The 56,094-nt window shown below is 66.2% G+C and carries 57 protein-coding genes and 7 pseudogenes (1 of these 64 only partly in view); 34 read left to right on the plus strand and 30 right to left on the minus strand.

The window, feature by feature from the left end:
* Nucleotides 1–375: 375 nt before the first annotated feature.
* Nucleotides 376–699, plus strand: a pseudogene (locus tag I4Q55_RS49505) (helix-turn-helix transcriptional regulator); the annotation flags it as partial.
* On the opposite strand, the gene I4Q55_RS49510 reads toward I4Q55_RS49505, so the two are convergent.
* Nucleotides 684–875 (minus strand): hypothetical protein, encoded by a 192-nt coding sequence (locus I4Q55_RS49510; protein WP_242547122.1) that lies wholly within the window; start codon nt 873–875, stop codon nt 684–686. The pseudogene I4Q55_RS49505 and the gene I4Q55_RS49510 sit on opposite strands and share 16 nt — an antisense overlap.
* A 35-nt stretch (nt 876–910) precedes the next feature.
* Here I4Q55_RS49510 and I4Q55_RS49515 point away from each other — a divergent pair, with 35 nt between their 5' ends.
* From I4Q55_RS49515 to I4Q55_RS50275, 4 genes are all read left to right on the plus strand, one after another.
* Nucleotides 911–1,258 (plus strand): hypothetical protein, encoded by a 348-nt coding sequence (locus I4Q55_RS49515; RefSeq protein WP_242547123.1) that lies wholly within the window; start codon nt 911–913, stop codon nt 1,256–1,258.
* 130 nt (nt 1,259–1,388) lie between these two features.
* The gene (locus I4Q55_RS30345; protein WP_206792472.1) at nt 1,389–1,811 is read left to right on the plus strand and encodes a hypothetical protein; all 423 of its coding nucleotides are present in this window, start codon (nt 1,389–1,391) and stop codon (nt 1,809–1,811) included.
* Nucleotides 1,812–2,169: 358 nt separating this feature from the next.
* Nucleotides 2,170–2,298 carry a 3-hydroxyacyl-CoA dehydrogenase NAD-binding domain-containing protein gene (locus I4Q55_RS49520; RefSeq protein WP_242547061.1) on the plus strand — a complete coding sequence of 43 codons (129 nt, stop codon included), beginning with the start codon at nt 2,170–2,172 and terminating at the stop codon, nt 2,296–2,298.
* Between the two features lie 431 nt (nt 2,299–2,729).
* Complete coding sequence (locus I4Q55_RS50275; RefSeq protein WP_206792474.1) at nt 2,730–3,233, plus strand: winged helix-turn-helix domain-containing protein; 504 nt, start codon at nt 2,730–2,732, stop codon at nt 3,231–3,233.
* A gap of 106 nt (nt 3,234–3,339) precedes the next feature.
* Here the strand turns inward: I4Q55_RS50275 and I4Q55_RS30355 are convergent, their stop codons facing one another.
* Nucleotides 3,340–4,185: an alpha/beta hydrolase gene (locus I4Q55_RS30355; RefSeq protein WP_242547062.1), complete on the minus strand. Its 846-nt coding sequence runs from the start codon at nt 4,183–4,185 to the stop codon at nt 3,340–3,342.
* Nucleotides 4,186–4,582: 397 nt separating this feature from the next.
* Between I4Q55_RS30355 and I4Q55_RS30360 the strand changes: the two genes are divergently transcribed.
* A complete protein-coding gene (locus tag I4Q55_RS30360; RefSeq protein WP_206792478.1) occupies nt 4,583–5,311 on the plus strand; it encodes an SDR family NAD(P)-dependent oxidoreductase in 729 nt (242 codons plus the stop codon).
* Here I4Q55_RS30360 and I4Q55_RS51025 read toward each other — a convergent pair.
* The 3 genes and pseudogenes from I4Q55_RS51025 to I4Q55_RS30375 form a co-directional block, all read right to left on the minus strand.
* Nucleotides 5,268–5,420: pseudogene (locus tag I4Q55_RS51025) on the minus strand (hypothetical protein); the annotation flags it as partial. The gene I4Q55_RS30360 and the pseudogene I4Q55_RS51025 sit on opposite strands and share 44 nt — an antisense overlap.
* A gap of 421 nt (nt 5,421–5,841) precedes the next feature.
* A complete protein-coding gene (locus I4Q55_RS30370; RefSeq protein WP_206792480.1) occupies nt 5,842–6,276 on the minus strand; it encodes a VOC family protein in 435 nt (144 codons plus the stop codon).
* Nucleotides 6,277–6,722: 446 nt separating this feature from the next.
* Nucleotides 6,723–8,324: a (2,3-dihydroxybenzoyl)adenylate synthase gene (locus tag I4Q55_RS30375; protein ID WP_206792482.1), complete on the minus strand. Its 1,602-nt coding sequence runs from the start codon at nt 8,322–8,324 to the stop codon at nt 6,723–6,725.
* A 247-nt stretch (nt 8,325–8,571) separates the two neighbouring features.
* Between I4Q55_RS30375 and I4Q55_RS30380 the strand changes: the two genes are divergently transcribed.
* The gene (locus I4Q55_RS30380) at nt 8,572–10,341 is read left to right on the plus strand and encodes a non-ribosomal peptide synthetase (protein WP_206792484.1); all 1,770 of its coding nucleotides are present in this window, start codon (nt 8,572–8,574) and stop codon (nt 10,339–10,341) included.
* Nucleotides 10,342–10,381: 40 nt separating this feature from the next.
* On the plus strand, nt 10,382–10,816 hold the full coding sequence (locus tag I4Q55_RS30385) for a transposase (RefSeq protein ID WP_206792486.1): 435 nt from the start codon (nt 10,382–10,384) through the stop codon (nt 10,814–10,816).
* On the opposite strand, the gene I4Q55_RS30390 is transcribed toward I4Q55_RS30385, so the two are convergent.
* The gene (locus tag I4Q55_RS30390; protein WP_206792488.1) at nt 10,786–12,057 is read right to left on the minus strand and encodes a cytochrome P450; all 1,272 of its coding nucleotides are present in this window, start codon (nt 12,055–12,057) and stop codon (nt 10,786–10,788) included. The two genes, I4Q55_RS30385 and I4Q55_RS30390, sit on opposite strands and share 31 nt — an antisense overlap.
* Nucleotides 12,058–12,169: 112 nt before the next feature.
* Here I4Q55_RS30390 and I4Q55_RS30395 point away from each other — a divergent pair, with 112 nt between their 5' ends.
* The 4 genes from I4Q55_RS30395 (at nt 12,170) to I4Q55_RS51030 (ending at nt 15,492) form a co-directional block, all read left to right on the plus strand.
* Nucleotides 12,170–12,946, plus strand: coding sequence for a thioesterase II family protein (locus I4Q55_RS30395; protein WP_206792489.1), 777 nt, complete (start codon nt 12,170–12,172; stop codon nt 12,944–12,946).
* A 277-nt stretch (nt 12,947–13,223) separates the two neighbouring features.
* Nucleotides 13,224–14,453: a pyridoxal phosphate-dependent aminotransferase gene (locus I4Q55_RS30400; RefSeq protein WP_206792491.1), complete on the plus strand. Its 1,230-nt coding sequence runs from the start codon at nt 13,224–13,226 to the stop codon at nt 14,451–14,453.
* Nucleotides 14,454–14,707: 254 nt separating this feature from the next.
* Nucleotides 14,708–14,929, plus strand: coding sequence for an MbtH family protein (locus tag I4Q55_RS30405; RefSeq protein WP_206792493.1), 222 nt, complete (start codon nt 14,708–14,710; stop codon nt 14,927–14,929).
* Between the two features lie 218 nt (nt 14,930–15,147).
* Nucleotides 15,148–15,492 carry a putative immunity protein gene (locus I4Q55_RS51030; RefSeq protein WP_374194499.1) on the plus strand — a complete coding sequence of 115 codons (345 nt, stop codon included), beginning with the start codon at nt 15,148–15,150 and terminating at the stop codon, nt 15,490–15,492.
* 17 nt (nt 15,493–15,509) lie between these two features.
* Here the strand turns inward: I4Q55_RS51030 and I4Q55_RS30410 are convergent, their stop codons facing one another.
* A complete protein-coding gene (locus I4Q55_RS30410; protein WP_206792495.1) occupies nt 15,510–16,892 on the minus strand; it encodes an NDP-hexose 2,3-dehydratase family protein in 1,383 nt (460 codons plus the stop codon).
* Entirely contained in the window at nt 16,892–17,215 is a 324-nt protein-coding gene (locus I4Q55_RS30415) for a hypothetical protein (protein ID WP_206792497.1), read from the minus strand. The genes I4Q55_RS30410 and I4Q55_RS30415 overlap by 1 nt, the downstream gene beginning before the upstream one ends.
* A 376-nt stretch (nt 17,216–17,591) precedes the next feature.
* Here I4Q55_RS30415 and I4Q55_RS30420 point away from each other — a divergent pair, with 376 nt between their 5' ends.
* The 6 genes and pseudogenes from I4Q55_RS30420 (at nt 17,592) to I4Q55_RS50685 (ending at nt 22,219) form a co-directional block, all read left to right on the plus strand.
* Nucleotides 17,592–18,374, plus strand: a complete 783-nt coding sequence (locus tag I4Q55_RS30420; protein WP_307793351.1) for a tryptophan 2,3-dioxygenase family protein — start codon at nt 17,592–17,594, stop codon at nt 18,372–18,374.
* Nucleotides 18,375–18,481: 107 nt separating this feature from the next.
* Nucleotides 18,482–19,663 (plus strand): acyl-CoA dehydrogenase family protein, encoded by a 1,182-nt coding sequence (locus tag I4Q55_RS30425; protein WP_206792499.1) that lies wholly within the window; start codon nt 18,482–18,484, stop codon nt 19,661–19,663.
* Between the two features lie 16 nt (nt 19,664–19,679).
* Entirely contained in the window at nt 19,680–21,284 is a 1,605-nt protein-coding gene (locus I4Q55_RS30430; protein ID WP_206792501.1) for a GMC family oxidoreductase, read from the plus strand.
* A 193-nt stretch (nt 21,285–21,477) separates the two neighbouring features.
* Nucleotides 21,478–21,861: a hypothetical protein gene (locus tag I4Q55_RS49530; protein ID WP_242547064.1), complete on the plus strand. Its 384-nt coding sequence runs from the start codon at nt 21,478–21,480 to the stop codon at nt 21,859–21,861.
* A pseudogene (locus I4Q55_RS50680) lies at nt 21,822–22,037 on the plus strand (hypothetical protein); the annotation flags it as partial. The gene I4Q55_RS49530 and the pseudogene I4Q55_RS50680, both read left to right, overlap by 40 nt.
* A gap of 47 nt (nt 22,038–22,084) precedes the next feature.
* Nucleotides 22,085–22,219 carry a hypothetical protein gene (locus tag I4Q55_RS50685; RefSeq protein WP_307793357.1) on the plus strand — a complete coding sequence of 45 codons (135 nt, stop codon included), beginning with the start codon at nt 22,085–22,087 and terminating at the stop codon, nt 22,217–22,219.
* Here the strand turns inward: I4Q55_RS50685 and I4Q55_RS30440 are convergent.
* The 9 genes from I4Q55_RS30440 to I4Q55_RS30480 form a co-directional block, all read right to left on the minus strand.
* Nucleotides 22,176–22,523, minus strand: a complete 348-nt coding sequence (locus tag I4Q55_RS30440; RefSeq protein WP_206792503.1) for an aldo/keto reductase — start codon at nt 22,521–22,523, stop codon at nt 22,176–22,178. The genes I4Q55_RS50685 and I4Q55_RS30440 overlap by 44 nt on opposite strands.
* Before the next feature lie 96 nt (nt 22,524–22,619).
* The gene (locus I4Q55_RS30445) at nt 22,620–23,993 is read right to left on the minus strand and encodes an extracellular solute-binding protein (RefSeq protein WP_206792505.1); all 1,374 of its coding nucleotides are present in this window, start codon (nt 23,991–23,993) and stop codon (nt 22,620–22,622) included.
* 382 nt (nt 23,994–24,375) lie between these two features.
* Nucleotides 24,376–24,744: a DoxX family protein gene (locus I4Q55_RS30450; RefSeq protein ID WP_206792507.1), complete on the minus strand. Its 369-nt coding sequence runs from the start codon at nt 24,742–24,744 to the stop codon at nt 24,376–24,378.
* Between the two features lie 49 nt (nt 24,745–24,793).
* Nucleotides 24,794–25,561: a VOC family protein gene (locus I4Q55_RS30455; protein ID WP_206792509.1), complete on the minus strand. Its 768-nt coding sequence runs from the start codon at nt 25,559–25,561 to the stop codon at nt 24,794–24,796.
* Nucleotides 25,562–25,665: 104 nt separating this feature from the next.
* Entirely contained in the window at nt 25,666–26,511 is an 846-nt protein-coding gene (locus I4Q55_RS30460) for an ABC transporter permease (protein ID WP_206792511.1), read from the minus strand.
* Entirely contained in the window at nt 26,508–27,473 is a 966-nt protein-coding gene (locus I4Q55_RS30465; protein ID WP_206792513.1) for an ATP-binding cassette domain-containing protein, read from the minus strand. The genes I4Q55_RS30460 and I4Q55_RS30465 overlap by 4 nt, the downstream gene beginning before the upstream one ends.
* 103 nt (nt 27,474–27,576) lie before the next feature.
* On the minus strand, nt 27,577–28,275 hold the full coding sequence (locus I4Q55_RS30470) for a PadR family transcriptional regulator (protein WP_206792515.1): 699 nt from the start codon (nt 28,273–28,275) through the stop codon (nt 27,577–27,579).
* Nucleotides 28,272–28,691, minus strand: a complete 420-nt coding sequence (locus I4Q55_RS30475; protein WP_206792517.1) for a DoxX family protein — start codon at nt 28,689–28,691, stop codon at nt 28,272–28,274. Before I4Q55_RS30475 ends, I4Q55_RS30470 begins: the two co-directional genes overlap by 4 nt.
* A gap of 80 nt (nt 28,692–28,771) precedes the next feature.
* Nucleotides 28,772–29,365: a PadR family transcriptional regulator gene (locus I4Q55_RS30480; protein WP_206792519.1), complete on the minus strand. Its 594-nt coding sequence runs from the start codon at nt 29,363–29,365 to the stop codon at nt 28,772–28,774.
* A 640-nt stretch (nt 29,366–30,005) separates the two neighbouring features.
* On the opposite strand from I4Q55_RS30480, the gene I4Q55_RS50690 reads away from it, so the two are divergent.
* Nucleotides 30,006–30,587 carry an integrase core domain-containing protein gene (locus I4Q55_RS50690; RefSeq protein WP_206792521.1) on the plus strand — a complete coding sequence of 194 codons (582 nt, stop codon included), beginning with the start codon at nt 30,006–30,008 and terminating at the stop codon, nt 30,585–30,587.
* Between the two features lie 92 nt (nt 30,588–30,679).
* Here I4Q55_RS50690 and I4Q55_RS30490 read toward each other — a convergent pair.
* From I4Q55_RS30490 to I4Q55_RS30505, 4 genes and pseudogenes are all read right to left on the minus strand, one after another.
* Nucleotides 30,680–30,911, minus strand: a pseudogene (locus tag I4Q55_RS30490) (acyl-CoA oxidase); the annotation flags it as partial.
* Between the two features lie 45 nt (nt 30,912–30,956).
* Complete coding sequence (locus I4Q55_RS30495) at nt 30,957–31,589, minus strand: dTDP-4-dehydrorhamnose 3,5-epimerase family protein (protein WP_206792523.1); 633 nt, start codon at nt 31,587–31,589, stop codon at nt 30,957–30,959.
* A 27-nt stretch (nt 31,590–31,616) separates the two neighbouring features.
* Nucleotides 31,617–32,726: a DegT/DnrJ/EryC1/StrS aminotransferase family protein gene (locus I4Q55_RS30500; RefSeq protein ID WP_206792525.1), complete on the minus strand. Its 1,110-nt coding sequence runs from the start codon at nt 32,724–32,726 to the stop codon at nt 31,617–31,619.
* A 36-nt stretch (nt 32,727–32,762) separates the two neighbouring features.
* Complete coding sequence (locus tag I4Q55_RS30505; RefSeq protein ID WP_206792527.1) at nt 32,763–33,911, minus strand: DegT/DnrJ/EryC1/StrS aminotransferase family protein; 1,149 nt, start codon at nt 33,909–33,911, stop codon at nt 32,763–32,765.
* Between the two features lie 313 nt (nt 33,912–34,224).
* Between I4Q55_RS30505 and I4Q55_RS30510 the strand changes: the two genes are divergently transcribed.
* From I4Q55_RS30510 to I4Q55_RS51035, 12 genes and pseudogenes are all read left to right on the plus strand, one after another.
* On the plus strand, nt 34,225–35,883 hold the full coding sequence (locus I4Q55_RS30510) for an MFS transporter (RefSeq protein ID WP_307793352.1): 1,659 nt from the start codon (nt 34,225–34,227) through the stop codon (nt 35,881–35,883).
* On the plus strand, nt 35,880–36,638 hold the full coding sequence (locus I4Q55_RS30515) for a bifunctional 2-polyprenyl-6-hydroxyphenol methylase/3-demethylubiquinol 3-O-methyltransferase UbiG (RefSeq protein WP_206792529.1): 759 nt from the start codon (nt 35,880–35,882) through the stop codon (nt 36,636–36,638). The genes I4Q55_RS30510 and I4Q55_RS30515 overlap by 4 nt, the downstream gene beginning before the upstream one ends.
* Nucleotides 36,635–37,477 carry an alpha/beta fold hydrolase gene (locus tag I4Q55_RS30520; RefSeq protein ID WP_206792531.1) on the plus strand — a complete coding sequence of 281 codons (843 nt, stop codon included), beginning with the start codon at nt 36,635–36,637 and terminating at the stop codon, nt 37,475–37,477. The genes I4Q55_RS30515 and I4Q55_RS30520 overlap by 4 nt, the downstream gene beginning before the upstream one ends.
* 11 nt (nt 37,478–37,488) lie before the next feature.
* On the plus strand, nt 37,489–38,853 hold the full coding sequence (locus I4Q55_RS30525) for a nucleotide disphospho-sugar-binding domain-containing protein (protein ID WP_206792533.1): 1,365 nt from the start codon (nt 37,489–37,491) through the stop codon (nt 38,851–38,853).
* Between the two features lie 16 nt (nt 38,854–38,869).
* Nucleotides 38,870–39,076, plus strand: a complete 207-nt coding sequence (locus tag I4Q55_RS30530) for a hypothetical protein (protein ID WP_206792818.1) — start codon at nt 38,870–38,872, stop codon at nt 39,074–39,076.
* 592 nt (nt 39,077–39,668) lie between these two features.
* On the plus strand, nt 39,669–41,423 hold the full coding sequence (locus tag I4Q55_RS30535; protein WP_206792535.1) for a non-ribosomal peptide synthetase: 1,755 nt from the start codon (nt 39,669–39,671) through the stop codon (nt 41,421–41,423).
* Between the two features lie 17 nt (nt 41,424–41,440).
* The gene (locus tag I4Q55_RS30540; RefSeq protein ID WP_206792538.1) at nt 41,441–41,653 is read left to right on the plus strand and encodes an MbtH family protein; all 213 of its coding nucleotides are present in this window, start codon (nt 41,441–41,443) and stop codon (nt 41,651–41,653) included.
* Nucleotides 41,653–42,705, plus strand: a complete 1,053-nt coding sequence (hppD, locus tag I4Q55_RS30545; RefSeq protein ID WP_206792540.1) for a 4-hydroxyphenylpyruvate dioxygenase — start codon at nt 41,653–41,655, stop codon at nt 42,703–42,705. The genes I4Q55_RS30540 and hppD overlap by 1 nt, the downstream gene beginning before the upstream one ends.
* 322 nt (nt 42,706–43,027) lie before the next feature.
* The gene (locus I4Q55_RS30550) at nt 43,028–44,392 is read left to right on the plus strand and encodes a condensation domain-containing protein (RefSeq protein WP_206792542.1); all 1,365 of its coding nucleotides are present in this window, start codon (nt 43,028–43,030) and stop codon (nt 44,390–44,392) included.
* 97 nt (nt 44,393–44,489) lie between these two features.
* Nucleotides 44,490–44,992 (plus strand): annotated as a pseudogene (locus I4Q55_RS30555) (transposase).
* A gap of 175 nt (nt 44,993–45,167) precedes the next feature.
* Entirely contained in the window at nt 45,168–46,190 is a 1,023-nt protein-coding gene (locus I4Q55_RS30560; protein WP_307793353.1) for an alpha/beta hydrolase, read from the plus strand.
* A 386-nt stretch (nt 46,191–46,576) separates the two neighbouring features.
* A complete protein-coding gene (locus I4Q55_RS51035; RefSeq protein ID WP_374194500.1) occupies nt 46,577–46,804 on the plus strand; it encodes a transposase in 228 nt (75 codons plus the stop codon).
* Nucleotides 46,805–46,844: 40 nt separating this feature from the next.
* Here the strand turns inward: I4Q55_RS51035 and I4Q55_RS30570 are convergent, their stop codons facing one another.
* From I4Q55_RS30570 to I4Q55_RS30600, 8 genes are all read right to left on the minus strand, one after another.
* Nucleotides 46,845–47,117, minus strand: coding sequence for an IS3 family transposase (locus I4Q55_RS30570; RefSeq protein ID WP_206792546.1), 273 nt, complete (start codon nt 47,115–47,117; stop codon nt 46,845–46,847).
* A gap of 438 nt (nt 47,118–47,555) precedes the next feature.
* Entirely contained in the window at nt 47,556–48,242 is a 687-nt protein-coding gene (locus I4Q55_RS30575; protein ID WP_307793354.1) for a class I SAM-dependent methyltransferase, read from the minus strand.
* 38 nt (nt 48,243–48,280) lie between these two features.
* On the minus strand, nt 48,281–49,522 hold the full coding sequence (locus I4Q55_RS30580) for an acyl-CoA dehydrogenase family protein (RefSeq protein ID WP_206792548.1): 1,242 nt from the start codon (nt 49,520–49,522) through the stop codon (nt 48,281–48,283).
* 34 nt (nt 49,523–49,556) lie between these two features.
* Nucleotides 49,557–51,101: a 4-hydroxyphenylacetate 3-hydroxylase family protein gene (locus tag I4Q55_RS30585; protein WP_206792550.1), complete on the minus strand. Its 1,545-nt coding sequence runs from the start codon at nt 51,099–51,101 to the stop codon at nt 49,557–49,559.
* Between the two features lie 17 nt (nt 51,102–51,118).
* Nucleotides 51,119–51,241, minus strand: a complete 123-nt coding sequence (locus I4Q55_RS50280) for a hypothetical protein (protein ID WP_277991997.1) — start codon at nt 51,239–51,241, stop codon at nt 51,119–51,121.
* 183 nt (nt 51,242–51,424) lie between these two features.
* Nucleotides 51,425–51,880 (minus strand): SgcJ/EcaC family oxidoreductase, encoded by a 456-nt coding sequence (locus I4Q55_RS30590; protein ID WP_206792552.1) that lies wholly within the window; start codon nt 51,878–51,880, stop codon nt 51,425–51,427.
* Between the two features lie 50 nt (nt 51,881–51,930).
* Nucleotides 51,931–52,404: an SgcJ/EcaC family oxidoreductase gene (locus I4Q55_RS30595; RefSeq protein WP_206792554.1), complete on the minus strand. Its 474-nt coding sequence runs from the start codon at nt 52,402–52,404 to the stop codon at nt 51,931–51,933.
* A gap of 63 nt (nt 52,405–52,467) precedes the next feature.
* Nucleotides 52,468–52,800: a hypothetical protein gene (locus I4Q55_RS30600; RefSeq protein ID WP_206792797.1), complete on the minus strand. Its 333-nt coding sequence runs from the start codon at nt 52,798–52,800 to the stop codon at nt 52,468–52,470.
* A gap of 143 nt (nt 52,801–52,943) precedes the next feature.
* Between I4Q55_RS30600 and I4Q55_RS30605 the strand changes: the two genes are divergently transcribed.
* Nucleotides 52,944–53,411, plus strand: a complete 468-nt coding sequence (locus tag I4Q55_RS30605; protein WP_206792820.1) for a hypothetical protein — start codon at nt 52,944–52,946, stop codon at nt 53,409–53,411.
* Here I4Q55_RS30605 and I4Q55_RS51040 read toward each other — a convergent pair.
* Nucleotides 53,336–53,560: pseudogene (locus I4Q55_RS51040) on the minus strand (thiamine pyrophosphate-binding protein); the annotation flags it as partial. The gene I4Q55_RS30605 and the pseudogene I4Q55_RS51040 overlap by 76 nt on opposite strands.
* Nucleotides 53,561–53,660: 100 nt before the next feature.
* On the opposite strand from I4Q55_RS51040, the pseudogene I4Q55_RS30610 reads away from it, so the two are divergent.
* Together I4Q55_RS30610 and I4Q55_RS30615 are read left to right on the plus strand one after the other, a co-directional pair.
* Nucleotides 53,661–53,877: pseudogene (locus I4Q55_RS30610) on the plus strand (4-hydroxyphenylacetate 3-hydroxylase N-terminal domain-containing protein); the annotation flags it as partial.
* A 370-nt stretch (nt 53,878–54,247) separates the two neighbouring features.
* Nucleotides 54,248–56,094, plus strand: partial view of a type I polyketide synthase gene (locus tag I4Q55_RS30615; RefSeq protein WP_206792557.1) — the beginning only. It continues 3,979 nt past the right edge of the window; 1,847 of the gene's 5,826 nt are visible here — the first part of the coding sequence; the start codon lies at nt 54,248–54,250; the stop codon falls past the right edge of the window.

The following is a 56,094-nucleotide window of genomic DNA, read 5'->3' on the forward strand; positions in this document are numbered from 1 at the left end:
CTCATCTGCCTCGCCCGCCGCCGCTGCGACGTCCTCTACGCCATGCTCCGCAACGGCACCCACTACCGGCATCCCGAACCCGCTCCGGCCCCCACTGCCGCTTGACAACCACATAGGGACACCCCCCCAGCGGCCAACCGCGTGCGCACTGCCCGTGCCACCGGCTGGGTACCACTGACTTGTCTGGTCCTTGACCCCTCTTTGAGGTGCGTGAGAACAGGTGGGGTCATGCTAGCTCCCAGACGAGGTTGACGGCGCGATTCGTCGACGCAGACGTCGGAAGCAATGACGAGCCGGAAAGTGAGAGGCCGCGAGTGAGCAGGGACCACAGCAGATAGGACATTTTTATCTCCAGGGTTCCGGACTGTGCCGCCAATGCTGGAGTCCATTGGGGAGTCGAGTGGATCCGGCGGTTGCGGATCGTTCTCGAGGACCGGAGGAGAGACCTATGCAACTTGCCGTCCAGCAAGCAATTTCGGCGATGCGCAATCTTACTTCGACCCCATCACCCTCGGCCAGATAGCGGCTGAGGTGTTCGTCAGCCCCTTTCATCTCTCCAGGGTGTTCGCGGAGCTGACGGGCGTCACGCCGGGCCGTTACCTGACCGCCGTCCGGTTGTTCGAGGCCAAGCGGCTGCTGCTGACCACCGATCTCACCGTGGCCGACGTCGTGTGCAGCGTCGGCTACAACAGCGTCGGCACGTTCACCAGCCGGTTCACCAAGGCGGTCGGCATGACCCCCACCCAGTACCGCAGCCCGGAGGTACGCCAGTTGCTGCTCGCCGTGAGCCCCGACTTCCACCGGGTGCCCCCGGCCGAGGCACTGCCCGGCGCGAACGGGCTGCCCGTGCAGGGCGCGGCGTCGATGTCCGCCACGGTCGACCCTGCCCGCCGAGGCCGCACCGGCCAACGTGCTGGTCGGCCTGTTCGCCGAGCGCATCCCGCAGTGCGGGCCCGTGGCGTACGCCGCGCAGGCCGGTGTCGGCTCGACCAGGCTGACCATCTCGGACGTGCCGCCAGGGCGGTGGACCGTGCTCGCGGTCGCCGAGGGCGCGCAGAGCGGGGGCGCGGAGAGCATCTACCTCGGCACGGTTCGGCAGCCGGTCGCCGTGTCGCCGGGTCGCGCCACCAGGGTGTACCTGCGGTTGCGCGAACTGCAACCGACCGATCCGCCCATCGCGATCACGCTGGCCTTCGACACCTTCCCACACGGTATGAGCCGCGATCTGGCCCGTCCCGAGTTGCGGGTTGCGGCCTGACCAGGGGAGCGATGATGGCGACGACGTTCGGCGCCCTGCGCCACAGGTTCTTGGCCCCCTCGCTGGCCGAGGCGCTGGACCGGGGCCTGCTTCCCGACTACGAGACGAGCATTGCACTGGAAGCGACGTTATGAACGCGCGTACGTGGACCGTGTGCGACGAACGGGTGATCTACCGCAGCCCGTGGGTCGATCTCGCACTGTCCGAGGTGGAGCTTCCCACCGGGGTCACGTGCGAGAACCATCTGGTCAGGGTGCCGCCCTCGGTTGCCGTCGCGGTGACCGAGGCGGACCGGGTGGTGATGCTGTGGCGGCACCGATTCATAACCGACACGTGGAGCTGGGAACTCCTCTCCGAGCTGTCGTATGTCCAGCCGATGGCCGGTATCGCCAATGCGGAGCATTTCGTGCTTCGTGGCCGCGGGGCCAGCTATGTCGGTCCGCCAGTCGACTGCCACGAGTCCCAGCACATCGCCTGGGTTCCGTTGGCCGAGGCGGAAGAGCTGCTCGAACGAAGGCGGATCGTCGCGGCAGCCTCGGTGGCGGGAGTGTAGCGGCTCCTGCTCGCCAGCCGAGCATAGCTGCGGGTGATGCCACCGTTGCTTTCGGACTTGCGTGCGGTCATCGGAGCGACCGGCGACCTCGGCAGGTGCCGACGATCAGCAGAGGCGCCCCACCCCTGTGCGAGCTGTGCTGCCCGGAACGAGGTCGGCTCCATCCACGAGTACGGGTCCGCGCCCTTCGGCACCACGATCGACGAGACGACGCAGCCCGGCCGGCCCCGGACGCGCCGGACAACCCCGCAAAGGCCACCCAGGTGCTTGCAGAACCACGAGTTCACCCCAGGATGAAACGGGGGGAGTGCACTCGAGGAGAGGACGACCTCCGATAGGCGGCCGTACCGTCGTTCTCGTGGACCTCCGCACTGTGACCGTGTTCGGCGCCGGCACGATCGGTACGTCGATCGGACTCGCGCTGACCCGCAGTGGTGTGCGCGTCCGGCTGGCCGACCCGACGCCGACGCGCTCGCCGCCGCGGTGAGTCGCGGCGCGGGCGTTCCGCTCACCCCGGGGGCGGGAGCCCACCGATGTCGTCGTCGTGGCGACCCCGGCCGCGACCGTCGCCGCCGTACTGTCCGACGCTGTCGAGCGGGGCCTTGGCACCGCGTACACGGACGTCGCCGCGGTCAAGAGCGACATCGTGGCCGCATCCCGTGGTCGCCGGGGATCTTGGTGATCCGGCGACTGTCGATGCGGGACTGGCGGGCCATGAAGCGGACGCACTGAGGCGTCACCCGCAAGATCATCGGCGAGGTTCCCGGGTAAGCACCAACCGGTTCGACATGGGGTTGGAACGGTCTACGAACTGGTGGATCGCGGGGGCCTTCAGTCCCTCCAGTCGACGTCGGCGCCGCAGAGCTCGGGGATGAATATTTCTACAAGCGATTATGGGTTGGGACTGGAGGACTAATGATGGGGAGTCGGAACTCCGACGTAGTCTTCGTCAGGTGGCCCGCGCAGGCGGACCTGCGGAACCGCTATCAGCTTGAGGGGGTACCTCGATTACTTGTCGTAGAAGGAGGCGCGGTACCGCCGGTCAGCAACGATCCGATTGAAGATTGGGCTCGCCAACCGATATCTCGGGTTGACCTGGATGCGAGGGTCAATGCCTTGCAGAACCGGTTCGACAGCCGCCGGGCGCCGAGGATCGACTCAGCGGGAACTCTAAGTTTCGGAAGTCACTCGATCACGATCTCGACCACTCAGGCCCACCTCATGGCCCTGCTCGTCGAACGCTTCGGCGAGGTAGTGTACCGCAACGAGCTCACGAACTATTTGGCAACGCAGGTAACGACTCTTACAAGGAACTCGCTCGACCTGCATATTATGCGGCTCCGCCGAAGACTGCAGTCGATCGATCTGTCGATCCGCACCGCGTGGGGCCGAGGATACATCCTGGAGGCTATGCGCTCCTGAAGCAAAGCCTCTGGTGCGGACTTGTCGTCGGATCACGTGATCGCGATCGCTGCCACGTGCGCACGCCGGGGAGCGCTGCCGGCTGGCTGCCGACCGCTCGCAATGCTCAGCTGTTGCTGGTTAGCAGTCGAACCAAGGTGCTGCCGACAGGTGTGTCCGGGTTGGCGAGGTCGAACGGCAGGTCGAAGTGATTCCGGTGCGCGAGGACCATTTCCTCGACGGCGATTCCGTTCGCGCGTAGGGCAGCGACGTAGTTGTCGTGCTGACGGGCGTACTCCGGTGTCTCGAGTCCGCCACGGGCGACGGTGATCGGTGGCGCCGTGACTGGGGCGTGCTGGATGGGGCTGTTGCGGCGAGCCGATTCCTCCGTGAGACTCAGTGCATCGTTGACGTAACTCTGCCGGACTGGGTCGAGGTCGTAGATGCCGCTGAGCAGTGTGGCTGAGCCGAACACTTCGGCTGGTGTCCGCCCGTCGGGCAGCCAGCCGTCGGCTAGGGCCATGGCGACCAGGTGCGCACCCGCTGAGCTGCCGCTGAGGTGAATCCGGCCCGGCGCGATGCCATAGGTGTCCGCGTTGTCCACCAGCCACAGCAGGCCACGGCGCACCATTGCCACAATCGCGTCGAGGTCGTAGTTCGGTGCGAGACCGTAGCCCAGGGCAGCGAAGGCCGCGCCAGCGTGTAAGGCGGCAGGCGCGGCGAAGCTGGACTCGTTCTTGCTGAGCTGCTGCCAGTTGCCGCCGTGCACGTAGACCAGCAGTGTGTTGCCGTCATAATTCGGAAAGAGGTCAAGTTGCTCGACATCGGAATACCCATAGTGCACGGTATGATGCCGGTATGTGGCTCGGGCGCCTGCGCTACGTGTGGCGTACTCGTGTAGGTAGTACTCGATGTCGGTAATGCACGAGCTGGGCGAGTACTCTTGGTCCAAGTCGCCCCAGATGGTCGTCATTATCATAACCCCCAACTAGTACGGTGTCACACGCTAACATTTGTCTTGGCAACGTTTCGACTGCTTAACAGAATTCTGAAAGACTGATCTAAGAGCGTGTCTCATGTGGCCGCTTTGCGGAGTTTCTTTTAGGAGGTAAGGGCGGCGGCGAGGGTGAGGAATGCCAGGAAGTGGCTGGCTTTGCGGTCGACAACCGATCAACCACGAACCAAGATCATGACACAAGATCATAAACCCACGTGAGACACGGTCTAAGCATCTTTCAAAGACATTTCGTAAGTGTGGTCGGTGTCGTGGGGCACGTGTAGCGTCTGGTGCGGCCAGCTGTGGGCGAAGCGTCGTGGAAACTGCAAGTGAGGAGCGTACGCGGATGAGCTTGTCCGGCAGAACTGTAGTCGTGACCGGCGCCGGTTCGGGGATCGGCCGTGCGACGTGTGCAAGGTTGTGCCGGGCAGGCGCGCGGGTAGGCGCGATCGGTCGGCGCAAGGAACCACTGCTGGCTCTGCGCGATGACCTCAGCGACGAGCCCGGTGAAGTGGTAACGCTGCCCGCCGACGTCGGTTCGGCAGCCGAGGTCGAGCACGCGATACGGACTCTGACGGATCGGTGCGGTCCGGTGAGCGGAGTCGTCAACAATGCCGGCCTGGCGCGCTTCGCGCCGATCGAGTTTTCCTCGCCGTCCGATTTGGACGACATGTTCGCGGTGCACCTCCGTGGACCGGTGAACGTGTTGCGGGCCTGCTTACCGGAACTGCGTAGACATCGTGGCGCGGTGGTGAACGTGTCGTCGGTCGGTGGCCTTCTGGCGATGCCGAACCGATCCCTCTACGGCGCGACAAAGGCCGCTGTGAACAGCCTGACCCGGTCGTGGGCGCGGGAGCTGGCGCCACAGGTCCGGGTGAACGCGATCCTGCCCGGCCCGGTCGACACGCCGATGTACGACGACCTGGGGCTTACCGGTCCACAGACCCAGACCCTCCGTGCGGACTTGCTGGCGTCGACCCCGTTGGAGAGGTTCGGCGAACCCGATGAGATCGCCCGGTGGGTCACCCTGCTCCTCGATGACGACACGTCGGGGTGGGTCACCGGTGTGCTCTTCCCGGTCGACGGCGGCCGGACCAGTTGATCCGGCTGCATGCCAGGTGACGGGCACGTTCTTTCGTGATCAGGCCTGGCTCTAGCGCACGGTGGACTGCCACTCCATCAGCGAACGCGGCCAGCGCTACCGCCGCAGTCTCCGCTTTCTGGTACGGCCGTCACCGCGTGCGCGTCCTCCGCAATCCGGCGCACATCACACTCAACGACGACGCCGGAGTCGAAGTTCGCGGAATCGCCTGGGAAAGAGCCCGCGAGATCGTCATGCGGGGGGGGTGATGCGTTGGCGCCGGAGGCGGTGATCTTTGATGACGCCGGGTATCCGAGTCGGGGAGGTCGTCGCCGTGTAAGGCGTCAACACCCGTACCATTCTGTGGAGAGTCTATTCCTCGATCAGCCGTCCCAGCAGGCTGTCGAGGGCGGTCTGCCCCTCGTCGACGGCGGCTGGCTCGTCGTCGTTGAGCGGTGTGTCAGTTGATCTGACACTCTCGAGTCGGATGAGTCGAGTGGTTCAAGGCCGAGGTGATCCCTTCGGCTGCCGTGGTAGCGAGGCGGTGTCGATCATGCGAACGTCGTCGCTCCCCACTCGGTGGCGGGGACGTTACGGACGTGCTCGGTGAACTCCCACAGGTGGTTCTCGTGGTCGAGGGCGAGGTACTGCCGTAGGCCCCAGGGTTTGTCGCGGGGTTCGTGGAGGGTTCGGGCGCCCTCGGCGCGCGAGTGGGCGTAGTGCTTGTCGACGTCATCGACCCAGACGATCACCTGAGCAACGGCTGGCACACCGGTGGGCGGGATGGTGAGCCGCTCGCCGACCTTGGCGAGCATGACGACGCCGGCGCCGGTGTGTAGGTCGGCGTGGCAGACAGTGCCGTCGACGGTTTGGCGGAGTAGTTCGCGGAAGCCGAAGACCCGGGCGAGCCAGGCTACGGCGGCCGGTACGTCGGTGTAGCCAAGTTCGACGACTACTCCGGGGAATCCAGCGTCGGGGTCGTACACCGGCACCTCCGGGGCTAGGAAGGGGTGACGGCCCCTGGCCGACACCTTGGGCCCAGCAAGTCAGCTGGGAGTCGCAGGCACGTGGCCGCGGATGGAGGAGGGGTCGAGTACGTCGTCGGGGTGACTCTCGATGGAGAGCTCGCGATATTGAGCCCACTTGCCGGGGTGGACGCACAGGGGACCAGTGATAGGCCGATTTCGTCCTCGGCCAGTTGCCGGCATTCGCCTTCGTTGCGGGCCTGTTCGCGGTGATCCACGCAGACCAGCGCTCGTCGCAACAGGCTGACCGGGAGCTCGGTCTGGCTTGCTGTTGGGCGCACGCCCGCAGGAGGGGTCAAGGCTGGCCGGAGGCCACCCGGAGGGTTTGGCCTTGACCCCGGCGAGGACGACGCCCATGCTTGCGCGGCGAGGGACGAGCCGAACTCGGAGCCCGGCGCGGGGGTGTTTCATGCCGCCTGTGCGCTGGCGCCGGGCGGGGTGAAGGCGGCCAGGGCGCGCAGTGCGACCTTGTCTGCCTTACCTACCGGCGTGCGGGGCAGTTCGGAGACGGACACGAGCTTGTCCGGGATCTTGTAGGTCGCGAGACCGCGATCTCGCAGGAATACCTTCAGGGCTTGGAGCTCGACGCTCTCGTCTCGCAGGACGACGAATGCGTAGGTGCGCTCACCCAGCACTGGGTCCTCGACCCCCACGACCGCCGCGTCCCGGACGCCGGGATGCGCCATGAGCTGTTCCTCCACCTCCTCGACCGGAACCTTGTCGCCAGACCGGTTGATCACGTCTTTGAGCCGGCCGACGACGACGATGTTGCCGTCCGGCCTACGTCGCACCAGGTCCCCGGTCCGGAAGAACCCATCCGACGTGAAGGAGTCGGCGTTCTCCTGTTCGGCACGGTAGTAGCCGCGTATGGTGTACGGACCTCGCGTCAGTAGCTCACCTTCGACGTTGTCCGGTACGTCGTGGCCGGCGTCGTCTACAACCCGGATTTCGTCGTCGGGAGCCATTGGACGGCCCTCGGTGTTGAACCTCACCTCATCCGGGTCGTCAAGCCGAGTGTAGGTGAGGAGCCCTTCGCCGACACCGAACCACTGACTCAGGTCGCAGTTCAGGACCTTGCGCGCTTCCTCGGCCTGCGCTGGTGTCAGCTTGGAACTGCCGATCTGCAAGTGGACGCCGGAAAGGTCGACAGGCGTCCGCTGTGCGTAGTCGAGCCAAAGCCGCACGGTTCCCGGTACCAACGTCGTGAGCGTGACCTGCTCCGCACGGATGAGCCCGATTAGCTCCGCCAGCCGATAAGTCGGGGCGAGTACGACCTTGCCACCGACGAGCAGCGTTCCGAACAGCCCAGGGCAGCCGAGCGCGGCGTTGTGGGCGACCGGGTTCACGGCCAGGTACGTCGACGTGCTGTCGACCCGGAGCGCGTCCGCGCTAGCCAGCATGTTGTACGCGTAGTCGTTGTGCGTGCGGGGGATCAGTTTCGGCCGGCCAGTCGTCCCGCCGGAGAGCAGAAAGAAAGCCGGCTCGGACGGATCGACCTGCGGATACCGCGTCTCCGGCGCGCTGTCGGCGAGCTCGTTCGCAATCAGCACCTGCTCGACCCCTGGGACGTCTTGCTGCACCTCTTGGGCGAGGTGCCGGTAGTCGAAGCCTCGGAACTCGCTCATCACGATCAGTGCGACGGCGCCGGACTGCGAGGCCAGGTGAACGAGCTCGTGCTTGCGATGCCCCGGCAGAGCCAGCACCGGAATGGCACCCAGCCGGAACAACGCGAAAACCACGGTCGCGAACTCCGGCACGTTTGGTAACTGCACGACGACCCGATCGAGCGGGCCAATCCCACGAGCTACGAACTGCCGGGCTACGAGGTCGGAGCGGGCTGCGAGGTCCGCGTACGTGAGCCGCTGTTCGCCGTACACGACAGCCACCTTGGTGGCATGTTCGGCGCAGGCCGCCTCCAGGAGCTCGCCCAGCGATCGCCCTTGCCAGTAACCCTGGCGGCGATACTGCTCGGCGAGTTCGTCGGGCCAGGAAACGCAGCCTTCGAGCATCTCGGCTCCCGATCAGACTAGATATCGAACTGAGGACAGCGGTACGACAGGCCAACGGTCTTCACCATCTGGCATCCGCCGCCGTCAGGCAATGGTGCTGACAGAGACGCGACAGGAGTCCCGTGTGAGTTTGGCCCGGGGCTGTCCTGTCTCTGTCAGTTCGATGGTCGTCATCGGCCTGGGCTTCTAGGGTCCGCAGCAGGTGCGGTGTCCCTTCCATGAGTCGGCTGATCCAAGGAGTTGAACCTTGTCCACGGTTCCGGAGTTGTTCGAGTCGGCTGTTGCCCGCTTCCCCGACCAGCCCGCGGTCATCTTCGGTGACACCTGTTTGAGTTACGCCGAGCTGAACACCCACGCGAACCAGCTGGCCAGGCGCTTGGTGGCCCTAGGAGTCGGGCCGGATTCCTTGGTGGCGGTTGCTATACCGCGTTCGGAAGATCTGATCATCGTGCTGCTGGCCGTGCTGAAGGCCGGCGGCGCGTATCTTCCGCTGGACCCGACCTACCCTGATGATCGGCTGGCGCACGTCATCGACGACGCGGGCCCCGTCCTGGTGATCCGGTCGAGCCAGGTTCGCTGCCTAAGTGACGAGGTGGCCGACTACGTGATAGACGACCCTGACCTGCAGGCGGACATCCGAGGTGAGGCGACCGGCGACCTGACTGACGCTGAGCGGCTGTCTCCGTTGTACATATCCCACTTGATGTACGTGATATACACGTCAGGCTCCACTGGTACGCCGAAGGGCGTGGCGGTGACACATGCAGGTACGGGCGATATGCTCGCAACTCACGCGCACCGAATCGGTCCGGGCCCTGGTGACCGGGTGCTGCAGTGGGCGTCGATCAGCTTCGACGCCGCATTTTGGGACATCACCCTTGCACTTCTGTCCGGTGCCGCGCTGGTCATGGTGTCCTCAGACGACGTCCTGCCGGGAGATCCGTTGCGGGACACCCTGCTCAGGCACCGGATCACCCACGCGACCTTGCCGCCGGTGGCCTTGAGTGCCACTGACGCCGATGGCGTTCTGCTAGGCGGCACGGTGATGTCGACGGGCGATACATGTACGCCGACCTTGGTCCGCAAGTGGGCACCCGGTCGACGGCTCTTCAACGGTTACGGTCCGACCGAGGTGACTGTCGGCTCCACCCTCAGCGGACCGGTCGATCCGGCTGTCGGCGAGATCACCATCGGGACGCCCTGGCTCGGCGAGACCGTCCAAGTGCTCGACGAGCGTATGCAAGAAGTTGCCGACGGCGCCGAAGGGGAGCTGTACCTGTCCGGGCCCGGGCTAGCCCGCGGTTATCTCAACCGTCCGAGCCTCACTGCCACCCGTTTTGTTGCCGATCCACAGGGAGCACCCGGCAGTCGGATGTACCGCTCCGGCGACCGCGGCTCGCGTCGGACTGATGGAGAGATCCTTTTCTCGGGTCGCGCCGATGCACAGGTAAAGGTTCGTGGCTTCCGGGTCGAGCTTGCCGAGGTCGAGGCAGTCTTAGCCGGTCACGCCGCGGTCAAACTCGCCGTCGCCGCGGTGGAAGGAGAACTGGCAGACGCCCGTGTGGTTGCGTACGTGACGACGTCGCCGGGGGAAGAAGTGACCGAGTCGGAGCTGCGCCACCATGTCCGCCGTATGTTGCCGGATCACATGGTGCCGTCGACAGTCACCCTGCTCGACCAACTTCCGACGACGCACAACGGAAAGATCGACCGGAAGGCGTTGCGACCGCGCCCCGCCAAGCCCCCTGCCGAACAGGTCAGCTGGCAGGAGGGTATGCCGTACGCCGATGTGCTGTGCGCGATCGTCGCCGAGCTCCTGGGCCTGTCGGTGGTCACCCCAGATCAGAACTTCTTCGAGATCGGTGGGCACTCTGTGCTGGCGACGAAGCTGGCCGCCCGGATCCGGCAGGACCTCGGCATCAAGATCCCGATACGCTCACTCTTCGAGGCCGGCAATATCTCGGAGTTTGCGCTAGTGGTGGAGAGGGCCGTCTCACCGACGACTGAGGCGGCCTGAGCTTCCCCCGGTTCTCCGGACACCTGACCTGAGGTGACCTGTGGTCACCAGGGAGGATGTTCTGGCGACTGCACCACACCCGGCTGAGTTTCGTCAGCGTGCCGTCGAGCTGGCTCGCCTCGGCGACAAGCCGGTCGCCGCGCTGGCCAAGGATCTGGGCATCAGCGAGTCCTGCCTGCGCAAGTGGATGGCCCAGGCCGACGCCGACGCCAACGGCTCGGCCACCCGGCTGACCAGCGCGGAGAAGAAGGAACTCGCCGAGCTGCGCCGGAAGAACCGGCAGGTGCTGGTCCGTGAACTCGCCGCCGACGGTATCGATGTCGCGGTGGCCTGCCGGGTATTGAACGTGTCTCGCTCCGGATACTACGAATGGCGCGATCGGCCGCTCTCACCTCGAGCGGAGGAGAACGCGGTGCTGCTGAAACGGGGGGAAGCTCAGTCCGCTCACCGAAAGTTGACGGGCAAACTACTGTAGCCGAACAGGAAGTTCGAGTAGATCCGCGAGGGCGTGCCAGCCAGCTCGATCGAACGCACCGACTCCGCGAGCGAGGACAACAGGGCCCGCAGTTCCGCCCGGCCCAGAAACGCACCGACACAGAAGTGCGGCCCGTGGCCGAAGGTGAGGTGCTTGTTGGACTTGCGTGCCAGGTCCAAGGTTCGCGGATCGGGAAACACTGTCTCATCGTCGTTGGCCGAGGTGTTCCACAAAGTGACGATGTCCCCGGCCCGGATCTTCTGACCGGCGATCTCCAGGTCGATGAGCGCGGTCCGGGCAAAGTGCATAGCGGGCGTGACCCAGCGCAGCACCTCCTCGACCGCGTCGTCGAGGGAGGCGACGCCGGCCCGCAGCGCGGCCCACTGCCCAGGGTTCTCGGCCAGCGCTTTGACCCCTCCGATCGCTGACATCCGGGACGATTCATCGCCGCCCAGGATGAGGCTGTAGCAGTTCAGGGCGACCTCCTCCTCGGTGAGCAGCTCGCCGTCGACCTGCGTGCTCGCGATCATGGTGATGACGTCATCGCCTGGATTCTCCCGGCGATGCTTGGCGAGATCCATGAAGTAGGAAACGATGTCGTTGCGGGCGATCAGCGAGTCGAGATCGTCAACCTCCTCGCTGTCCGCGGACAGGGCCAGCTTGTTCCACCTGAGCAGCTCGGCGCGGTCGCCGTCGGGGATTGACAGGAGATCGCAGATCGTCGTCATCGGGATGTGCTCGGCGACCTCGGCGGCGAAGTCGAACGTGCCCACATCAACCACGCTGGCGACCAGACTCCGGGTGCGTTGCTCGACCCGCTCGACCACCGGTCCGAGGACCTTGGGGGAGAACGCCCGCAGCATCAGGTTCCGCAACTGCTGGTGGCGGGGGCGATCGGTGACGGCGAGCATCTTGTCGCTTGCGGAGTCGTTGCCGTGCAGGAGTACGTCGAGCACGGTGCCGCGCGCCGAGCTCAGGAATTTGGCGTTGCGGTACGCCGCCTGTATGTCGCTGAACCTGGTGACCACCCAGAATCCCGGCAGATCGCCGGGGGAGTCGTGCCAGTAGATGGGATGCTGCGACCGGATCTCCTGCCAGTAGTCGCGGGGTTCGTGCCGAACAAACGTCGCCGGATCCGTGAGATCGAGAAACTCGCCAGCACCCACCTGCGTCTCCTTCAGCCGGACCGTTGTGCGGACAGCAATTGCCAGCGTGACTAGGCGATTCGTCGAGTCCGGCATGTCTTGCGTAGTTCCTTCACCGGTGACTGAGAGCCGAAAGATTTAAGCCTGGCCACCCGCAGAGGTGCAAGGCTCTGATTGAGCATGTCTGCTTGAGCGTTAGGTGGAGGTCATGACTCCTACCGGGGACCGAGGTTGGCTACGGTGGTCGAACGTCACCCCGCGGCCGGCGATCCGGCTCGTCTGCTTTCCGCACGCCGGTGGTGCGGCCGCGAGCTATGCTGGCTTTGCGAACGAGCTGCCCGCCCAGGCCGAACTGGTGGTGGTCCAGTACCCGGGTCGTGGCGACAGGTTCGCCGAATCCGCCGTGGAGGATGTCCGGCGGATGGCGTCGTCCGTGAGCGCGGAACTCCTGACTCTCGAGTCCCACGTCCCGCTGCTGTTGTTCGGGCACAGTTTCGGCGCCTTAGTGGCCTACGAGACCGCGCTCGCGTTGCAGCGCAGCGGAGTACGCCCGGTGCAACTCGTTGTCTCGGCGTCGTCTCCGCCGCGGCTGGCCGGTGGGGGGGAAACCCATCTCCATGACGACGACGAACTGTGGTCGATCGTTTGCGGCTACGGTGGAGTTGAGCCGGAGATTGCCGCCGACGCCGACTTGCGTGGGGTTCTGCTGCCGATTCTGCGCTCGGATATCAGGGCCAACGAGCTCTACGAACCGCCGGTGAACTCACCCTCGCTCGACTGTCCGGTGATCTGTTACCACGGCATCGGCGATCCACTCGTGAACGAGTCCGAGCTGGTTGAGTGGGGCGAAGTCACCACTGGGTCATTCTCCGTACGTCGTCGCGATGGTGGGCACTTCCACGTCTTCTCGGCAGTCGGTGACCTGCTCGAGGACGTCTTCGCCGACGTAGCGATCGATGGTCTGCGGCGACGGGCGGTGTCGTGAGCATCGCCGAGCGCTCCGTCATCATCGTTGCCGGCCCCATCGAACGGTTCGGCCGGCTAGATGGCCTGGTCAACGACGAGCCGACCTGCTCACCGGTACCCCCTGTGGGCCGGTTCGCGAAGACGACGGAGTGGCCCGCCTACTCGACCCGGACTTCGCCGGCTGGATCATCGGTGCAGCTACCCGTGGTGCGTGGCCGCACGACTTCATCCGCCTAGCAGCAGTGTCTCGACCTGACAGTGACCGCGCAACTGACCATGAGTTGGGGACCGAAACGATGAGCCATCCGCCTATTGCCACAGCGATTCCGTCGTCGTCGCTGCACCAGATCTTTCGTGCCGCCGACGCCCGCGCGCTGGCCACCGGGTCACCGGTGACCAGGCTTCACGTCGGAGAGCCGTACTTCACCTCCCCTCCCGAGGTCGCCGAGGCGATCGCGGAAGCTCAGCGGGCTGGCCGGACGTCGTACACCGATGTCGAAGGTCTTCCGGAACTGCGGCGCGCGTTGAGTGCGAAGCTGGAACGGGAGAACCGCATCGACGCGCCGATCTCGCGGATCTTCGTTACGCCGGGCTCCTGTCAAGGATTGCAGGCGCTGTTGCTGTCGCTGGCCGAACCGGGGACCGAGATCCTGCTTCCTGAGCTGCACTGGCCGATCCATGTGCAGCAGAGCCTGCTCGCGGGTCTGCGCCCGGTGTTCTACTCACTCGACGACAGGTACTTCCCGGACCTCGAATCGATCGCCGAGAGGTCGGGACCCAACAGCCGGATCCTTCTGGTGAACTCGCCGGCCAATCCCACCGGCGCGGTACTGGACGCGGACCGGATAGAGGGTCTGCTCACACTCGCGCGCGATCGTGGATGGCAGGTGATCAGCGACGAGGCATACGAGCACTTCGTGTACGAGGGCGACCATCTGTCCCTGGCGGCAAGTGAACGCCAACTGCCCGTGGAGAAGCGGATTGTGCACAGCGTCTTCACGTTCTCCAAGAGCCTGGCGATGACGGGCTACCGGCTCGGCTACGTCGTGCCGGCGACGGACGAGGCAGCCGCCGGGATGAGGGTGGTGCAAGAGGCCGGCATCATCGCTCCGCCGACACCGGTGCAGTACGGCGGAATCGCGGCGCTGCAGATGCCCGATGTTGCAGCGGCGAACCGCAAGTTGGTACAGCAGAACAGAGACACCGTGTTGCCCGCACTTCGAGACGCCGGCCTGATCCGCGAACTGCCACCCGGCGGGTGGTACGCGATGGTGGATATCAGTAGCACCGGTCTGGGAGCAGAGGCCTTCTCAGCGCAGTTGCTCGCGGAACGTAGTGTGGCCGTTGTTCCCGGCTCGGGGTTCGGGTTACGTCCGCAGCTTGATGATCGAGGCGCTCTGGTAGCGATGGACACTGATTCCCATGCGGACAACCTTGTGCGGATCGCCTTCTGCGTGAATCCAGAGGTTCTCAAGTCGGGTGTGGATGCACTTCTCGCCTTCGTTGACGAGCGGAAGGCGCGGTGACTTCATGAGCTCCTGTTCCAGGTGATGTTCGCGTGGCAGACGAGACCGGCCGGTCGGTTGTCGGCGGCGTCGAATACGCGAGCGACCTCTTCGACAGGTCGACCGTGGAGGCGATCGCGGCATGCTTCGCCAGGGTCGTCGGGCGGATCGTGGCTGGAGTGCACGCACCAAGAAATGTACTGGCCCGACAATGCGGCTGAGATCAGTCGCATTGTCAACGGGCTGTTGACCAACCTCAATTCGGGAGCTGACTCATGACTGTGAACCCCTTCGATGACGAGAACGGTGAGTTCTTCGTACTGGTCAATGACGAGGGCCAGCACTCACTGTGGCCGACGTTCGAGGACGTTCCGGCCGGCTGGCAGGTCAAGTTCGGTCCGGCGACGCGAGCCGAGAGCCTCGCCTATGTCGAGGAGAACTGGACCGACATGCGGCCGCGAAGTCTGCAGGAAGCGATGGCGGCCGACAAGGCGTAACGCGGCTCGCAGCCGCGCTGCTCCGGACCGTCCAGGATTGGATGCGTATACCGGTCAGATCCGTAGAAGTGTGCTGCCGTCCGGCTCGGACATGGACGAGGGACCTATCGCACGAGAGGACCATCGCTCGCTCGTGCTGTGAGCATGTGCTCAGAACTTCGCCCGCGTGGCGGCGGATGACGACCCCCCCGGCGGATGGCGATCAAGGCGGGTCGGGCATGGCTGCTCGCGACGTGAGTGACGTCTGGGCGAGGGCTGCAGCCCGGGCGGCCGGTCATGCTGCTGCGACGACTCACGTGCCAACGCATGCTCCGCATGCGGCGGCCCCGCGCCATTGCTTTACGTGGCCGAATGCCCGCTCGATGGTGTTGCGGCTACCATCGCCACCCTCACGCGCACGACGATCCCGGGCGCACCAGTTGCCCAGCGTGCCCTCGTTGACCCCCAACTCCCGCGCCACCTGCGCGATCGGCCCGCGGGCGAGTTCTCAGCTGGGCACCGAGCGCCGGCGTCATCGTATGGATAATGCCGACAAGTGGTCTTGTCCCACAGGTCGGCCATGATCCGGCGGACGACCACTTCACGGTAGCGTCTTCAAGAAGGCCACCAGGCTACGGGCCTGAACGTTGACGTAATGGCTGTGCCTCAGCAGTTCGGCGAGCTGGCCCGCGGCGACCCAGGTGTAGTCGGAAGGCAGTAGCTTGGGGAGCGTCTCGTCCGCCTCGATTATCATGTACTGGCTCGCCGCGTTCCGGAACCGGCCACCTTCTTCCGAATGGAAAGCGGCGTAGCGAATCCGCTCAGGGCCGGCTGCCATGACGTAGTCCAACAGAAACGGTGCGCTGCCCGGAGCGTAGTTGGCGGGAACGCATTGCACGGTTGGGCCGAGCTCGATGGCGCCGAGGAAGCCTGCCTCCATCGTCGCGCGGACCAGAACGTGCAGGACGCCGCGGAACTCCGTGACGACGAAAGCCACGATCCCGTAACCGTGCTGCTCGATCAGCGGTTGGTGCCAGCTCGACACCTCGCGGGTGCCCGCGCGAACCGACACCCCCACGACACTGAAGAACCTGCCGTCACCTCGCGTGATTTCCCAGTCGGTGCGGATCCACTCGGGGAGGTCGGTCAGGCGCACCCGTTGTGCGTCGAGTTCGCTGTCGACCTGCCGTTCGGTGAGCCACCTCAGCAACGCGTGCGTGCTTCGGTGCGCGCCGGGCAGGGCGGCGTCACGCGACCACGCGGGCACCGAACTCGCCGGCAGGCAGGACAGCACCGTCCGCGAGTCCATGTTGACGACGTAGTCGCGAGCCAGAAGTTCGTTGATCTGGCCGAGAGTCAGCCAGCAGAAGTCGCGTCCGACCTCGACGTGCTCAGCTACCTCGACAACCATGTTGCGATTGCGCTTGCGGTAGAACCACGAACCGTGCTCGGACTGAAGCACGTCGACGATCACCTTGCCGCGTCGCGGGCCGATGAAGTGGTGCAGGTAGGCCACCTCGTTGCCGCCGTGCGCCCTGCGGTAATTGCTCTTCGTGGCCTGCACCGTCGGCGACAGTTGCACGAGGTTGACGTTCCCCGGTTCCATTTTCGCCTGCATGAGGAAGTGCAGGACGCCGCCGAACCTCTTGGCGACGATGCCAAGGATGCCGATCTCCGGCTGATTGATGATCGGCTGATGCCACTCCGGCACCGCTCCGTCCGCTGCCCGCACTCGCAACCCTTCGACCGTGAAGAATCGGCCGCTGCGGTGGGTCAGATTTCCACTGTCGTCGGCGAACGTCCAGTGGTCGAGTTCGTCGAACGGGACACGCGAGACCTCGAAATCGTAGGCCACACAACGTTCTGCCAGCCAGGCGTCGAACTCGACAGTGGACACGTGGAATCCACGCGTCGTGGCCGCCGACACGGCGAGGTCCGCGACGATGTCGGCCTCCGATCCCTCCTGCTCCAGCGGGCTCGCCATCACCGCTCCCGACCGTCTGTGCGCTCCCGCACGCCGACGTACAGCGCGTGCTTGCTCAGCGGGCTGGCGATGTGCCACGCGGGGGAGCCGGCGCCGGCGAAGGCGTCAAGGTACTCCTGCTCGGCCGGCAGCACCACCTCGGTCCGCGGACCGGCGCCGACGAGTTGCATCGACACGAAGCCGCCTTCCGAACAGGAGCCGACCGGGGTCATCCGCTCCCGCTCGACCCACGAAGAGGCGAAAACGTTGCAGACTGCGGAAAGTTCGTCCGCACCCAACGTCGGCTGGAGGATATTGATCACGCTGTGCGCCTCCCTGAGCACGGAGCCAGTCGATCCGGTGCCCAGAGTGTGCGCTCGGGCGTTTGGCAAAGTCGTCTTCCCGAATGCGTCGCGTGACCCGAGCCGCACACGGTCATCGTCGCATCATCCGCTCGACCAGTCGTTGGTGACTGCGCCAATCTCCCTGCGCGAATTCGAACGGCCTATTCCACTTGAGCCGCCGGTGACGAGGATGTTCCGTGGTGCCATCGGCGCTCCCATCCACGACGATCGACGAGCACAACGTCCCACACGGCCCGTGGCGGATCTTCTTGCGGTTTGCCTGAGTTCCACGCCTCGGTGGACCGGATTGCTTCACCATTGCTCTCGTTGTTCGCCGTGCTGTCGCGAATCGTCCCGGCGTGTCTAACCTTGAATCGTGGAAGAGACGACGGAGTATCACGCCTACCTGGCGCTCGACGAACTACTGTCGATCCAGCGTACGCGGACGGGCGAGCACGACGAGCTGCTCTTTCTCGTGACGCACCAGGTCCACGAACTTTGGTTCAAACTGATCCTCCACGAACTCGCCAGGCTCCAGGACCACCTGGCCGACGGCGCCGACGGCGCCGCCCTGCGCACGCTGCAGCGCACCGCGGCGCTGGTTCGTACCGTGGTCGCCAATGCCGACGTGATGGCGACGTTGACGCCGCGCCAGTTCGACAGCTTCCGGCACGCACTCGGCGGCGGGAGCGGGGCGCAGTCCACACAGTTCAGGCTTATCGAAGCCGTGCTCGGCAGGCGAGATCCGCAGATGTTCGAGTACTACCGGGTCGGTGCTGGTGAGCGCGCCGAGCTCGAGCAGGTTCTACGTCGACCGACCGTCTTCGACTCGCTCGCCCGTTTCCTTGACGACCGCGGGTTTCCCATGCCGGACTCCCTGCTGGACCGCGACGTGTCCAAGCCACCTGCTCCGTCCGAGGACGTGCAGCAAGCCCTCCGGAAGGCCTACCTCGAAGACGGCGTGATAGCGCAGATCTGCGACGCGCTCATCGAGGTCGACCAGTGCTTCCAGCAGTGGCGCTACCAGCACGTGAAGTTCGTCGCGGCGATCATCGGCGACAAGGCCGGCACCGGCGGATCGTCGGGAATCCCGTACCTGCGTTCGACCTTGTTCCACCAGATGTTCCCCGACCTGTGGGCGATGCGCAGCAAGCTGTGACCGGCCGTTCGCAATGCGGGAGACGCCATCCCGGAACGCCCCGGGAAACGATGCCTTGACGCAAGGCGCCATTCGATCCTGTCCAGGCCGAGGCCACCGAGGAGGCCATGGTGACGCTCCAGCCACCCACCCACGACGAACTCGTCGACCGGGCGACGAAACTCGTTCCGCTGCTCCGCGATCACGCCCAGTGGAACGACGAGAACCGGCGCCTGCACGAGGAGACGATCGAGGCCCTCGCCGCCGCGGGTGTCTTCAAGATGCGGATCCCGGCCCGCTACGGCGGCTACGAGTGCGACACCCGCACCGTGGTCGACGTCGCGGCCGAACTCGGCCGCGGTGACGGCGCCGTCGGCTGGATCGCCTCCGTGTGGTGGATTCCCGGGTGGATGGTGGGCATGTTCCCCGACGCCGTCCAGGACGAGGTCTACACCACCGAGAACGTCCGGGTCTGCGGGACGCTCAGCCCCACCGCCATGGCCGCGAAGGCGCCCGGCGGTTATGTCGTCAACGGGCAGTGGGGGTTCATCAGCGGCGCGCTGCACAGCCACTGGCAGGTCGCGATCGCGGTGACCCCGAACGCGAGCGGCGAGATGGAGCCGATCGTCGCCCTGATCCCGATGGCGGACCTGGGAATCGTGGACGACTGGAACACCACCGGCCTGCGCGGCTCCGGAAGTGTCACCACGGTCGCCGAAGACGTGTTCGTCCCCGCGGAGCGCACGCTGCCGCTGATGGCGCTGCTGACCAACCAGTCCGCCTCGGTCCTCAACGCGGACATCGACATGTACCGCGCCCCGCTCGCCGCGCTGGCCTCCGCGTGTTCGGTCGGCAACGTGGTCGGCATGGCCCGTGCGGCGTGGGACTGCTTCACCGACCGGATGCCCGGCCGCAAGATCACCTACACCGACTACACCGACCAGCGCGAAGCCACGATGACGCACCTGCAGGTGGCGGAGGCCAGGGTCGCGATCGACGAGGCCGCCTTCCACGCCTACCGGGTCGCCGACCTCGTCGACGCGAAGGTCGCCGACCACAGCGAGTGGTCCACCGAGGACCGGGCCCTGGCCCGGATCGCCATGGGCGCCACCTGCAAGCGCGCGCTGGAGGCGGTCGACACGCTCTACGTCGGCAGCGGCGGCTCGGCGATCTTCTCCAGCGTGCCCATCCAGCGCACCTGGCGCGACCTGCACGCGCTCACCCAGCACGCCCTGAACACGCCGCACATCCTCTACGAGATCTACGGCCGGGTGCTGTGCGGCCTCGCCCCGAACACGCAGTTCTTCTGATCAGCCAAGGAGCGATATGTACGACTACATCATCGTCGGTGCGGGATCGGCAGGCTGCGTCCTGGCGGCGCGGCTGACGGAGGACCCGGACATCCGGGTCTGCCTGGTCGAGGCGGGCCCGACGGACAGCCATCCGAACATCCAGGTGCCCGCCGCGTTCGCCAAGCTGTTCCGGACCCAGGTCGACTGGGACTACGACACGCACGACGAGGCCCAGCTGAACCGCAGGCGGGTGTTCCTGCCCCGTGGCCGGGTGCTCGGCGGGACCAGCTCGATGAACGCGATGGCCTACGCGCGGGGCAACCCGTACGACTACGACTCGTGGAACCAGCCGGGCTGGGCCTACGCGGACCTGCTGCCGTACTTCAAGCGGTCCGAGGACAACGAGCGTGGCGCGTCGGCCTACCACGGCGCGGGCGGGCCGCTGTCGGTGTCGGAGAACCGGTCCAAGAACCCCAGCACGGCGGCGTTCATCGCGGCGGCGACGGAGGCCGGGTTCGCGGCCAACGACGACTTCAACGGCCCGGAGCAGGACGGTTTCGGCTTCTACCAGGTCACCCAGCGCAACGGACGTCGCTGCAGCACGGCGGCGGCGTTCCTGCACCCGGTGATCGACCGGCCCAACCTCACCGTCGAGACCAACCTCCAGGTGCACCGGGTGCTGATCGAGGACGGCCGGGCGACCGGCGTCGTCGGGTACCGGCTGGAGGACGAGATCGTCCTGCGGGCCGAACGCGAGGTGCTGCTCTCCGGCGGCGTGTACAACTCCCCGCAGCTGCTCATGCTTTCCGGTGTCGGCCCCGCCGACACGCTGCGGAAACTCGGCATTCCGGTGGTCGCCGACAACGAGGAGGTCGGCGCGAACCTGCAGGACCACGCGCTGGTGCCGCTCATCCTCACGCATTCCCAGCCGATCAGCCTGCTGGCCGCCGGCGAGCCCGCCAATGTCGAGCTGTACCAGCGCGAGGGCCGCGGGCCGCTCGCGTCCAACGGGCCCGAGGCGGGCGGCTTCGTGCGCACCGACAGCACCTTGCCCGCCCCCGACCTGCAGTTCTTCGCGGCGCCGGGCATGCTGGCCGACAGCGGCCTCGGGCCGCCGACCGCGCACGCGATCTCGTTCGGTCCCGCGGTCGCCACCCCGCAAAGCCGCGGCCGGGTGCACCTGGCGTCCGCCGATCCCACGGCCAAGCCCCGGATCGTGCACGGCTACTACTCCGACCCGGCGGACATGGAACGCACCCTGGTCGCGCTGCGCATGGCGATGGACATCGGCCGGCAGCCCGCGATGCGGCTCTACAACGAAGGCGTCTTCCGTTACCCGGACTCGGAGTCGGACGCGGACCTGGCGTCCTACGCCCGGAAGTACACCCAGTCGATCTTCCACCCGACGAGCACCTGTGCCATGGGCACGGTGGTCGACGCCGACCTGCGGGTCCGTGGCATCGACGGGCTGCGGGTGGTCGACGTGTCCGTCATGCCGGAGGTCGGCCGCGGGATCCCCAACGCGACGGCGATCGTCGTCGCGGAGAAGGCGGCCGACCTGATCCGCGGCATCCCCGCCCCGGAAGCGGCGGAGTTGCCGGAGGCGAGGGTGCTGGCCGCCGCCGACCGGGGTCGCTGACCGTGCGCCAAGCTACTCCGGGCTTGGCGCACGGGCAGCCGGGAACGAGGTGGTCACCGCGAAAGCCGTGGGCGGCGCGGTCCGCGCCAGGATCCCCGCGGCACGGAGCCTGCTCCAGGTGGGCGCGGCACGGGCACGCTGCTGCGACGGCCGGCCTGCGAGTGCGAGCACGTCGAGGGGTTCGGTAGGTGGCGTGGTCGTCGTGGTGCTCTCGCCGCACCGGGGGTCCACGGAGTACCCGGAGTACACCGAGGCGCTCGGCCGGGCGGGCCTGCATGCCGAGTTCGTGCCGAGCACGGCGGCAGCTGGTTCCGGTTTCGTCATCGCAATTTTGACGATGTACGGAGAGCCACCGATGACGACGATAAGTGCCGACCAGAATGACCGCGCCGGAACCGGACCCGCGGTCATTCTGGTCGGCGGTGGTGGAGCGGTGGACCGCAGTGAGAACGCGCCGCTTGCTGCGGAGCTGTCAACCACTTCACCGTTTACAGCTACGACCGCCGCGGTCGAGGCGAGAGCGGCGACACCGCGCCGTACGCGATCGAGCGCGAGTTCGAGGACATTGCCGCGCTGATCGAGGACGCGGGCGGGGCGGCGTGCCTGCACGGGGTCTCCTCCTGCGGCGCGCTCGCCCTGGCGGCCGCGGCCGCGGGACTGCCCGTCACCAAGGTCGGCGCGTTCGAGGTTCTCTACGACGTTTATCCCGGCGCGCAGGAGCGGCACAGGGGCGTTCGAGCTGTTCATGCGGCTGGCGGGCACGCCGGAGGAGATGATCGCTCAGGCGCCCAGCTCGCCGCGTGGCGGGGACTGATCGCCAACGCCCGATTCTGGCCAACGACGCCGCCTGGCTGCACGACGGTGGGCCGCCGAAGGACCGGCTCGCCACGATCAAGCAGCCGGTGCTGGTCCTGACCGGGAGGACGCCTGCCTGATCTCGTCCCACGTGACGGTCGGATCCGGGTTGTGCATGTGGAACACGTCGATCCAATCGGTCCGCAGCCGGCGCAACGAATCTTCGCACGAAGCGATGATGTGGCGTGCGGGCAGGCCGCTGTCATTCACGCGGTCGTAGACCCGCCAACTTGTCCGCCAGGTCCGCGTCCACCTCGAGCGCAGTACAGCGGTGGTCAGCGGAAGACCCGCCGACCTTGGTCGGTCTGCCGGCATCGCGAGCGTCTCCGCTCCGCGCACCTTGTCCCGCCAGAAATCGCGGGACGGCATGATCGCACCGACCATCCGTCGGCTCGGTCGTCCGAGGAGACATCGCGCAGGTCTCGCGCCGTCTCAGGCACCACCTGAGACGGCGCATGCGCTGGTCGGGTCGCGGACACGTCAGTACACTTCGAGCCGCGCTGGGGTCGAGGGGACCGGCCGCAGGCAGGCGGCGTTGTGGTCATCCAGGAGACGCTGTGCCTCCTCGGTCGCCTGCTCGAACCTCGGACCGGGGTCCGCGCCTGACAACAAAACGTCCTTCATTGCCCTGGTCATGGCGTGCTGGACGCCCGCGAAGTCACCCAACAACGCACCGGACGTCGCGGCGCACTGCGCCGACGTGCGGAGCTGGTCACTGGCCACTCGATGATGTGGATTGGCTGCGAACCAGCCCTCGCCCTCCAGCGTGTCGTAAGCCTCGTTGGTGATGGGGAGGAATCCGTGCGCCCGGTGCCATCGAATGATGCTCGACGGCTTGAGCAGGTGCTGGATGAACGCGAGCGCGCCGTCCCGCTTGGCTTCGTCGAGACCGTCCCGCAGGAACAGGGAGTACCCCGACACCAGGCTCCCCACGTAGGGCACCGACGAGTTGAACGGCATCGGGCTCGCGATCACCTCGAAGCCGTTCTCCTCGCCCGAACGGACGAACTCCTCGGCCTGCTTCGACGAGCTCAGCGCGAACACCGCATCCTGCCGGGCGAATGTCTCGAACGCGCTCCAGAATGCCCCCTCTGAGTAGACGTAGTGACCGGCCGCATGCAAGTCCCGCATCCACTCGACCCACGCGAGCATTTCCTTGGAGGCCAGGTCGACCACGGTAGCTCTGGCTTCCCTGCCGTTGCCGTTGTTCGCGAGGAGACCGCCCTGCTGCGCCAGTGCCTGCTGGAAGATCCAGCCGTTGTTGGGCCAGGCCGCCCCGTAGGCTGGAGCTTCGTCGAGCCGCGCGACCGCCTCGCACGCCGTAACGAGCTCATCCCAGGTCCTGGGGGGAGTGTCGATCCCGGCCTTGCGCAGGATCGTCATGTTCGAGTACAGCAGGGGAGTGGTGGCCGTCATGGGCACGGAGAACTGGTCGCCCTGATACGTGTAGAAGCTCCGTGAGAGCGGTTCGATGTCGTCGATCACCACACGCTCCCCCAGCACTTCCTTGCGGCCGCCGAGAGCCCTCTCGATGGACGTAAACACCGGCTTACCGTCTGGCGTGTAGGTATCGTAGGCGAGCTGGGTCGCGGTGGCGTAGTACTCGGCGATGTCCGGTGCCTCCCCGCGCTCGGCGGCGCGCGCGACTTCTTCCGCCATCGTCCAGGGATCGTGACCCTCGACGCGCACCGCGTACTCTGGGTGGGCCCGCTCGAACTCGCGGGCCATCTCCAGAATCGGTTGGAGGTATTCTTCACCGTCGTAGGTTCCGGACGGGCGAGCTTCACCACCGGGCGGAGTGAATTGATGTTCGATGATCCACGCGGTGATGACGGTGACGCCTGCCCCGGTCATATCCTTCTCCGTTCTCGCCTACGTGAACTGCCAGTGTCCAGACGCCGCATGCGCGAGGACGCGCCGCTATTGTTTCGGAGGCCGGACGGATCCGGCGTCTTCTCAAGTGCGACGTGACTTGCCTTGGGTCGAGGCATGCGGCAATCCGTGAGTTCGGCGATGAGCAGACCCGGCTCGACCGCTGGGAGCCCGACCTGAAGGACGTGGGCCGGCGAGTTGCGTGACACGACGACTCCCGCCGCGCTGGCTGCCGGCTATCAGGCGCTGCTCATCGGATTCGAGGGAGGCCATCGCTGAAACCACCAAGGCGATTGTGGACGCGATGGGGTGATTACTGAGTGGACGCGGCAGCTCCGGATCGGAGCTGCCGCGTGACGACCTCCTAGAGGGTCTCGATCCAGAACCGGCCGACAGCAACGAACGCCGCGAGCAACCCGAGCACGAGCGGCGAAACGAACTGTTCCTTGCGCCGGATGTGCACGACTACCGCGCCGATCATCGTCAGGAGCAGGCCCGTTGCGGCGGTTGGGACGAGCCAGGTCGCCCCCGAGACGAACGCGGGCGCGATGAGGCCGATCGCGCCAAGGATTTCGAGCGTGCCGATGGTCTTGATCTGGGCGTCGGAGAAGTCCTCGACGTATGTCATGCCCTTGTCGTACAGGTTCTTCTTCGGTGTGACGAGCTTGCTGACTCCCGCCCCCAGGAAGGCCACCGCGAGCAGTCCGGCCACGATCCACAGTGCAATGTTCATTGCGATTCCTCTCGAACTCGATGCTTCAAGAAAGTCGCTGACCGCCGGTTCAGCTCGTCATCGCCGCACCGACATCGAACTCCGTGCCGAACGGGTCCGTGATGTTCGCGACCCGCCCGTAGATTATGTCGTAGGGCTCGGCCGAGGTTCCACCCGCGTCGACCGCTCGCTGCGCCGCCGCATCGGCGTCGTCCACCTGGAACAAGGTGCCCCAACGGGACTTCGTGGCCTTTGGGTCACCGGCGATGCCGCCGATCTCGTGGCCATCCGGTCTGCGCAGGAACGTGAAGTCGAGCTCAGGCATGTCCGGGCCGGCATCCAACGTGTAGCCGAAGACCGCGACGTAGAAGTCGCGCGCGGGCCCGGGTTCCGCGGTGACCAGGTCGTTGCGGAGCAGGGTGTTCGGCTCGTTGACGATCTCGCAGCCGATGTGGGCATCGGCCTGCCACAGTCCACACTGCGCACCGGTGGTGTCCTTGATGATCGCCGTCCGGCCCTGGTCCAGCACGTCCATCGGGCCGGTGATGACCGCGCCGCCCGCGTCTCGCGCGCGGGCGGCCGCGGCGTCACAGTCATCCGTCGCGAAGTAGACGTTCCACCAGAAGTCCGTGGCGTCGGGATCGGGGTTCGGCCTGATGGCCGCGACGGGTTTACCCCGTAGCAAGCACTGGGTGTAGTGGCCGAACTCCGCCGGTCCCACATCGAACTCCCAACCGAACAACGCACCGTAGAAGGTCATCGCGCGGTCGAGATCCGGGATGCCCAGGTCGATCCAGGTCGGTGTGCCAGCCGGCTGCGTGGTGGTCAGCTCGCTCATCGTCGTTCCTTGTCGTGTCCGGGCCTGGTATCGGTGATGGGCGTTGGTCGAGTGGGCCGGGTTGTCGGAGTTGGTTTTCGACCCAGTGCTTGCGGTAGCGGCGTCTACTTCTTGTTGCGGTAGCGGGCCATGGTGAGCGGGCCGAAGACCGCGACGAGAAGTACGGACGAGACGAGCACCCAGCCGATTTCCCCGGCCGGGACCGAGCCGTGCATCAGGCCGCGTACCACGTTCACCAGGTGGGTGATCGGGTTGACGTCGATGACCGCCTGCATCCACCCGGGCATCGTCTTCGGGTCCACGAAGATGTTGCTCACGAACGTCAGCGGGAACATCACCATCATGCTGACCCCCGCCACCGAGTTCGGCGTGCTCAGGATCAGGCTGAGCATCGTCCACAGCCACGACAGGCAGAACGAGAACACCAGCAGCAGCGCGACCGAGAGCACCACGCCGGCGGCGCCACCCTCCGGCCGGAACCCCAGGACCAGTCCGAGCCCGATGACGACCGCCGACCCGATCGAGTAGCGCACCAGATCGCCGAGCAGGGCGCCGACCAGCGGGGATGGCCGCCACACCGGAAGTGACCTGAACCTGTCGAACACCCCCTTCTGGATGTCGGTGTTCAGCGTGATGCCAGTGTTCATGGTGATCATGACGTTCGCCTGCACCAGGATGCCCGGCACCAGGAACTGCAGGTAGTCCTGTGTCGACCCGGCGAGCGCGCCGCCGAACAGGTAGGTGAACATCAGCGTGAACATGATCGGGAACATGGTCACGTCGACGAGCTGCTCCGGGAGGTGCTTGATCTTCAGCAGAGCGCGCCAGCCGAATGTCAATGAGGTGCGCACCGGGCCGGGTCGGGACGGGCGCTCACCGACCAATAGCACACGGCGCAGCGCGTCCTCGGTGACTGGGGCCGACGCCTGTTCTGCGGTCATGGTGGTCATGCGGCTTCCTCCTCGGGGGTCTTTTCGGCGGCGTGTCCGGTCAGGGTGAGGAACACCTCGTCCAGGCTCGGCTGACCGAGCGCGAACTCGGTGACGTCGATGCCGCTGCGGGACAGTTCGGCCAGGGAACGGGCGACCCGTTCGGGGTCGGAGATCCTTGCGGACAGCGCGGCCGGGTCAGCGGAGAGCTCGACCGGCTCGTCGAGCGCGGCGGCGAGGACCCGTTCGGCGTCGGCCCGCTGCTCGGGCGCACGTAGCCGTACGTGCAGCGAGCCGGCGCCGACCGATGCCTTGAGCTCGCCGCTTGAGCCCTCGGCAATCACCTTCCCGTGGTCGATCACCGCTATGCGGTCGGCCAGCTGGTCGGCCTCGTCGAGGTACTGCGTGGTCAGCAACACGGTGGTGCCCATGGCGACCATGCCCCTGACGATCTCCCAGACCTGGTTCCTGCTGCGCGGGTCGAGCCCGGTCGTGGGCTCGTCGAGGAAGATCAGTTCGGGGGGGACGACCAGGCTCGCCGCGATGTCGATGCGCCGGCGCATCCCGCCGGAGTACTTCTTCACCTGCCGGTCGGCCGCCTCGGCAAGGCCGAACGCGTCGAGCAGGTCGGCCGCCCGCTCCTTGCCTCGGTGGCGTGAGTAGCCGAGCAGCCTGGCGAGCAGCAACAGGTTCTCCGCCCCGGTGAGGTCCTCGTCGACCGACGCGTACTGCCCGGTGAGGCCCACCCTGCTTCGCACCGCCTGGGCGTCACGCACGACGTCGTAGCCGAGCACTTGCGCCTCTCCGGCGTCGGGCTGCAGGAGCGTGGCCAGCATGCGGATCGTGGTGGTTTTGCCCGCCCCGTTCGGACCGAGCACGCCAAACACGCTCCCGGCGCTCACGGCCAGGTCGACACCGGCGACCGCGTGGGTCTCGCCGAAGCTCTTCTTCAACCCTCTCGTCTCGATCGCGAGTTTTCCCATGGGTTCGAGTCCTTCTCTCGGTGTTGCGAACGGATTGGTCGATCTAGTCAAGTTTGATTACTGGGTCAGAGTGTCACAAGGAGGAACGGCTAGTCAAGTTTGATTAGAGGTGCATCTTGAGGGGATCGAGGACTGTTCGCCACGAACCCGGATCATCGGCCATGGTGTAGGCGCCCTCGGACAGTCGTTTGCTCAGGCTCTTCGCCCACTCCAGTTCGGTGCGTGCGTGTCCCGCCCACAGTTCGGCCTGCTCGCGGACGTGCTCGGGGATGTGCTCGGGGATGTCCCGATGGGGGTCCTCCCACCCCTCGGCCTGCACTACGAGCTCCGCTTCCAGGCGCGCGACCCGCTCGCTGACGTGCGCGATGGCATCTGACCTGGTCAGCATGGGCAACATGGCGATGGACGCGTTGAGCATGTCCGGGTCCTGGGTGCGCCGTAGACCGTCGCGGACCAGTTCGACTATCTCCTCACGTCCCCGAGGTGTCGCGCGGTACAGAACGCGCTCCGGTCCGGAGTTGCCCGGTTCGGCGTGTTCGGTGAGGAGGCCATCGGCCGCCGCCTTCTTCAGCGCGTGATAAATCGAGCCGGGTTTGATCTTGGCCCAGGTTTCCGCACGCCAGCTCTGCAGTTCGGACCGCACCTGGTAGCCATGCGCGCCGCCGGAGAGGTGCACGATACCGAGTACCAGGAGCTTCGTCGCCGAGATGCGCCCACTCTGCTGAATGTGCCGTCGGCGGACGTCACGCGGAGTGTCATCTCGTTCATGGCTTCGCTCCACTTCTCGATGCGTGTTCGTCACCGTCGGAGCATGTCGACCAGGCTTGAGGTCCTGGATCTGCGAGCCCAGGCGATCACCGCGGCCACGACCAGGAGGACCAGTGGCAGCCACGGGCTCTCCTCCAGAAGGAACACGTTGGTGATGACCGCGCCGACCGCCACGGCGGCCAGCCCGAGGGCGGCGAGGCTCGAGAGCAGCGGGATCAGCAGCCCGACCGCGCCGGCGATCTCCAGGATGCCGACCACGTAGCGCAGCCACTGACCCGCTCCGATGTCGGTGAACATTTCAACCATGCCGGGTGCGCCGATGACCTTCATGATGCCGCCCCCGGCGAACTGGACGGCCAGGCCTGCCTGCAGCACCCACAATCCGACGTTGGCTGCGCGGCCAGGCTTGCGGGTGATCGCCGGAGCGTGGGTGTGCTCTGTGGTGCTCATCGAATCGTTCTCCTTCGGGGCTAGTCAAGTTTGATTACTTGGTCAGAGTGCCACGAGGAGGAGTGTCTAGTCAAGTTTGATTAGAGGTGCATCTTGAGGGGATCGTGGACTGTTCGCCACGAGCCCGGGTCATCGGCCATGGTGTAGGCGCCCTCGGACAGTCGTTTGCTCAGGTTCTTCGCCCACTCCAGTTCGGTGCGTGCGTGTCCCGCCCACAGTTCGGCCTGCTCGCGGACGTGCTCGGGGATGTCCCGATTGGGGCGCTCCCACCCCTCGGCCTGCACTACGAGCTCCGCTTCCAGGCGCGCGACCCGCTCGCTGACGTGCGCGATGGCATCTGACCTGGTCAGCATGGGCAACATGGCGATGGACGCGTTGAGCATGTCCGGGTCGTGGGTGCGCCGTAGACCGTCGCGGACCAGTTCGACTATCTCCTCACGTCCCCGAGGTGTCGCGCGGTACAGAACGCGCTCCGGCCCGGAGTTGCCCGGCTCGGCGTGTTCGGTGAGGAGGCCGTCGGCCGCTGCCTTCTTCAGCGCGTGATAAATCGAGCCGGGTTTGATCTTGGCCCAGGTTTCCGCACGCCAGCTCTGCAGTTCGGACCGCACCTGGTAGCCATGCGCGCCGCCGGAGAGGTGCACGATACCGAGTACCAGGAGCTTCGTCGCCGACATGCGCCCACCTTCGCTCAATCTGCTCGGACTCGCTCCGCGCTGCTCAACAAGTTCCATCGCCTCGGCAGCCGGCGCAAGCGCTGCCTGCGCTCGGTTCACTCACTTGCAGGCTCTAGCATATGAGCATCCCGGTACTGACCGCGGTGAGGCGTTGGGACTGACCGCCGGCCCGGTCCCGCCCCGCGTGGACGCCCGTCAAGGCCGGGCTGCCGAAGCTGGTGGCGCACGCCCAGGCCGAGGGTGGGTGGTCGCTGCGCAAGGCGGCGCACACCCTCGGTCCGGAACACGTGCGGTGCTGCGCTGGCTCGACCGGGCCGCCCAGGACCCGGCTGGTTGACGCCAAGCCGGGGCCGGAGGCGCCGCTGCACGCGCTGCTCGATTGGGAGCGTGCGGCGATCGTCAAGGTGGCCGAGGAGTGGGGCCGAGGTCGACCGTTCTCATCGCAAGCTGGCGCACCGTGGCTCGCGGCTTGATCGTAGCTGGGGTGGACGGAAACTCGGATTGCCCGTCGAGAAACCGAATTTTTCACCCATTGTTCACCTGATCCGGGCTCTGATACCCCCACGCGGGTGACTCCACTGGGATGGCGGATCAGCACTGTCCAGGAGCAACAGCCGGGGTTGCAGGTCCCCGGGGCGCGGTGGCGGCATCCAGCGGCGGCCCCGGCTGGTGCGCGATCGCCGTCATCGACGTGGTGTCCCGCAAGTGGCTCGCGACCGTGGTTTCGGCCGAGGAGTCCGCCACGCAGGTCGAGATCGCGTTCACCCGTGCGCTGGTCGAAGACGGCAAGGAATACCTGCTGGACGAGCTCGCCTGCGGGGTCGTGCCGGACAACGACGAACGGGTGCCGGTACTGCCGGCGGTGTCGGACAACGGGCCGCAGATGACTTCCAAGGCGACCGCGGTATTCATGGCCGCCGCCCGCATCGCGCAGCACTTCGAGCGGCCCGGCACCCCGAACGACCAGGCGTGGGTGGAGTCGTTCTTCGGCCACCTCAAGGGCGAGTTCCCGCACCTGGACAAGATCACCGACCCCGGCGACCTCGAGGCCGGACTGGACCGCCTGCGGGCGTTCTGGAACGGCATCAGGCTGCACGAGGGCATCGGCTACGTCACCCCCAACGAGCCCCCGCCCAGTTGGTTGGGTATTTCAAACCCCACCTGGTGCATTTGGTCAGACGCACCTCGGTCACCGCGACGGCAACCGAGGGCGGCACCCTGACCAGATGGTTTTCGCACGTGACCCCGGTGGGAAGCTCCACCTCGGACAGTGCGAGATCGACCCACGGGCTGCGGTAGATCGCCCGTTCGTTGCACACGGTCCACGTACGCGCGTTCATAACGTCGCTTCCAGCTGAACACCTCGAACGGGTCGGCCGCGCGGCGCAGGCGGGGCCGACCCGTCGAGCATGTGCTCCTCGCGGTCTTCGAACAGCTTGCACTGCCAGCCCCGGTCGAACAGCGCGTCCCCGTCGTCGCGGCCCGGCGCGGCGTCGACGAGGCGCTCGATCGCCTTGCGCGCGGCGGTCCGCTCGATCACCGCGCCCTACAGTGCTCGCTCAGCTGCGGGCGGGCCGGGAGCCGCTGAGGCTCACCGGGTTGTGAGAGCCTCGCCGTCGCCCTGTCGCCGCAGCTCGGCGTCGAGCTGGACGCACCGGTCGTACTCGGGCAACAGTCCCTGCCGGGCGGCGTCCTCGAGCAAGATGGCGTCCCGGTCCCGGGGCGAGAGGATCATCTCCAGCCCGTCCGGGATCGGCAGCGCCAATCGAGGGTCCAGCGCCGAGACTGCGAGTTCGTTCTCGGCGACGTAGCCGCCAGTCAGCATGTAAGACATCACCGTATCGTCCTCGAGGGCGATGAAGGCGTGTCCGACCCCCACAGGGAAGTACACCGACCGGAACGATTCCTGGTTCATCTCGACGCAATCCCACCGTCCGTAGGTCGGTGAGCCCACGCGCAGATCGACGACGATGTCCAGGGCGCTACCGTGGGCGCAGCTCACATACTTCGCGATTCCGGGCGGCGTTCGGGTGTAGTGGATCCCGCGGAGCGCCCCGCGCCGGGACCGGCTCTGGTTGGCCTGTCGCACGGGAAACGTGTCCTGGTCCCGCGCCTGGGCGAGTGCGGGTCCCTGGAACGGTGCCACGAAGAGCCCCCGCTCGTCGGGGTACGTCGAGGGCGTGAACTCGAGCGCACCCTCGACAGCCAGTTCTCGGATCTCCACGTGTCTACTCCCTTTCGTCGAGCCGTCTCAGATTCTTCCCAGCACGTCACGAAGGGCTTCGACGGTGTGGTCCTGATCGTCGCGCCGCAGCGAAGCAAACATCGGCAGGGAAAAGATCTCGCCCGCGAGTTTCTCCGTTACCGGTAGCGAGCCCTCTCGGTACCCGAGATGGGCGAACCCCGTCATCAGGTGAACCGGCCACCGGTAGCTGACGTTCAGCTGAACACCATGCTCCCGCATCGCCTCGATGATCGAATCGCGTGCCGGGTGCCTCACCACGTAGACGTAGTAGACGTGCTCGTTTCCCTTCACGGTCGACGGCAGCGTCAGCGCGGTATCGCCAAGATCGCGCCCGTAGCGCGCTGCGACCGCGCGTCGTTGGTCGATGTAGCGATCCAGCCGGGTGAGCTTCTTCCGCAAGATCTCGGCGTGCACTTCGTCGAGTCGACTGTTGTGCGCCGGCGTCGCGACGGTGTGGTAGTCGGACTCCATGCCGTAGAAGCGCAAGCGGCGCAGTGCACGGTCGGTCTCCTCGTGCGGCGTCAGCACCGCACCGCCGTCGCCGTACGCACCGAGGACCTTGGTCGGGTAGAACGAGAAGCTGGAGGCATCCCCCCAAGTACCGGCAACCTGCCCATGCTGGCGGGCGCCGTGGGCCTGGGCGCAGTCCTCGACCACGACCAGTCCGTGCTCACGGGCGATCGCGCTCACAGCGGCCATGTCGACGCACTGTCCGTATAGATGGACCGGGACGATCGCCTTGGTCCGAGCCGTGATCGCAGCACTGATGAGGGTCGTGTCCATCAGGAAGTCGTCCTCGCGGACGTCGACGAAGACCGGTGTCGCGCCTGTCGACACGATTGCGACAACGGTGGGAGCCGCGGTATTGGACACGGTGATGACTTCATCTCCCGGACCGATGCCGAACGCCTCCAGCGCAAGCTTGATGGCGTTCGTGCCGTTGTCGACGCCTACGCAGTGTGCGACTCTATGGTAATCGGCGAACTCCTGCTCGAACATGTGCACGCTCTTGCCGAGGATGAGCTTTCCGGAGCTGAAGACCGTGTCGACACACTCGAGTATCTCCTCGCGCTCCTGCTGGTACTCGTCGAGATAGCCCCATACGTGGACCGTCATCGTCAACTCCATTTCTGCTTTCGGTCGCGGGGCGTCTTATCGCGAGTTCGCGGAGGCCGACGACACCGCATTGCGGAACTCCGCGGCAATGCGTTCCACATCAGCGTCGGTCAGCGCCTGGTGCAGGGGCAGGCAGAGCGTCCGGTCGACAGCGCGCTCGGCGCGGGGCAGGCTCGCCGCCGATCCGTAAGCCCGGACACGGTGCAGTGCCGGGTAGCGGAAGGTGGTGTAGATGCCGCGGTCGAGGAGCGTTTTCGCCACCCGGTCGCGCACCTCGGTCTCCATCTGGACCCAATACAAGTAATAGGACGACCTGTGGTCGGCGGGGAGCGGCGGGGGAGTGTAAACACCGGTCACGTCGACGAGTTCGCGGTCGTAGAATTCGGCGACCGCCCTGCGGCGCTTGACGAATGCCTCCACCTTGGGGAGCTGCACCAGCCCCATCGCCGCCTGCATGTCATTCATGACCGAGCGGCCGGAGAACGACGAGACTTCGAACTCCCACCAGCGCGAGTCGACCAGGGGGGCTTGCGACAGCCCGCTGAACTGTTCCAGCCCCAGGTACGCCAGCTTCCTGGCGCGCTCGACCATCTCGGGGTCGCGGGCCCACAGCATGCCACCGTCGCCGGTGACCAGGATCTTCATGCTGTCGAAGCTCCACAGCCCGATATCGCCCACGGTTCCACACGCCTGTTCGCCTGCGCGCGACGCGACCGAGCAGGCCGAATCCTCGATGAGCAGGATGCCGCGCTCCCGGCACAGACGGGCGATCTCGACGACATCGCCCGGGTAGCCTCCGTAATGGAGAAGGAACACTGCCCGGGTCCGCGGGGTCAGTGCTGCCTCGACGTCGTCCACGGTCGGGTTCAGAGTCCGCTCGTCGACATCGCAGAAGACAGGACGCGCACCCGTCGCGGCCACTGCATTGCCCGCGGCGACGTAGCTGACGGTCGGCAGCACTGCCTCACAGTCCGGGCCGAGGTCGGCGAGCTTCGCAGCGATGAACAGGCCTGCCGTGCACGAACTGATCGAGGCCACCTGTTCGGCGTCGACATCGAGGTGCCCAGCGAACGCCTGCTCGAAAGCATCCGCCCGAGGACCCTTGCCCAACCAGGACGAGTCGAAGACCTCTGCGAGCGCGGCAAGTTCGTCCTCGCCCACTGTCGGCTGGAAGATTCTGATCACCAAGGCCTCCTGCTACTCCGACGTCTCCAGCCGGTGGCTGGTCCTTTTCGTCTGTGCATAATGAGTATGCAGATCACCGTTGCCCGTGACCAGGCTGCCGTGCACTCGCCGACTATGAGAATCTCACGAATTCGGTGGGATAAGTCCAGGTTCGGTCCGTGGATTTCTCCGTTTCGCCGTCCGATGGACCGTGATACTATTTTCAATAACTATTTGTTTGAGGGAACCGCCTTTCGATGTGGCGCGATGCGAATCGACCAACGTCAGACTTGACGCCTCGCACAAACAAGGTGAGCTATCGGAGGAGTAACTCGTGGCCGAAGTAACCCCAAGCGAGCACGGGAAACGAGCGGTATTCGGGCTCGTCATCCTGGCGCTGCCGACGCTGATGATGGCCATGGATCTCAGCATTCTGTACGTGGCGGTGCCGGCTCTGTCGGTAGATCTCGGTGCAAACTCGACGGAGCAGTTGTGGGCTCTGGACCTCTACGGGTTCGTGGTCGCCGCACTCCTGATCACCATGGGGAATCTCGGTGATCGCATCGGACGTCGGCGCCTGCTTCTGATCGGGGCGGGCGCGTTCGCCGTGGTGTCGGCGGTGGCCGCGTACTCGCCGAGCATCGAGGTGCTGATCGCGGCGCGTGGTGTACTCGGCATCGCCGGAGCGACCCTCATGCCTTCGACGCTGGCGCTCCTTAACAGCCTGTTCACTGACAAGCGGCATCATGCCATGGCCATCGGCGCCTATATGAGCTGCTTCATGGGCGGTATCGCGCTCGGCCCGGTCGTCGGCGGCGTCCTGCTCGAGCACTTCTGGTGGGGCTCAACGCTCCTCCTGCCAGTACCTGTGATGGTCCTGCTGGTGGTGGCCGCTCCTTTCCTGCTGCCCGAGGCGCGGGGCGGCGAGATCCGCGGCCGCATTGACCTGCTCAGCGTCGTACTCTCGCTCGTCGCGATCCTCCCGTTCGTCTACGGCGTGAAGGAGATCGCCAAGAGCGGCCTCACGGGCGTCGCCGTCGTTGCCCTCGTCGTTGGGGTACTCGCGGGCGTGATATTCGTGCGGCGGCAGAGTCGTCTCGCCGAGCCGCTCCTCGACGTCTCGCTGTTCCGCAACCGGGTCTTCGCCTCGGCAGTGACCCTCATGTTGCTGATGGGGGTCATGTCCGGGTACGCCTTCCTCGTCGCGCTGTACCTCCAATCGGTGGCCGGTTACTCCCCGCTCGCGACGGGCTTGTGGCTGATCGCCCCCACGTTCGCGGGCATGGTCGGGTCCATGCTGGCCCCGGCGTTGACGCGCCGCATCCCGCCGGGCAAAGTGATCGTTGCGGGCATGATCATCTCGGTGCTCGGGCTCGTCGCGGTGACCCAGGTCGGCCCGGAGAGCGGCGTGGCCCTGCTCATGTCCGGGTTCGTGGTGGCGTCGCTGGGGGCCGGTCCGGCGGGCGCGTTGGGAGCCGGGCTCATCATGACTTCGGCTCCGCAGGAGAAGGCGGGCTCGGCGGCTGCTGTCTCGGAGACCAGTGGCGACTTCGGTGTCTCCCTTGGCATTGCCTTGACAGGCAGCATCGCCGCGGTCATTTACCGCAACGCCTTCAGTGGCCCTGTTCCGGGCGTCGACGCCGCATCGCCCGCACGGGAGAGCGTCGCCGGCGCGATGTCGGTGGCCCAGGGTACTCCAGGGCCGGCCGGCGAGGAGCTGGCGCGTAGGGCGGCCGAGGCATTCACCGATGGGCTCAACGTGGCCGCCGCCTTCGGGGGTGTAGTCGCGCTCGTTCTCGCAGTCGTCGCGGGCATCTCGCTGCGCCACGTCCCAGCCCACGGGGACGGCAAGGATGGGGCCGACGATGCCGGCACCGCCTCGCCCACGGATACGGATGCGTCGACCGACGACCGCGGCACTATTCGCGACCTCGTGGACGAGCAGGGCATCGACGGCGCTGAAGACACCGAGCATTCGCGGACGAGCCGATGACGTACGGAGCCGATTTCGTCGAGATCTACGAGACGGTCTACAAGTCCCGTGGCAAGGACTGGGTGCGTGAGGCCGAGGCGGTCGTCGCGCTCGTGCGCGAGCGGTATCCGCACGCCGGATCGTTGCTCGACGTGGCCTGCGGGACAGGAGCCCACCTGGAGACGTTCGCAGAGCTGGTGGGTGACGTAGAGGGGCTCGAGCTCTCGGAGCCGATGTTGCGGCGCGCATGGGAACGCTTCCCGTCCCGGGTGCACCGCGGCGACATGCGCAACTTCCGGCTGCCGCGCCGGTTCGACGCCGTCACCTGCCTGTTCCATGCCATTGGGTACGTCGAGAGCCGCGAGGAACTCCATGCGGCGATCCAGGCGATGGCCGAACACCTGGTTCCCGGCGGCGTGCTCGTCGTCGAGCCCTGGTGGTTCCCCGAGAATTTCCTCGACGGGTACCTCGCCGCCGACGCGGGGCATGTCGAGGGGAGTGCAATCGCTCGGGTATCGCACACCTCGAGTCAAGGTCGTCACTCGCGGCTCGAGACCCGGTACCTCATCGCCCGCGCCGAAGGGATCCGGGAGGTCACCCAGGTCCACGAACTCATGCTCTTCACCCGGGATGAGTACCTGCAGGCCTTCGATGAAGCCGGCTGCCCCGCAACGTACTACGCCGAAGGCATCAACGGGCGGGGCACCTTCGTCGGAGTCAAGGGTTCCAGTACCGAAACCCAGGCCTCGCGCCAAGGCGAGGGGGAGCCGTCATGAGCACCTTCGGTACAGTGCGCTCCCTGGACGGGACGCGGATCGCGTACGAGCGCTTCGGCAGTGGTCCCGCCGTGGTGCTCGTGTGTGGGGCGATGGACGACGGCACCGAGAACGCTCCGCTCGGTCTCGAACTCGCGTCGCGGTTCACCGTCTACAACTACGCGCGGCGCGGCCGGGGCGACAGCGGGGACGTCGCACCGTACGCCGTTCGCCGCGAGATCGAGGACTTGGCCGCGGTGATCGACGAAGCCGGCGGGTCGCCCCATGTCTTCGGGGCGTGCTCAGGTGGGGCGCTGGCGTTGGAGGCAGCGGCGGCTGGTGTCGCGATGAACAGGCTGGTCGTCTACGACTTGCCCTACGACATGGGTGCGGACGCGGAGGTTCAGCACGGTCAGTACATACAGCGCGTACGCGCCCTGCTCGACGAGGGCCGGCGGTCCGAGGCGTTCGAGCTCTCGATGCGCGCTTGGGGCTCGCCGGAGGAGTCGGTGCGGCGAGCAAGGAAGCATCCGAAGTGGTCACACCTGATCAGTCTGGCTCATACGCTGCCTTACGACGCCGCCTGCATGGGGACCACCAATCAGCCACCGGCCGAGCGGTTCTCACGGATCCGCGTGCCCACGCTCGTGCTCAACGGCAGCGCGTCGCAGGACCACCCGACGATGAGCGAGCTCCGACCGAACTTCTTCGGTGAGGCGGCCGACGCCGTCGTCGCCTGTGTCCCCTCGGCACAGCGCGGCGTCGTCGCCGAAGGACCGCACGTCATCGACGCCGAGAGGCTGAAGGGCCCGGTCGGCGACTTCCTGCTCGACGAGTCCCCTGCCCGCACAACCATGTGAATGGAGAAGCCATGCGTGTCATGATCACGTGCTTTCCGGCGCCCGCTCACTTCTGGCCGCTCGTACCCTACGCGTGGGCGTTGCAGAGCGCGGGTCACGACGTGCGGGTGGTGGCGCCGTCCGGGTTTCCCTCCCCCTCCGGCATCATATCCACGGACTTCGCGCAGCGCGTAACCGAGTCCGGCATCGTCGCTGTACCCTGTGGGCCGCAGACACCACTGGCGGTACACGATTGCGACGACCCGGGCTACGCCGACGTGCTCCCGAACCCGGACGAGACCGAGCGATACGTGCGGGCGTTGTCCGTGCACGAGCGCGTCGAGCGTGACATGTGGGACGTCTTCTACCACTACGCGATCCTCGCCATCCGGAACTACCAACCGCCGCGGCCGCGCGAGGACATCGACGACATCGTCGCTTTCGCGAAAAACTGGCGCCCGGATCTCGTGCTGTGGGAGCCGTGGTTCCCCTGCGGCGCGGTCGCAGCCAAGGCGAGCGGAGCGGCCCATGTCCGTACCCTCATCTCTCCCGACTACACAGCGTGGGCTCACGAGCGGTTCGTGAGCAGGGGACTGCCGAGCATGCTGGCGGAGGCGATGCAACCGCTGGCCGACCACCACGGCGTGACGGTCGACGACGAGCTGTTGATGGGGCAGGCGACGCTCGATCCGATCCCCGCGGGCATGCGGCTGCCCACCCGGACTCCCACCGTTCCCGTCCGGTACCTGCCCTACAGCGGCGGGAGCGTGTCCGAGCGCTGGTTGCGGGACGAACCAACGCGACCGCGAATGGCGATCAGTCTCGGGGTCTCCGCCCGGGCCGTCGACAAGGGCGACAGCACGGGCCGGATCCCGGCGCTGCTCGAGGCGGTGGACGGGCTGGACGTCGAGGTGATCGCAACCCTCAACAAGGACCAGCTCTCCGACCAGGTCGGGACGCTGCCGGACAACGTTCGCGCCATGGACTACGTCCCCTTGTCACAACTGCTGCCGACCTGCTCCGCGCTGGTCAACCACGGGAGCTTCGGGACCGTCATAGCTGGTCTCGCCAATGCCGTACCGCAGATAGTGTGCGACACCGACGAGCCGACGAGGTTCTTCGGCCGCGCGACCCCGGACGGCGTCGAGTGGGATCGAACGTCGCCCAAACAAGGCTACTCGACCCTCACATCGAACTACCTGGCCGACCGGGGTGCGGGGAGTCGACTCGACCACCAGAAGCAGTCAATCTCCGAGATCCGCTCGATGCTGCGTCGCGTCGTCGAGGACCCCGAAGTGCGCGACGCCGCGCTCCGACTTCGAGAGGAGGAGTGGGCGTCGACACCGACTCCCGCACAACTCGTGCCGTGGCTCGAGAAACTCGCCCAGGAACGCTGATTGTGGATCTCGACTGATGCGCCCCGGGTGCTGTGCAGGCTCTGAGATCGACGCCGGCACGGCACCCGGCCGCACCAGCGATGATGCGGCACGGATCGCCGAGTTGGAACGCGCCGAGTTGGAACGCGAGGTGCGTGAGTTGCGGCGGGTGAATGAGGTCCTGGAGACGGCCTCGGTGTTTTTCGCCGCCGCGGAGCTCGACCGCAAATCAAGTAGCGTCTGACGATTCCCACGCCTAGGCGAGCGGGTTGTCGAGGGGAAGAAGCTCGGGTCGAGTCGATCTGCGCAGTCTTGAACGAAAGTGCGGCCGACCGGCCGCACCCAGACCTCGCCGAAGTCGACCTCGGCGTCCGCGCCCGGCCGATGAGTCTGCGGGATGAACCCCTCGGCCGGCTCCCGGCCCGCCTCGCGCCGGACCTCGGCGCGGCGCCAGCCCACGTAGTCCGACACCGTCGCATACGAGATGCCTTCCATCTCGTGCTCAGCGACCAGCCGATCAAAGATTCGCCTCGCGGTAGGCCGCTGCTTGCGAGGAGCGTCCAGATCCGCACGCAACATCGCGTCAACCGCCGGCTTGAACGGATCAACTCGACCTTGCTCCGTTGCACGCTGCGCCTCCACGGTCAACAGCGACGGCATCTGGCCAGAACTCACCCTTCAAACCACGCTGGGTGTGTTGGCCTGGTCGCAATATCGAAGACGCAGCCTTCGTTGGCGGCTGGAAGACTCAGAGAGTAGGGCAGGCCGGAGCGGCATGGACTTGTGCAGACCGGCAGTCCTGCCGCGCCGGGAAATATGCCGATGGGAGCTTCGATATGGCCTCTACACTGCCAGAGACCTTTTTGGATCAGGTTCGCCGGCGGCCCGAAGCGGTTGCCGTGCGGTCAGCCGACGGGTTTCTGACCTTCGATGAACTGAACCGCCGGGCCAATCGCTTAGCTAACCTTCTGATCGAGCGTGGAGTGGAAGCAGAGCAGCCCGTAGCGGTATGTTCCGGCCGGTCGTTCGACCTGGTCGTTGCGACACTCGCGGTGATCAAGGCGGGCGCCACGTATGTGCCCCTGGCCACAACGATGCCGACGGAGCGACTGCGGTCGATCAGCGACCAGCTCAAGATGCGGACGGTAATCACCGACGGTTCGACGCCCGCGGCCACTCTGTCCAGCTTCGTCGAGGTGATCACGGTCAGTGACGCTGAACAAACGCAAGAGTCCGAACCGGTGGTTTCGGTAGCTGAGGACCAGCTTGCCTACGTTCTCTTCACTTCAGGATCGGCTGGCGCGCCCAAAGGTGTCGGAGTTTCTCACCGCAGTGTGATCGGGCTCATCGAAGACCAGACCTGGAACGATCCAGTGTTCAGTCGGATTCTCATGATTGCGCCGTATGCATTCGGAATGTCAACGTTTGAATTGTGGGCACCGTTATTGCGTGGTGGGCAAATTGTCCTGGCGCACCCGGGCGAGTTCGACATCGACGCGCTGCGCGACGATCTTAGGCGGGGCGACGCGACCGCAGTTCACTTGACATCGGGGCTCTTCAGGCTCGTTGCCGAGGAGGATCCTACCTGTCTTTCATCCGTGCGTGAAGTCATGACCGGTGGTGACGTCGTCTCGCCAGAGGCGGTGCGTCGGATCCTTTCCGCAAATCCGGATATCCGGGTTAGAGTGATGTACGGACAGACTGAGAGCACTCTGTTCGCCACCCAGTTTCCGTTGACGCAGCACGCGCAGGTCGGTGCTTTCGTCCCGCTCGGTCAGGCTCTCGATGACAAGCGACTTTACGTGCTCGATGAGAGCTTGAACCGAGTAGCCGAAGGTGGGGTCGGCGAACTGTACGTTGCGGGCGGCTGCCTGGCGCGGGGGTATGTCGGCCGCCCTGATCTCACTGCGGAGCGGTTCGTTGCGGACCCGTTCGGCGCTCCAGGCGAGCGGATGTTCCGTACCGGTGATCTGGTCCGGCAGACCGCCGGCGGCTCGCTCGAGTTCCTCGGGCGGGCTGACCAGCAGATCAAGATCCGTGGCTTCCGGGTCGAGCTGGGAGAGGTCGAGGCCGCACTTCGAACGCATCCGGCCGTGGCGGATGCGGTGGTCGTCGGCACCTCGAGCGACGAGGATCCGCAGTTGGCCGCCTACGTCGTCCCCAGTGCGGGCGGCGTCGACTTCGGCGGGCTGCGCACCCACCTGGCCAGGGCTCTGCCCGATTACATGGTGCCCGCCGCGTTCACCGCCATCGACGCGATACCGGTAACCGTCAACGGGAAGGTGGATCGAGATGCTCTGCCGGAGCCGGAGTTCGACCGGGCCAAGCAACATCGCGCGCCGCTCAGCCCACGTCAGGAAACGCTGTGCGCCATCTTCGGCAAGACCTTGAATGTCGACCAAGTCGGCCTCGACGACAGCTTCTTCGATCTGGGCGGTCAATCGCTCCAGGCGGCGCGACTCGTGTTGCGCATCGAGGCCGAGCTGGGCGTGAAGCTCAGCGTAGTGGAGATATTCGATATCCCCACCGTCGCGCTCATTGACCAGCACATCACCGCGATTCACGGCGACCAGGTCGCCAGGGCGAGCTAACAGAAAGGATTCCGGATATGTCGAATCCGTTCGACCGCGAGGACGGCCAGTTCGTCGTGCTGGTCAACGAAGCCGGTCAACACTCCCTCTGGCCCGAGTTCGTGGTGGCGCCCGCGGGCTGGCGGGTGGCCCTCGCTGCGACAGATCGCACGTCCTGTCTGCGTTACGTCGCGAAGAACTGGACCGACCTCCGCCCACGTGGTGCTGGCCGCAACCAGGGTGCGGCGTGATGGCGCTCGAGCAGAACTCTGTCTACACGGGCATGAGGGTCGACCACGTTCGGTTCTTCGTCGAGGATTCCGCGTCAGCGGCGGACCTGTGGACCCGAGGCTATGCCTTGTCGGAGTTCCAGCGGATCGAAGACGGCCGAAGCCGCACCGTCGGAGTTGGGCGCGGTGACATCCGGTTTCTGGTCACCGAGCCGCGTGTGCCTGACCATGAGGCCGCCATCTACCTCTCCCGGCACGGAGACGGAGTCGCCGACATCGGGCTCGGCGTGGCCGACGCTCGGACTGCGTTCCACGAGGCGGTAAGTCGCGGCGCTGTACCGCTACACGGGCCAACCGAAGATGACGGGGTAGTGACGGCGCGCGTCTTGGCCTTTGCGGATGTCGCCCATACCTTCGTGCAGCGCGCCGCGAGCGGACCGCTTCCCCTGGCCGGTTCGCCTTCCGCGCATGACATCGGCGCTGCTGTCGACCACTTCGCTGTCTGCCTGCCCGGCGGGCAGCTCGATTCGACCGTGGCGTTCTACGAAGAGGTACTCGACTTCCGCGTCGTGTACGAGGAGAAGATATTCGTTGGTCGACAATCTATGAATTCCAAGGTTGTGCAAAGTACCTCCGGCGCCGTCACCTTCACGCTGATCGAGCCGGACTTGGCCAAGTCGCCAGGCCAGATAGACACCTTCCTGCGTGACCACGGCGGTGCGGGGATCCAGCATGTGGCGCTCCGGGTGCCGGACATCGTGCGGGCGGTCGACCAGGTCCAGGCGGCTGGTGTTCAGTTCCTTTCAACGCCCGGACGGTACTACGACCGTTTGGATGAACGGATTGACCTGGAAAGGCATTCGGTAGAAGATCTGCGCGTACGTGGCATTCTGGCTGATGAGGACCATGACGGGCAGCTGTTCCAGATCTTCGCCAAGCCGGTCAGCCAGCGCAATACCTTCTTCGTCGAGCTGATCGAACGCCTTGGCGCGACAACCTTCGGGAGCGGAAACATCAAGGCGCTCTATGAGGCGGTCATGCAAAGCCACGATGCAATCGAGGGCGCAGCATGAGCGATGACACGTTTCCGCTTTCGCACACTCAGTCGCTGGTCGTGGTTGACCCAACAACGCGATCAGCAGCGCCGCGCCACCGGCGTTGAGGTCGACCGCCCAGGTCACCGGCCCGTCGGCGGCCAGCGCGGCCACCTCGCCGACGTGTCCTTACACAGCGATCAGTTCGCACATCCCAATTAGCGGTCGAGTCTTCGCGGGGCGCCGGGCGGCCAATCCTCCTGGGCCATCAGCGGCAGAGGCATGAAAGTCATACCCGGCACCCCTGGGCGCCGCGAACCCTACGACCGGCCCGAAACACCTGGCCAGAAGGTAAGAAACCATGACGACCATGGACACTGCGACTGGCGCCGGCGAGCGGTGGCCGCTGTCAGCGAATCAAGAGTTCCTCTGTGCCCTCGATCAGGGCGACGCCGAGGGGGCGTTTGGTCCTCGTCACCATATCGTCCACGGGTGGCGCATCCATGGACAGGTCGACGTGCAGGCGTTGCAGGGCGCGCTCGACGACATCATCGTGCGCCACGATGCGTTGCGCTCTGTGATCATCCGTGATCCGGAAGCGCGGTGCCAGGTCGTCCATCAGCCGGCTCCCGCGGAACTGACCGTTCGGGATCTTCCAGGGATCGAGCCGGAAGAGCGGGGACGCCGAATCGACGCCTTGCTTGTCGAGGAGGAGACGGCCGACTTCGACGCATCCTCGGTACCGAAACTTCGCGCGGTCCTCAACCGGTTCGACGACCACGACGCCCTGCTCGTGCTCGCCGTGCACCATACGGCCGCGGACGGGTGGTCCGTGCAGGTCATCTTTCGCGATATCGCGGCCCGATATGCGACCCGGACCGGGCACGGGGGCCATGAGCTCGCAGAGCCGCAGCAGTATCGCGACTTCACGACGTGGCAGCTTGCGAGATTGGGCGGTCCCGACGAGAATTCGTCGCGTCGTTACTGGCAGGATAAGCTGCGCGGTGGGGAAACCCTGACCATGCCTGCGGACCGGCCGCGATCGATGGGCTTGCCGCAGACAACAGCCATGTACCGGTTCGAAGTGGACGCCGAGCTGATGGCCGGCGTGTCCGCGCTGGCCAGGGAAGTGCGTGGGTCCTCCTTCATGGTGCTCCTCGCCGCTTTCACGATCGCGGTCAACCGGTTGTCCGGAGCGACGGACATCTCCACCCCGACATTGACGCCTGGCCGTGAGTATGGCCGTTTCGACGAGGCGGTCGGTCTATTCTTTAATTTCGTACCGATCCGCATGGATGTCACGGCATGCGCCAAGTATCGGGACGTGCTGCAGCTCACTCGAAACACCTGTCTGGAGGCATACGTCCACGACATTCCGGCGATCCCGGGCGAAGCGCCCGAGTTCATGCGACCGATGATGGTGGACAATGAGGTTCCGATCATCTTCCAAGTCTTTCCCTTTCCCTTCCCTCTCGACGGCACCCGAGTGGGGGACCTGGAGTACAGCGAGATTCGGCGGCGGCTCGGCTCGCAATCACGCACGTCGGATATCCCGGACGGCGTATTGTGGACACTCACCGTTGACACGACGGGCGAGCTTATCGGTAACATCGCGTACAAGGACGGGCTCGTTGACCGAACCAGTATCGCGCAGTGGGTGAGCCGATTTTGTGCTGAACTGAAGAACTTGGTGACCGGCCCCGACGACGTGGTGCTGCTTCTGTGAAGTGCGTCGCGTAATTTGGTCGAGCGGATTGGAGCAGCGGTGACGATCCCATTCGACGACAAGTGGGCGATTCATCGTCTCGGCAACATCTTGGGTCGTGGTTGATCGGTTGTCGATGCGGTTGGTGTCGGACGAGTTGTGGGTGCTGGTGGAGCCGTTGGTTCCGGAGTTCCGGGCTCGTCGGCAGGGTGGCGGGACGGCGCCGTTGCCGGCTCGTGCGGTGTTCACCGCGATCGTGTACGTGTTGACCAGTGGGTGTTCGTGGCGGGATCTGCCGCCGTCGTTCGGCGTACCGTTTCAGGCCGCGCACCGATGTTTCGGCAGGTGGACCAAGGCTGGGTTGTGGCGTCAACCGACCATGCTGAACTACGCGCCTGGGTCCGCCGGCGCGGCATCCGGGTCCGGATCGCCCGCAAGGGCATCGAGACCAGCGAGAAGCTCGGCCGCCACCGCTGGGTGATCGAGCGGACGATCTCCCGGCTCACCGGATACCGACGACTCACCATCCGCTACGAACGCAAAGCCAGCCACTTCCTGGCATTCCTCACCCTCGCCGCCGCCCTCACCTGCTACAAGAAACTCCGCAAAGCGGCCACATGAGACACGCTCTTACTGGATGTTTGGTCGCTTGTTTGGCATGATAGCGTCGTTCTTTCTTTCATATTGCGGCTTTGGCTTGCCGCTAGGGTTGTTGCCGACATTTGGATTGATTAGGCTAACGTCGTTTCCGGTCCGCGCAAAAATTACTACGCGCTGCCTAATCAAGGAGAGTCGAGTGTTTCGAAAAACCAGCGCTTTTCGGCGTGCGAGCCGAAGCGTCTACGCCGCCCTGGCCGCGGTCGTCGTCCTCCTGGCCGCGGTCGTCCTCTTGGCCGGTTCGGCCGCCAGTGCCGAGCCGCCGGTGGCCGACCGGTCGGAGTCCGGGGGTCTCCCGGGTTTCAGCCACGGAACAGTTGCCGTGGAGGGCACCACGCTGCACTACGTTCGCGGCGGGTCCGGACCGCCGTTGGTGCTGTTGCACGGCTGGCCGGAGACCTGGCGCGCGTGGGCGAAGATCATGCCGTCCCTTGCCCAGAACCACACCGTCATCGCGTTCGACCTGCCTGGTCTGGGCGACTCGACAATTCCGGCAGGCGGCTACGACAAGGTGACCACCGCCGAGCGCATTCGCGAGGGTGTCCACAAGCTGGGCTTCAGCCAGGTTTCACTTCTCGCCCACGACCTCGGTTCGCTCGTGGCCTACCCGTACGCCCGCGACTATCCGACCGAGGTCGTCCGGATGGCCGCGCTGGCGACACCTCTGTCCGGGTTCGGCCTCGAAGAACTCTACGGGGTCAGCTTCCACCTCGGCCTGAACCAGGCCGCCGCTCCGGTCCCGGAGAGGCTGATCGACAACGACGACGTGTCGACGTACCTCGGCTTCCTCTTCAGCAACACACGGTATCCCGACCGCATCGACCAGGCGGCCTACTTCCAGGCCTACGCGAGTCCGGCGCGCCGGACCGCGGGCTACGGGTACTACCGGGCGTTCGCGGGCGACGCCGCGGACAACCGTGCCAACGCACACAAGCGCCTGCGGATGCCGGTACTGGCGATGGGCGCGGAGTTCTCCTTCGGCCTGGTCGTCGCCAACTCGTTCAGGCAGGTGGGCGACGACGTTCGCGGCGTCGTCGCGCCGGACAGCGGACACTGGATCGCCGAGGAGAACACGGCGTTCCTGAGCGCCTGCGCCAAGCTGTTCTTCGGGCCGCAGGGGGTTCCCGCACCGAGTCCCGAGCTGGCGAACTGCGTGGCCTGACGGCACATTCGCGCATCACTTCGGTCCCGCGCGTTCAGATCGCGCGGGACCGAAGGCCGCCTCACGCCGCTCGCAGTCGCGGAAAGAGGCGTTCCGCGTTGTGAGTCGTCAGGGCGCGCCAGGTGGTTGCGGTAGACTGAGACGCCGAGTCGATCGAGAGGCGAGCTGGGTGAGCACCGCCGGGGCCGGCGTCCAGCGGTGGTCGCTTCCGTAGAGCACCCGGACCTCGCCGAAGGCGCGGACGAGCGCGGGGACCGCGTTCGGGAAGGGCGTGCCCACGACGTCGTACCACAACCGCCGCAGTTGCTCGGTGGTCGCCGGACCGTCGCCCCGCCCAGTGAGGTTCCCCCCCCCCCGGGGGGAGTGGACACCGAGTTAGCAGGACCGTGGTCTTGCTTGAAGGATGTCCGTTGTGCCTCCTCGTAAGCGTCGGTCGTACACGGCCGAGTTCAAGGGTCGAGGCTGCGCATCGTGTGATCGACACTGGTCGCACGATCGCCCAGGTTGCCCGCGAGCTGGGGATTGATGCGGGGATGTTGAGTGTGTGGGTCAAGGACGAGCGGCGCAGGATCGCCGGCCGAGGTCCATGGGGAACGGCCTTTGGAGTCGGCTGAGCGGGCCGAGTGAGGTCCCCCCCGAACAGTGGGCAGGTGTTTATGGCCGGCGACGACGTGCCCGAGCACCCGGCGGGACGGTAGTGCGGACTTTGAAGGTGCGCGGGCTGATGCCCTCGATCCCGATCTCGGCCATGATCGCCGCGACGGTCTTCTCGTTCACCGTCTCACCACGCGCCCGCAGTTCGGCGGTGATCCGCGGGGACCCGTACGTGCCCTCGGAGTCGGTGTGCACGTCCAGGATCCTCACCGCCAGATCGGCGCGGCGCTGCTGCCGCGGTGTCAGTGCGGCGGGGCCGGCGTACTTCGCCATCAGCTCGAACCGGTCGGTTTGTTCTGCATCGCGGCAAAGTACGACGAAGCTTCTTTCAGGAACGCGATGTCCCGGTCCTGCTCGGCGACCCGCCTCCGTAGGGCCTCTAACGTCCCGGAACAACTGCAACCCGGTCGGTGAGTGGGGCAGGCCGCCGCCACTGTGCGAGAAACCCAGTCGATGCGCGGGTATCGCGTCAGGACGCCGCACTGCAGGAGATCGCTCGCTGCCCGGGCGGACTCGAAGAGGAACTCCGGTATCGGCCGTGGCCTTGCCGGGGCAGACCCTGGCGAGACAGACCAAGGACCCCGCACGTCACCAGCTCACGGACGAGCGGGAAGACTCGTTTCCCGGCAGGTTACCCTGCGCCAGATACGCCGCCGCGCGCTGCAGGACCACCTTCTCCTGCGCCTGACCAAATTCAACTACTACTGTGGACTACGCTGCGGCGCGCGAGTAGTTGGCTCGCTTATACGCTAGGGTCACACCATCGAAGACCGGCAGCATGCTCAGGTCAACCCGGTCGTCATCGCATAGTGCGGCGTTCAGCGCGCGGAGTGAGTCTGTCTCCTGGTCACTGATGTCGGGGCGCGCCACCTTGCCTGACCAGAGCACGTTGTCCAGCACAAGCAATCCGCCCGGGCGGAGTAATTCAAGGCATCGTTCGAAGTAGTCGGAATAGCTTTCCTTGTTACAGTCGATGAACGCGAAGTCCACAGTGCCGGCGGCACCGTCGGCAAGCAGTGCGTCCAAGGTCTCGACGGCGGGACGGATTTCCACCTGGATACGGTCGGCGACCCCGGCCCGTTCCCAGAAAGGGCGGCCGATCTCGGGCCAGTCCGCGCTGACGTCGCACGTGATGACGCGCCCATGCGCGGGGACCGCGCGGGCCATGGCCAGCGTGCCGTACCCGGTGAACGTCCCGACCTCGACGACGGTGGTGGCCCCCGTCAGCCGGACGAGGAAGCCAAGCAGCTGCGCCTCCTCTGGTGGAGTCAACATGGCGTGCTCGAACGAGAGCCGCATGGTGGCCGCCCGCAGGTCACGCGCGATGTCGTCTTCGCGAAGGGAAACATCCTGCACGTACTCCAGGATTTGCTGGTCCAGCACCAAACTGTGGATCACCCGGTTCCTCCTGATCTCGGCGAGAGCGTGTTGTGAGTTCAGCTCGCGATGCCTAGTTCCAGTTGAGCGAGTTCACGGGGGTAGATGGTGGCCAGCCAGATGTGCACTCCGGCATGCGTATGCAGGGTCGACATATCCCGCCAGATCCGCTCGAGCCGTTCACCCGCACCTACGGCGGCGCTGGTCCCGGCGGTGGGAAACAGAATGTCGGATACCGCGTTCCACGCCAGCCGCATGACCTCGCGGCTGATGATCGACATCCGGAGCTCCACCTCACGTGTGACATTCCCCTGCTCGGCCGTCTCATGCCATTGCCTTAGCATGTCCGTCATCGCCGCCCGTGCCGCCGCGATGCGTCCGGCCGCTTCGCCGTAACGGAGCTGAAAATCCGGGTCCTCAGCACGCGATCCGAACGGCGGATACGCGATCAGACGTTCCCGCGTCAGCTCGGCGTAGACATCCAGTGCCGCGGTAGCCATGCCCACGGCCAGCGCGCCGAGCTGGAAGCTGAACGGGGCCAGCACGCTGCCGCCGTACAAGGTGTTGCCATGCAACCGAAGCCCCGGCGTTCCCCCCACGACGGAGGTCATTCCCATATGCGTACCAGGCAGGGCGTAGTACGCCGGGATATGCGCCTTCTCGACTTTGATGCTGTACGAGCCACTACCTTTCAGACCAAGTTGGGAACCCCAGTCGTCCAGCCGCCGCCACTGGTCCCTCGGCACGATGAACATCATCTGCTCGGGCGGTTCTCCTTCCGCTCCCGCGACGAAGGTCTGGCCGACGAAATGAGTGGCGTAGGGCGAGCCGGAGGCATAGCGGAACACGCCGTCCACGATCCAGCCGCCGTCTTCGGCGGGCTCGGCGAACCCGGCCGGCGCGATGACTCCCGGGCAGATGAAGTCACCGCCCGCGAATAGCTCATTCTGCGCTTGTTCGCCATAAAGAGTAGCAATCAGATGGGCGTGGGACGCCCCAAGGGTGTACATCCACGCCGTCGACGCGCACCCCCGCGCGAGCCTGGCAACCACCTGCATGTGAGTGTCAATACCGAATTCGTAACCGCCGTATCGCCGTGGCACCAGTAGCCGGTAGAAGCCGGATTTGCGCAGGAGTTCATGCGTGTCGAGCGCATAGAATCCGCGGTCCTCCGTCTCCTGCTGTCGGTCGACGAGCGTCTCGGCGATCCGTTCGGCGCGGGCCAAGACTTCGTGCTCGGTCAGGCCCGGCTCTGGCGGAAGCGGATAGTCCTTCGCCGAGGTATCCATGGCGGCTGTCATGTGCTGACCGTCCTTCCATCGAAACATGATCACGTCAGCCAAGTAGAGCGCGGCCTGCCGCGCCGATGTCGGGGAACGAGGCGAGGTCCGGCACCTGCCAGCCGTTCAGGTCATATTCGGCAAGACAGCGGTCGACGAACGCACGATAGCCGTCGAGCTTGCCGTCGCCGAGTTGCCCACGAAGCAATTCGGTCCTGGTGTTTTCGTGGTTACCGGTATAGTTGCGTTCGTAGAGTTCGTGCCTGCCGCCGAATTCGGTGCCGACCGCGTCCCAGAGCAGTTTCATCACCTTTACCCGCTCGACGGCGTCGACCCCGTTCGATCCGCGCAGGTACTTGTCAAGGTACGGCCGGATGTCATCGTTGTGGAAGTCCTGCGCGCTGGAGTTGAGGTAGATCAGTCCGCTCGCGACATCTTGCAACACGATCTCCCTGATCCTCGCGTAGCCGATCTGGGAGAACCAGCGGTAAGCCATGGCGTAGTCCGGGTTGGGCAGGACAGCGCCACCCCGCCACGGCACCGGGTTCCGCGCTGCGGCGTCGGACAGCCCCCAGAACAGATTGCGCCAAGCGAGCACTTCCCCTAGTCGCGTCTGTACCCCGCGGAAATCGGAGACCCCGGTGATGTCCAGCGCCTTGGCCAGCAGACCGGCGATGAACTCCAGTTTCACCGCGAGCCGCGTACAACCGTGAAACATGGCGCGCTCGTTGAACCCGGAATACCCGGTAAACATGCCGACCTTGGCGGTATCCCCATAGATGAACACGTTTTCCCACGGGATCAGCACCTTGTCCAGCACCAGCACGCTGTCGTTCTCGTCCAGCCGCGAGGACAGCGGGTAGTCGAACGGGCTGCCGGTCAGCGCGGCCGAGGCGGCGTACGACTGGCGGCAGATCAGTTTTTGGCCAGGGGCGTTCATCGGCACGGTGGCGACAATGGCGAACTTGCGGTCTTTGATGGGCAACCCGGTGTGGGCGATGAAGTTGTAATGCGTGAGCGCGGAGTTCGTCGCGACGACCTTCGCTCCGCTCACCACCAGACCGCTGTCGGTCTCCCGCTCGACGTGCACGAACACATCGGCGACCTCGTCCGGCGGCCGGTTCCGGTCCACCGGCGGATGTACGAAGGCGTGGTTCCAGTACAGGACCTTCTGCTGTGACTCCCGGTACCAGCGCTTCGCATTGTCGGCGAACGGGTTGTAGAAGTTGGCGTTCGCCCCGAGCGTGCCGAGGAACGACGCCTTGTAGTCCGGACCACGGCCCATCCAGCCGTAGCTGAGCCGTGACCACGCGGCGATGGCCTGTTGGTCAGCGATCAGATCGGCCGCGCTGTGCGGCGTGGTGAAAAACCGGTGCGTGTAGCCGCCGGGGCCGCCGGCGTCGGTTTCGGTGGTCAGCACGTCCCGATGCTCCGGGTCGTGCAGTGCGTCGTAGAGCCGGGCCGTCATGCGCGCCGGGTTGCGGAACGCGGGATGTTCGGTGACGTCCTTGACTCGTTCGCCATAGAGGTAGATCTCGCGGCCGTCGCGGAGACTTTCAAGATATTCGGCGCCGGTCAGCGGCCGGGTCTGTTCGGTCATCGCGTTCTCTTTGTCTCTCAGGCCGCGGTGCTCTGCGTGGCGTCGACAAGTGCCGCGGGACCGGCCATCCGCTCGTCCGACCCGGCGCACGTCCGCTCGACCTGAACGGAGAACAGGTCCCGAATGGAATCGGCTGACATCGCATCTCCTGTGCCTGATTGGTTCTGACGTGCGGCCTCGGTTCCGGCCAGACATGGCGGCGCGGTCCTAGCCGACACCACGGCTGGGCCGCTTTGCTCGCGGTGACGCCACGTGACGCCACCGACCGCCACTTTTGTGGGATGTCTCCTCAATCTCGATCGAGGTCGAGGAGACACACGCTCCTAACTGTTGACAGGGCTCGTCTGCCTCGACACGACCCGCCAGTCGCCGTCCTTCTTGACGAGCACCCACAGCGAGCGGGCCAGCTCTTCCGGTTCGATGTCGTCTTGGCCGTTCTTGACGACACCTCCCTCGGTGACCGCGATCGCTACCGAGTCGGTCAGCAGGCGGACCTCCTTCGGCTCGTCGGTCAGCCGGGTTCCCTGGAAACCGCCGGCGAAGGCGTCGGCCAGGTACGCGCGGATCTCCTCACGGCTGCTCAGCTGGGCATCGCCCACGAGCATGCTGCCGTTGTCGACGAACAGGTCGGCGATGGCGTCGGCGTCGTTCGCGTCCCACCCCGCCCGTACGCGCAGCTGCGCGGTCACCACGGCACCCTCGACCCCGTTGGGGTAGGGGCCGTAGTGCGTCGCCCACTTCTTCGCACCCTCCACGAGGGCTTCGGCGTTGCTGCTCATTGGTTCGTCCTCCAAGCGAGTCTTGTCAGGTGTTTGGTGATTGCGGCGGATTACCAGCGCAGGGTCGCGCCGCCCCCACGCGGGCTGTTCTGGTAGGCGGCGAGGTGCCACTGGCCGTCCCGCTTCACGACGACCCAGCTCGACAGCACCGCCAGTTCCGGCGCGATCTCGGTCTCCCCGGGCGGGAGAATACCGCCGTGCGTCCGGAACACGGCGACGTCGTCGGTGACGAACCGAAAATCGACCGGTCGTCCCGTTACGCCCGTTCCCTTGAACGGACCGGAATAAGCGGCCGCCATGAAAGCCTGGATCTCTTCGCGGCCACGCTTGTAGACATCGCCGGGAAGCAGCATCACGCCCTCTTCGGTGAACACCTTCGCGACGTCGGTCGCGTCGTTGCGCGACCACGCCTCGATCAGCCGCAGCGGCACGCCAAGGGCTTCCTTCTGCTTCTCGCCGGTGAACTCGCCGTAGTAAGCGTCCAGGGCGTCGCTGGTCGCCTCGGCGTCATGAATCGCGGTCATTGGACGTCCTCTCGAAATCAGGACAGGCACTTCCGGTAATGGCCTGTCGATTATGGTTGCCGGTCACGGGCCCGGCCGTCTTCTCGCTTGCCGATCCGCGTCCGCCCGCAGCTCCGCCAGGGATGGCGCGACCACCTCGCGAACGATCTTGTAGTCGAGTACCAGCGTTCCCGGCATGCCTGCCGCGCACCATTCGCGCAGCACCGGAAGGTCGCCGACGGTGCGTACCGTGGGGGCCCCGAACGCGGCGGCCACCCCGGCGAAATCCGCGTCGGGGAACTCGATCGTCTGGGGATCGGCCCCGGCGCCGCCGTAGCGGTGCACCTCGAATCCGTAGGCGGCATCGTCGTAGACGACGGCAAGGACCGAACGACGGGAACGGATCAGCGTCTCCAGGGTCGGGAAGCCCCATCAACGCGCCGCCGTCGCCAAAGATCGTCGCCGCGGGATCCGGCATCGACCAGTACATGAAGGGCCATGCGATGAAGTGGCCTCCGTCGAGCACGACCGTCCGTTCCGCGGGAAGGATTCCAGCGACCTTGGCCGCACCCGACCGCCACGCACCGAGCCCGGCGAGCACCAGCGGCCTGCGCGCCGTGGCGAGCCGGTGCAGGACGGCGTCCACTTCCGCCGGCTGGCATGCGGGCCGGCGGACCGGCTCGCTCACCACCGCCGGTTCCCCTTCGCAGGAACATGCGGTGGAGGCCAGGTCGGCAGGCAGGCACAACATCACCGGGCCGTCGCCGTCGCGGGCGAGCGCCGGCGCCCGTGCCGCCGTCCGCCGCACCGGCTCGCCTGCCGTCACGCGGACCGCGCGGGCACCGATCGCGTCGGCGAATCCGGCCGTGTTCATGTCGAAAGGGCGTGGGCCGCCGGTCGGCGCATCGCCGCAGATGACGATCACGGAGCTGCGATGTTTCACCGCCTCGCTCAACGCCGTGGCGGTGTTGGAAAGACCGGCTCCATGCGTGGTGGCGCAGACCGCGGTCTCGCCGGTGGCCCGGTAGCAGGCGTCGGCCATCGCCATCGCCCCGCCATCGTGCCGGGCGGCCACGTAGTCGACGCCGTGCCGGATCAGGCCGGCGACGGCGAGGAAATTGCCCGCACCGACGACGCTGGACGCCTGGCGTACGCCGCCACGGGCGAGCTCCCTCACCAGAACGACACCAGGTCTGTCATGTCCCGCGTCCCATCGTCGATGAATGGCTTATGGGCACCACGTTCGCAGCACCCACGGAACCGGTGCATCTCCCTGGCTGCTTCCGGCAGGGCGATCGGCACGAGAAGCGCACGGTCGGAGACGCCCTGATGGGCCACTGACCGGCGACGAGTACGTCGAGAGCATCCGTGGCGGCAGGGAGATCTGCCTCTACGGCGACCGGGTGAAGGACGTGACGACCCATCCTGCCTTCCGAAACCCGGTGCGGATGACGGCACGGATGTACGACACCCCTGCACGACCCGGCCCGGCGGAGGACTCGCGGACCAGGGGCCCATCGCGGTAAGCGTTCCCGAACGCCTCGGCGACCGCGTCTTCTCGATTGCTGCCCGCGACAACAGCGATTCTCGCACGATTCCTGCGCGGCCACGGCCGGGGCACTATCAGAGAAGACGTTTCTTACGGTTACTGGGCATGCTGTCAACAGCGAGTCATCGCAAAGCGTCGCGCTCGGGGTTCCAGGTGCCACGAATCGTGCGTCGCCCAACAGGCCGTGCGTTTCGAGCGATATGGAAGGTAGTCCATGAGCAGCTTTGACGTTTCGCGCATTCTTGCGAACGCCAGGACGGTGGCCGTATGTCGTGGCGGACGGGATGCGCGAACGGCGGGAATGTGGTGGTCCTGATGGGTGTCGAGCGGGTCGCGATCGTCGGTGTCGGTCTGTGCTACCCGGACGCCAACTCGCCGGGTGAGCTGTGGGAGAACGTGCTGGCGGGGCGCCGGGCTTTCCGGCGGTTGCCGGACGAACGGATGAACAGCCAGGACTACTATTCACCCGATCCCGAAGCCCCGGACCGGTTCTACTCGCAGCAGGCGGCCGTGCTGCGCGACTTCGAGTTCGACCGGCTGCGGTACAAGGTCGCGGGGAGCACGTATCGCTCCACCGACCTGACCCACTGGCTGGCGCTCGAGGTGGCGTCGAGGGCGCTGGCCGACGCCGGACTGCCCGGCGGCGAAGGACTGCCGAGGGAGTCGACCGGTGTCGTGCTGGGCAATAGCCTTACCGGCGAGTTCTCCAGGGCCAACCTCATGCGGCTGCGCTGGCCCTACGTCCGGCGGACCGTGGCCGCCGCGCTGGTCGAGAAGGGCTGGGGTGAGGACGAGACGGCGACGTTCCTCGGCCAGCTGGAGCAGCGGTACAAGGCGCCGTTCCCCGGGATCGACGAGGACACGCTCGCCGGTGGGCTCGCCAACACGATCGCGGGCCGGATCTGCAACCACTTCGACTTCAAGGGCGGCGGGTTCACCGTCGACGGCGCGTGCTCGTCGTCGCTGCTGTCTGTCGCGACGGCGGCGAACGCGCTGGCCGACGGTGAGCTGGACGTGGCGCTCGCCGGTGGCGTCGACCTTTCGATCGACCCGTTCGAAGTGATCGGCTTCGCCAAGACCGGCGCGCTGGCCACCGGCGAGATGAAGGTCTACGACCGGGGCTCGAACGGCTTCTGGCCTGGCGAGGGTTCCGGGATGCTGGTGCTGATGCGGGAGAGCGACGCGCTCGCCAGGGGCGCGCGGATCTACGCCTCGATCACCGGCTGGGGAATCTCCTCGGACGGCAAGGGCGGCATCACACGGCCGGAGGTCGGCGGCCACCGGCTCGCGCTGGCGCGGGCCTACGGCCGCGCGGGCTACGGCGTGGAAACGGTGTCCTATTTCGAGGGACACGGCACCGGGACCGCGGTCGGCGACGCCACCGAGATCGAGGCGCTCTCGTCGGCCCGCCGGGACGCGGACGCGAGCGCCGAACCGGCCGCGCTCAGCACCATCAAGGGAAACCTCGGGCACACCAAGGCAGCGGCGGGGGTCGCCGGGTTGATCAAGGCGGCGCTCGCCGTATACCACCAGGTGATCCCACCGGCCACCGGCCACGTCGACCCGCACCCGCAGCTGCTGGCGGAGTCGGCGGCGATGTACGTGCCGCACGAGGCGGGGCTGTGGCCCGCCGAGCGGCCGGTCCGGGCCGGGGTCTCCGCGATGGGCTTCGGCGGGATCAACTCGCATGTCGCCGTCGAGCAGGCCCCCGGCGTGCCGCGGCGCGTGGAACTGGACGACACCACGAGGAACCTGGTCACTGGAAGGCAGGACGCGGAGCTGCTCCTGCTCGACGCGGGCGACCTCGCCGAGCTGCGCGAGCGGATCGGAAAGGTGGCGGGGTTCGTCGGCAAGCTGGCGATGGCCGAGCTGACCGACCTGGCCGGGGCGCTGGCGGGCACGCTGACCGGCGGGGCCGCGCGCGCCGCGGTCGTGGCGAGCACGCCGGACGAGGCCGAGCGCAAGCTGACCCGCTTGCTCAGCACGCTCGAAGGAGGGGCGACCAGTGTTTTCGCCGCCGGTGAGGGCGTCTTCGCCGCGGCCAGGACGAGTGCCCCGCGCATCGCGTACCTGTTCCCCGGGCAGGGCTCTGGCCGGGGTGCCGCCGGCGCGCTGCGGCGCCGGTTCCGCTCGGCCGACGACATCTTCCGGATCGCGAACCT

Source organism: Amycolatopsis sp. MtRt-6, assembly GCF_017308975.1.
GTDB lineage: Bacteria > Actinomycetota > Actinomycetes > Mycobacteriales > Pseudonocardiaceae > Amycolatopsis.

Coding starts and splice junctions, on each gene's coding strand:
- I4Q55_RS30345 (WP_206792472.1), top strand. CDS start 1,389: ATGAACGCGCGTACGTGGACCGTGTGCGACGAACGGGTGATCTACCGC.
- I4Q55_RS50275 (WP_206792474.1), top strand. CDS start 2,730: ATGGGGAGTCGGAACTCCGACGTAGTCTTCGTCAGGTGGCCCGCGCAG.
- I4Q55_RS30355 (WP_242547062.1), bottom strand. CDS start 4,185: ATGACGACCATCTGGGGCGACTTGGACCAAGAGTACTCGCCCAGCTCG.
- I4Q55_RS30375 (WP_206792482.1), bottom strand. CDS start 8,324: ATGCTCGAAGGCTGCGTTTCCTGGCCCGACGAACTCGCCGAGCAGTAT.
- I4Q55_RS30390 (WP_206792488.1), bottom strand. CDS start 12,057: ATGCCGGACTCGACGAATCGCCTAGTCACGCTGGCAATTGCTGTCCGC.
- I4Q55_RS30395 (WP_206792489.1), top strand. CDS start 12,170: ATGACTCCTACCGGGGACCGAGGTTGGCTACGGTGGTCGAACGTCACC.
- I4Q55_RS30400 (WP_206792491.1), top strand. CDS start 13,224: ATGAGCCATCCGCCTATTGCCACAGCGATTCCGTCGTCGTCGCTGCAC.
- I4Q55_RS30405 (WP_206792493.1), top strand. CDS start 14,708: ATGACTGTGAACCCCTTCGATGACGAGAACGGTGAGTTCTTCGTACTG.
- I4Q55_RS51030 (WP_374194499.1), top strand. CDS start 15,148: ATGGCTGCTCGCGACGTGAGTGACGTCTGGGCGAGGGCTGCAGCCCGG.
- I4Q55_RS30410 (WP_206792495.1), bottom strand. CDS start 16,892: ATGGCGAGCCCGCTGGAGCAGGAGGGATCGGAGGCCGACATCGTCGCG.
- I4Q55_RS30425 (WP_206792499.1), top strand. CDS start 18,482: ATGGTGACGCTCCAGCCACCCACCCACGACGAACTCGTCGACCGGGCG.
- I4Q55_RS30430 (WP_206792501.1), top strand. CDS start 19,680: ATGTACGACTACATCATCGTCGGTGCGGGATCGGCAGGCTGCGTCCTG.
- I4Q55_RS30440 (WP_206792503.1), bottom strand. CDS start 22,523: ATGGTCGGTGCGATCATGCCGTCCCGCGATTTCTGGCGGGACAAGGTG.
- I4Q55_RS30445 (WP_206792505.1), bottom strand. CDS start 23,993: ATGACCGGGGCAGGCGTCACCGTCATCACCGCGTGGATCATCGAACAT.
- I4Q55_RS30450 (WP_206792507.1), bottom strand. CDS start 24,744: ATGAACATTGCACTGTGGATCGTGGCCGGACTGCTCGCGGTGGCCTTC.
- I4Q55_RS30455 (WP_206792509.1), bottom strand. CDS start 25,561: ATGAGCGAGCTGACCACCACGCAGCCGGCTGGCACACCGACCTGGATC.
- I4Q55_RS30460 (WP_206792511.1), bottom strand. CDS start 26,511: ATGACCACCATGACCGCAGAACAGGCGTCGGCCCCAGTCACCGAGGAC.
- I4Q55_RS30465 (WP_206792513.1), bottom strand. CDS start 27,473: ATGGGAAAACTCGCGATCGAGACGAGAGGGTTGAAGAAGAGCTTCGGC.
- I4Q55_RS30475 (WP_206792517.1), bottom strand. CDS start 28,691: ATGAGCACCACAGAGCACACCCACGCTCCGGCGATCACCCGCAAGCCT.
- I4Q55_RS30480 (WP_206792519.1), bottom strand. CDS start 29,365: ATGTCGGCGACGAAGCTCCTGGTACTCGGTATCGTGCACCTCTCCGGC.
- I4Q55_RS30500 (WP_206792525.1), bottom strand. CDS start 32,726: ATGACGGTCCACGTATGGGGCTATCTCGACGAGTACCAGCAGGAGCGC.
- I4Q55_RS30515 (WP_206792529.1), top strand. CDS start 35,880: ATGACGTACGGAGCCGATTTCGTCGAGATCTACGAGACGGTCTACAAG.
- I4Q55_RS30520 (WP_206792531.1), top strand. CDS start 36,635: ATGAGCACCTTCGGTACAGTGCGCTCCCTGGACGGGACGCGGATCGCG.
- I4Q55_RS30525 (WP_206792533.1), top strand. CDS start 37,489: ATGCGTGTCATGATCACGTGCTTTCCGGCGCCCGCTCACTTCTGGCCG.
- I4Q55_RS30530 (WP_206792818.1), top strand. CDS start 38,870: ATGCGCCCCGGGTGCTGTGCAGGCTCTGAGATCGACGCCGGCACGGCA.
- I4Q55_RS30535 (WP_206792535.1), top strand. CDS start 39,669: ATGGCCTCTACACTGCCAGAGACCTTTTTGGATCAGGTTCGCCGGCGG.
- I4Q55_RS30540 (WP_206792538.1), top strand. CDS start 41,441: ATGTCGAATCCGTTCGACCGCGAGGACGGCCAGTTCGTCGTGCTGGTC.
- hppD (WP_206792540.1), top strand. CDS start 41,653: ATGGCGCTCGAGCAGAACTCTGTCTACACGGGCATGAGGGTCGACCAC.
- I4Q55_RS30550 (WP_206792542.1), top strand. CDS start 43,028: ATGACGACCATGGACACTGCGACTGGCGCCGGCGAGCGGTGGCCGCTG.
- I4Q55_RS30570 (WP_206792546.1), bottom strand. CDS start 47,117: ATGGCGAAGTACGCCGGCCCCGCCGCACTGACACCGCGGCAGCAGCGC.
- I4Q55_RS30580 (WP_206792548.1), bottom strand. CDS start 49,522: ATGACAGCCGCCATGGATACCTCGGCGAAGGACTATCCGCTTCCGCCA.
- I4Q55_RS30585 (WP_206792550.1), bottom strand. CDS start 51,101: ATGACCGAACAGACCCGGCCGCTGACCGGCGCCGAATATCTTGAAAGT.
- I4Q55_RS50280 (WP_277991997.1), bottom strand. CDS start 51,241: ATGTCAGCCGATTCCATTCGGGACCTGTTCTCCGTTCAGGTCGAGCGG.
- I4Q55_RS30590 (WP_206792552.1), bottom strand. CDS start 51,880: ATGAGCAGCAACGCCGAAGCCCTCGTGGAGGGTGCGAAGAAGTGGGCG.
- I4Q55_RS30595 (WP_206792554.1), bottom strand. CDS start 52,404: ATGACCGCGATTCATGACGCCGAGGCGACCAGCGACGCCCTGGACGCT.